The sequence below is a fragment of the Corallococcus silvisoli genome (genome assembly GCF_009909145.1).
In the GTDB taxonomy this organism is placed as follows: domain Bacteria; phylum Myxococcota; class Myxococcia; order Myxococcales; family Myxococcaceae; genus Corallococcus; species Corallococcus silvisoli.
The window spans coordinates 225,057-282,727 of sequence record NZ_JAAAPJ010000005.1 but is presented as its reverse complement, the minus strand read 5'-3'; the positions used below and the strand labels follow the sequence as shown (position 1 = coordinate 282,727).

Sequence of the window (57,671 nt, the reverse complement as noted above, 5' to 3'; positions counted from 1 at the left end):
CCGATTGCCATCGTCGGAATGTCAGGGCGCTTTCCGGGGGCGCGAGACCTGGAGTCCTTCTGGAACAACCTGTGTCAGGGCGTGGATTCGGTGACTGGGATTCCCCAGGACCGCTGGACGCTGGATGCGCTGACTGACAGCCCTTCCGTGCTTCGGGGTGGGTTTGTCGACGGGGTCGAGGCTTTCGACCCGGCCTTCTTCGGACTGTCCGCTCGGGACGCGGCGCGGATGGATCCCCAGCAGCGCCTGGTGTTGGAGCACTGCTGGCTGGCCCTGGAATCAGCCGCCTTGCCCGCCTTGGGGGAGGGGCGCAGGGCGGGTGTGTTCATGGGACTCCGGCCGTCGGACTACGGGGACGGCATCCAGGACGAGGGCTCCCAACGCCTGACGGGAAGCGATGCCTCTCTGCTCCTGTCCCGGGTGTCCCGGCTGCTGGGCATCCAGGGGCCGGGCCTGGTGGTGGACGCGGCGTGTGCGTCGTCACTGGTGGCCATCCATCTGGCCTGCCAGCAGTTGTGGGCAGGCTCCCTGGAGTGGGCGCTGGCGGGCGGGGCCTTCGTCATGGCCACCGCGCGAATGCACCGCGCGGCGGAGGGGATCATCCCCGCCGAGGGCGTGGGCGTGGTGGTCCTCAAGCCCCTGGAGCGGGCCCTCGCGGACGGGGACCGCATCCTCGGCGTCATCCGAGGCAGTGACAGCGTCCAGAGCGGGCGGCTTCCGGGCGCGCCTGCTTCCGACGACGCGCGCCGCCGCGCAGACCTCATCCGCGCGGTCCACCTGCAAGCCGGCATCGAACCCGAGACGTTCTCCTACGTGGAGGCGCACGGCAGCGGCGCCCGCCGCGAGGATGAAGTGGAGCTCACGGCCCTCGCGCGGGTCTTCCAGGAGCGCACGCCGCGCACGGGCTTCTGCGCCATCGGTTCGGCCGAGGGCAACGTGGGCCATGCCGGCCCGGCCGCGGGCATGGCGGGGCTCCTCAAGATCCTCCTCGCCTTCGAGCACCAGCAGCTCCCGCCGTCACTCCACTCACTCGCGGAGGGGCATCCCGACCGGTTCGCGCGGACGCCCTTCCGGGTCGACACGAAGCCCTGCCCCTGGGTGGGGCTGGAAGGGACGCCGCGACGGGCCGCCATCAGCGCCTTCAGTCCGAGCGGCACGGACTGCTACGTCGTGTTGGAGGAGGCACCGCCTGCCCTGCCTCGCGCGGCCGCGCCAGAGCGCCCCTCGTACCTGTTCGTCCTGTCCGCGCGGAGCGATGCGGCGCTGGCGCGGATCGCCTCGGAGCTCCTCGCGTCCCTGGGACGCTCGTTGGCGGACGGCGAAGCGCCTCATCCGGGAGATGTCGCCTTCACCCTGGCGCGCGGTCGCGGAGCGCTGGAGCGGCGCGCGGCCTTCGTGGCCTCGGACCTCCAGGAGTTGATCGCCCTCCTGACGCAGTACCGGGACACTCCCGCCGCACGGCAGGAGGCGAGCCCCGTCGGTCCGGGCAGGCTCTCGGCTTCCTCCAGGGGCCTGCTGAGCGAAATGAACGGACGGCTGCTCCGCGACCTCGACCTGGGCACGCCGGGCTCCGTCTGGCGAGACACGCTCAAGGCCTCGGCCGAACTGTATGTGCTTGGCGTGGACCTGGCGCGGTCCGCCCTGTTCCCGGAAGGGGTCTACCGGTGCGTCCCGTTGCCTCCCTATCCGTTCGACCGCGAGCGCTGCTGGATCCAGGCCCCTGTCGTCCGGGGATCGCTGCCGGCCGTGTCTGCCCCGGAACCGGTGTCCATCGCACCGGAGCTCCCCGAGGAGCTGCCCCAGGTGACGTTGCTCCCCGAGAACGCGCTCCTGCTCGAGAAGGGGTGGCGTGCCGTGGAAGGGCAGGGGGCTCCGGAGGCGCTGTCGTTGGAGGGCACCCTGGTCGTGCTGGTCAACGAGGAGACCCTTGCGCTGACACGAGAGGTGTTCGCGTCCCTTCGAAACACCCGGATGTTCCTCATCGCGAACTGCGGGAGTCCGGCTCCCGGTGTGGATGCGCTGCTCGACTTCGACCGCCACGAGGCCGGTGTCCGACTGGGGGAGGAGATCAACGCCCGCCGCGGGCCGCTCGCGGGAATCATCGATCTCTCCGACCTTCGGACCGCGCCTCGGGAGGATGCCGGGGACACGCCTGGGAAGATGGAGACGTTCGGCCGGATCGGCTTGTTGCAGACGCTCTTGAAGCGCAGCCGGACGGAGTCCTTCGCGCTGCTGCACTTCACCCGGGGCCTGCGCACTTTCATGGGCAGCGGCCCGTTGGATCTCGGCGGGGGGGTGATGGCGGCGCTGGTGGGCAAGCTCGGGGCGGAGTTCCCGAACCTGCATGCCCGCACCGTGGACCTGGAGCGCGTTCCGGCTGACGTCAGCGCATGGGAGTCGTTGCTCCGTCAGGAGCACGGTGAGCGGGACTCCGGTGGCGAGGTCCTGCACCGCAAGGGCCGCCGCTACGTCCCCCAGCTGCACACCCTGCTCGGCACGCCCGGTCCCGCGCCGCGCATGGCCGCCGACAAGGTGTATGTCATCACGGGCGGGGTGCGTGGCATTGGCCTGGAGGTCGCCCAGCACCTGGTGGCTCATGGCGCGCGTCGGCTGGTCCTCATGGGCTTGCAGCCCTTGCCTCCTCAGGAGCAATGGGACGCGCTCCTGGCGGATCCGGGCTGCGCTCCGGCGCTGCGGGAGCGCCTCACCCCCTTGTGGGCCCTGAAGGCCCGGGGCGTCCGTCTTCGGGTCCACTGCGGTGCGCTGACGGACTCCGCCGCGCTGGTGTCGCTCTTCAACGAGGTCCGCGCGTCCCTGGGCCCCATCGCGGGCTGCATCCACTCCGCCGGAGCGGTCTTCTTCACGCCGCCCGCGTTCACCAGCAAGCCCCTGGGGCAGTGGCTCAAGGTGCTCGAGCCCAAGGTCGAGGGGCTGCTCACGCTGGAGCATGCGCTCGCCGCGGATGCGCTCGAGTTCTTCGCCGTGTTCTCCTCGGTCTCGTCCCTGGTGCCGTCGTTGGCGGTCGGCATCCTGGATTACTCGGCCGCCAACGCGTTCATGAACCTGTGGGTCGAACACCGGCGCGCCAAGGGCCATGTCTCCCATCAGTCCATCGTCTGGCCCAACTGGAAGGACGTGGGCATGGGAGAGGTGAAGAGCCCGGCCTATCAATCCCTGGGCCTGATGGCGCACTCCACCTCGGACGGCCTGTCGCTGCTGGATGCGACGATGGCCTCCTCGCGAGCCGTGCTCCTGCCCGCGGTGGTCGAGCCGAGCCTCTTCGCGCCCGACGCCCTGCTGCGAACGCCGCACCGTCCGCAACCCGCCCGCGACGTGGCGCGCACGAGTCCGCCGGTCGAAGCGCTTTCCCCGGTTGAACCCTCTTCGCTCGTCGCACCTCCCGCGCCGGTGGCGCCTGCTCCCTGCTTCTCCACGGACGCGGAGCTCCGAGCCTTCACCGTGCGGTGGCTGCGTCAGTTGTTCGCGCGGGAGCTCCAGCTTCCGCAGGAGCGGATCAACCCCGAAGCGGACTTCGAGCAGCTGGGGCTCGACTCGATCCTCGTCATTGAAGTGGTGACGCATCTGGATGAGTGGCTGGGGGTGAAGCTGGATCCGTCGCTCCCCTTGTTGTACCGGACGCTGACGACGCTCGCGGGTCAGCTCGTGGACGCGTACCCCGAGGCCGTGCTGGCGGCCCATGAGAAGGCCATGCCTCCCGTGGCTCGCCCCCTGGAGGTCCGGACCCTCGCCCGGACTCCAGAGCCGCCGGCGCCTCCGCCCCCCTCGCCCATCTCCCCGGTGACTGAGACCCCGACCGCTCCCGGGGCCCTGGAGCCCATCGCCGTGATTGGCATGGCCTGTCACTTCCCAGGGTCGCCCGACCTGGATGCGTATTGGCGCGTGCTGCGCGAAGGGCGTGACCTCATCACCGAGGTGCCTGCCTCACGCTGGAGGATCGCGGACTTCCACGCTCCCACGCATCAGCCCGGGCGGAGCATCAGCCGGTGGGGCGGTTTCATCGAGGGCATCGAACTCTTTGATCCGGACTACTTCCACATCTCCCGGGAGGATGCCCCCTGCATCGATCCCCTGATGCGCCAGTTCCTGGAGGCCAGCGTCCAATGCCTCCGCCACGCGGGCTATGCGCCGCGTGAGGTGTCGGGCCGGCGCGTGGGTGTGTTCGTCGGCTCGCGGATGAGTGGCTATGCCGAGCGCATGCCGGCCCCCACTCGCAATGGTGTCATCGGCTCGGGACAGAATTTCATCGCCGCGCACGTGTCCCACTTCCTCGACTTGAAGGGACCGGGCCTGGTGGTGGACACCGCGTGCTCTTCGTCGCTCGTCGCCATCCACCTGGCGTGCCAGAGCCTGCGCTCCGGAGAGTCGGAGCTGGCGATGGCCGGCGGGGTGGACATCCTGCTCGACGAGGCTGTCTACCTGACGCTCAGCGAGAGCCGCGCGCTGTCGCGGGATGGCCGGTGCAAGACCTTCGACGAGCGCGCGGATGGCTTCGTGCCCGGGGAGGGCGCGGGAGCGGTCCTGCTCAAGCCGCTGAGCAGGGCCCTGGCGGACGGAGACCGCATCTACGGCGTCATCGACGCGACCGCCGTCAACAACGACGGGCACACCATGGGCGTGACGACCCCCAACCCCGCGGGACAGCGCGCCGTCATCGAGGAGGCGCTGCGCTTGGGCGGCGTCGACCCCCGGACGCTCGGCTACGTGGAGGCGCACGGCACCGGGACCATGCTCGGCGACCCCATCGAGCTGAAGGCGCTCACCGAGGTGCTCACCCCGGCGGGCGTCGCTCCGGGCTCGTGCGCGGTGGGGACCGTGAAGAGCAACTTCGGACACCTGCTGAGCGCGGCGGGGGTCGCGGGCTTCATCAAGGTGGTGCTCTCCTTGATGCACCGCGAGCTGCCGCCCACGCTGCACTGCGCGACGCCCAACCCGCGCTTCCACTTCGAGTCCTCGCCGCTCTTTCCCAACACCACGCTGCGGCCCTGGGAGCCGCGCTTCGGGGTGCGCCGCGCGGGGCTCAGCGCGTTTGGCTTTGGCGGGACCAACGCGCATGCGCTCGTGAGCGAGGCGCCCGCGGGGCAGCAGCCCCTGCGCGCGCCCCTGTCTCCCGTGGACTTCACGCGCCAGCGCTACTGGCTGGAGGCTCCGTCCGGCCGCGCGCCCTCAACCCTTGCTTCGCACGCGGAACCTCCCTCGCGGCGGAAGCTCGTCGCGCTGGAGTTCGGCGCGACGGGCTGACGCCATGGGAGGCGGATGGGGAACCTCAGCTCCAGACCAGGGGGAACGTGGACAGACCCCGGAAGCTGAGGTTCATGTTCCAGTCCTCGGCGTCGTGCTTGGGGCGGATGTTCGGGATGCGCCGCATGAGCGTTTCGAAGCCGACGGGGATCTCCGCGCGCGCGAGGAAGGCGCCCGGGCAGACGTGGATGCCCGTGCCGAAACCCAGGTGCGGATTCTTCTCACGCGTGAGGTCCAGCGAGTCCGGCTGGTCGAAGTAGGCGGGGTCGCGGTTGGCCGCGGCCACCATGGGCATGATGCCCTGGCCCTTCTTGATCTGCTTGCCACCCAGCTCGAAGTCACACGCCGCGATGCGGGTGGGCGCCTGGGCAGGGGAGGTGAAGCGGTAGAGCTCCTCGCCCGCGGCCCGGTTGATCTGCGGGTTCTGCCTCAGCCGCTCCAGCTGCTCGGGGTGCTTGAAGAGCGCGAGCAGGCCCGTGCTGATGACGTTCTGCGTGGTGGTGTGGCCGCCGGCGAGCAGCAGCACCATCTGGGCCACCACCTCCTCCAGCGTGAGCTTGTTGTCCTCGCGCCACGCCTTGACGAGGTAGGAGATGAAGTCCTCGCGCGGGCGCTCCAGGCGGTCGTTGATGGCGCGCGTGATGTATTCAGTCATCTTCAACAGCGCGTCCTGCCCCTTCAACATCACCTCCAGGCTGTCGATGCGGCCCGTCGCCCGCGCGAGGTCCACGCTCCAGGACTTGAACGTGGGCAGGTCGTCGCGGTTCATGCCCAGGATCTCCACCGAGAAGAGCATCGCGGGCAGCGCGTAGGCATAGTCATTGACGAAGTCCATCTCCCCCTTGTCGTAGACCTGGTCAATCAACCAGTTCGCGGTCTGCTGGGCCCGCTGGTGGATGTCCTTGACGTTGTCGGGGCGGAAGGCCTGGTTGATGAGGCCGCGCAGCCGCTTGTGCTCGGGGTTGTCCTTCATCACGGCCCACATGGAGAAGTGGGTGATGATGGGCCGCAGGTGTTTCATGAACTCATCGTTCACGACGAAGGTCTCGCTGCTCTGGCTGGAGAAGCGCGTCGTGTCCTTCAGGGCTACCTGGACATCTTCATACCGGGTGAGCAGCCAGTGTCGCGTCTCCTCGCTCCAATACACAGGCTCCTGCTCACGCAGCTGCTTGTAGAAAGGGTAGGGATTGACGTTGAACTCCGGGCTCAGGATGTTGACATGCAGCTTCGCGTCTTGGCTCATGGGATGGTTTCCTCTGGAGAGCGGCGGGCACAGAGCGTGGACAAGGCCCTGAATGGGCTCACGGCCGTGAACATGATAACCCAGGAGAAGCGGCAGACCGAGCATCGGACGTACGGAAACGGGAGTGACACATGACGACGTTCGTGTTTCCTGGACAGGGTTCTCAGAAGCGGGGAATGGGTGGGGATCTGGTCGCGAGACACCCGGGGTTGGCGGCCCAGGCGGACGCCCTCTTGGGGTATCGGCTGGCGGAGGTCTGCCAGGACGCGCGTCTGGATGAGACGCGGTATACCCAGCCCGCGCTGTTCGTCCTGAATGCGCTCGCATGGCTGGAGCAGCGGGCGCGCCATGGACGCGATCCCGAGTATGCCATGGGGCACAGCCTGGGGGAGTACAACGCGCTGTTCGCCGCGGGTGCCTTCGACTTCGCGACCGGCGTCCTCCTGGTCCGCAAGCGCGGGGAGTTGATGGCCCAGGCGAGCGGAGGTGGCATGGCCGCGGTGGTGGGCCTGTCCGGGGAGCGCATCGTCGAAGTGCTGGAGCGGCTGGGGGTGCGCACCCTGGACCTGGCCAATGACAACACGCCCACCCAGCAGGTGATGTCCGGACCGCGCGAGGACCTGGAGCGGGTGGCGCCCGAGCTGCGCGCGGTGGGCGCCAACGTCGTCCTGCTCAAGGTGAGCGCCGCGTTCCATTCCCGGTACATGCGGCCCGCGCGCGACGCCTTCGCGGCCTTCCTGCGGGAGTTCTCCTTCGCGCCGCTGCGCTTCCCGGTCATCTCCAACGTGGAGGCCCGGCCCTACGAGGACGCGCGGGTGCCGGAGCTGCTGGCCCGGCAGATCGACTCGCCGGTGCGGTGGACGCAGAGCGTGCGCTCCCTCCTCGCCCAGGGGGAGCAGGAGTTCGTGGAGGTAGGGCACGGCCGGGTGCTCACGGGGCTCATCGGGCAGATTCGTCAGGCGACCCCCGCGGGCATGACCGCGAGCGTGCCCGTCGTGGCGCCTCCTCCCAGGTTGGAGGCGCCCTCACCGGTCCGCGCGCCCACGCCCGCGCGCGAGCCGGGGGCGCGCGCCGGGACGCTGGGCAGCAAGGCCTTCCGTGAGGCCTATGGCGTGCGCCTCTCCTACGTGGCGGGCTCCATGTACAAGGGCATCTCCTCCCGGGAACTGGTGGTGCGCATGGGACGCGCGGGGTTGCTGGGGTTCTTCGGGACCGGCGGGGTCCCGCTCGAGCGCATCGAGGAGGAGCTCCTGGCCATCCAGGCCGCGCTGCGTCCGGGCGAGGCCTACGGCATGAACCTGTTGCACAGCCCTGAACGCCCCGAACGCGAGGCGCGGCTGGTCGACCTCTTCCTTCGCCGGGGTGTCCGCAACGTCGAGGCGTCGGCGTTCCTGCAATTGACCCCGGCCCTCGTGCGCTTCCGCATGACGGGCGTGCGGCGGCGCGAGGACGGTCAGATCGAGGCGCCGAACCGGCTCATCGCCAAGGTGTCCCGGCCGGAGGTCGCGGAGGCCTTCATGTCGCCGCCTCCCCAGTCCCTGCTCGATGGGCTCGTCCGCGCCGGACAGCTCACCCCGGAGGAGGCCCGGCTCGCGCTCGAGCTGCCCATGGCCGGGGACGTCTGCGTGGAGTCCGACTCCGGAGGTCACACGGACCAGGGCGTCGCCAGTGCCCTGTTCCCGGCGATGAGCTTGCTGCGCGACCGGATGATGGCCCTGCACCGCTACCCGGCCCGCATCCGCCTGGGGGCGGCGGGGGGCATCGGAACCCCCCACGCGGCGGCGGCGGCGTTCCTGATGGGCGCGGACTTCATCGTGACGGGGTCCATCAACCAGTGCACCGTGGAGGCCGGGACCAGCGAGCCCGTGAAGGATCTGCTGGAGACGCTGGACGTGCAGGACGTGACGTGCGCTCCCGCGGGCGACATGTTCGAGCTGGGGGCGAAGATCCAGGTGGTGCGCAAGGGGCTCTTCTTTCCGGCGCGCGCCAACCGCCTCTACGCGCTCTACCAACAACATCCCTCCCTGGAGGCCCTGGACGCGGAGACCCGGAAGCAGCTCCAGGAGAAGGTCTTCCGTCGCGGCTTCGAGGAGGTCTGGGAGGAGACGCGGCAGCACTACCTGCGCGCCGACCCCGCGGAGCTGGAGCGCGCCGAGCGCAACCCCCGGAAGAAGATGGCCCTCGTGTTCCGCTGGTACTTCGTCCACACCTCGCGCCTGGCCTTGCGCGGGAGCCGCGAGCAGCGCACCGACTACCAGGTCCACTGCGGGCCCGCGATGGGCGCGTTCAACCAGTGGGTCCGTGGGACACCCCTTGCCTCGTGGCGCGACCGGCACGTGGATGCCATTGGCGACAAGCTCATGGAGGCGACGGCGGGCTGGCTGGAGGAGCGCTTCCAGGTGATGCGCGGGGGGACCTGAGCCGCGTCCCCCCGCCGTGGGCCCTCAGTGCAGGAGGGCGTTGAAATAGGTGTCCAGGCTCCCTGACGCATCCAGGGGGAAGCGCGCGGCGATGTAGGCGTCGGGGCGGATCAACACGCAGCCCGCGCCTTTCGCGCCCAGGGCCCGGTGGGCCTTCCCATCCACGTCCCGCCAGGTCGTGCCCAGCCCTCCACCGTCGAAGCCGGGCGCGATCTGCCCGTGAAACACGAAGTGGGACGTGAGCCACTCGCCGTGTTTCGCGCGGGCGTGCTCGGCCATGGCCCGCATCCGCGCCGGGTCGGGTGTCTCACCGCCCAGGATGAGGAGCGTGTGGTGGGTCGCTCGGAGGACCTCGTAGAGCGGGGTGGACCTCTCCGCGTGCAAGACACAGTGCGGCGCGCGATCTCCGGGCTGGGCCCGGCCTGGGGCGAACGCGGCACGGGCGGCGCGGGTGCCGGAGGCGTCGAGCGCTGGTTGCACCACCGGGCTGTGGCGGTAATGCAGGTCGAGCTGCGAGGTCCCCAGGACGTTCTTCAGGTTCAACGCGGGGATGTTGAGCAGGTGCAACTGCTTGCGCGCCAGGAAGCGCAGCAGGGGATTGGTGCCAAAGACGAGCGTGGTGAGCCGGTCGTTCTGGGCGAACATCGTCACGGCGGCGGCGTGGCGCTCCGCGTGGTAGCTGTCGAGCAGGGCGGTGCTCGCCTTGCCCCGGACCGCGAGGCGGAGCTTCCACGCCAGGTTGACCGCATCCAGCACCCCCGTGTTGAGTCCCTGCGCGGCGATGGGGGTGTTCACGTGGGCCGCGTCCCCCGCCACGAAGACCCGCCCCACCCGGTAGTGGGAAACGAGGCGCTGGCTGGGATGGTAGTGGGTGAGCCACAGCGGCTCCTCCAGCCGCCAGTGTCCCAGGCCCAGCGGCGTCATGATCTCGCGGAACTCCTCCAGCGTAGGCACCTGCCCCGCAAGCGGTGACCCGGGGGGACGCGCGGCGATGAGCCGGTAGTAGTCGTTGCCCAGGTTCAGCACCACGAAGGGGAACCGGTCCAGGATGAAGCCGTGGCGCTCGTCGCGGGCGAGCGACATGTTGGGGATGCGCACGTCGGTCATGATCCAGTTGTCGTCATGCCGCGCGCCGCTGAACGCCAGGTCGAGCACCGCGCGGACCCGGCTGTGGCCACCATCGCAGCCCACCAGGTACGGCACCGTGACCTCCTCCGGCGCGCTCCCGGTCCGCGCGAGCCGCGCCGTCACTCCCGCGGCGTCCTGGCGGAAGCCCTCCAGCGCGGTGGAGCGCTCCACGGTGATGCCCCGGTCTGCCAGCACCTGGACCAGCGCCCGCTCCGTCTGGCCCTGGTGCAGGTGCAGGTAGAAGGCGAAGGCGCTCTCCAGCCGGTCGTAGCGCAGCACCGTGACGCGCTTACGCCCGACGTGCATGTTCATGACGCGGTTGACCACCCCGTCCTTCATGAGCCGGTCCGCGACGCCCAGCGTCTGGAAGATCTCCAGGGTCCGGGGCTGGAGCGTCACGGCCTTGGACTCGCCGGAGAACGAGGGCTCCTTGTCGATGATGCGCACCCGGACGCCCTGCTGGTCGAGCGCGAGCGCGAGGCACAGCCCCACCGGGCCAGCCCCCACGATCAACACCTCCGCGGCGCTCATGGCGTCAGCACCGGGGTCCGCGGCTTCGGCACGCCGGCCAGGAAGGAGACGCGCGCGCCCATGAACCCCGTCAGTTGCCGCAAATCCCAGTCATAGCCCTCGTGCCCGTCGACCTGCTGGATGAGCGCTTGCCACTCCTGGAGGTGGTAGGCGCGCAGGTGCGAGACCACGCCGTCGAAGAGGAAGCACAACGCGCCCACGGGGGCCACGAAGCCCAGCAGCACGCGGCGCAGGCTCAAGGGGCGGATGCCTCCCAGGCTCAACCAGGCGCTGATGAACGGCGTCGCGGCGCTGAAGCGCAGCACGGACAGCAGGTCGCGCTGGACGGGCTCCAGGAACACGATGGGCTGCTGCTTGGCCACCGCGTCCGCCAGGATTCCCCGCACCGCGCCGGGCTGGAAGTGGTGCACGGCGTTGACGATGAGGCGCAGGCCCGACAGGTGTTCGGGAACGTCCAGCACGTCCACCGACGCCTGGACGTGGCTCACCTGGCCCGCGCTCTCACGCTCGATTTCGGCGAACCGCTCCAGCGACGGGTACTTGTCCGACAGCTGGATGCGGACGTCCTCGCGGCCCAGGTGCCGGGACAGGGCCAGCATCAGCCCGCCGTCCCCCGCGCACATCGCCTGGATGGACGTGAGGCCCTTCTGCTCCATCAGCCGGGCGAGGGCGTCGAAGCCATTGTCATACATCCGCAGCCGTACGGACATGTGGTGCAGGAACTCCATGATCGTCTTGCGCAGGGGCGAAGGCAGCCATGGCAGGTCGTTGAATTCGAAGAGGTGGGCGCGTCGCATGGAGAGCCGTCCGAGGATGAGGGGTCAGGCGGAGAGGGGAGAGGCTTGCGTCGGGAGGAGGGGAGGCAGGGCGGAGGCGATCCGCTGGAGGAGCCAGGCCTGGGCCTGGTTCGGGCGAAGGAAGAAGTGATCGCCCGGCGTCACGTGCTGGTGGAACGCCCCCTGGGTGAGCGCGCGCCACGCCGAGGAGGCCTCGGCCGTGATGCGGTCATCGGAGGCGCCGTGCATGACGGTGATGGGGAACGCGAAGGGCGCTTCGGGCTGGTAGCGGTAGCCCTCCATCAACTTCAGGTCCGCGAGCATCATGGGCAGCAGTGCTCGCGCGAAGTCGGTGTCCCGGCCCGCCATCACCCGTCCCTCGGCCGTGTTCATCGCGATGTCGAGCAGCGGCCCCAGGGGCTCGCGCGTCCCGGGGTCGGGCACGCCCTGGAAGCCCGCCGCGCGGAAGCGCTGTTGGAGCCCTTCCAGGAACGGACCGGGCGACAGGAAGGGCGCGCTGGCCCCCCCCACGAGGAGGTGCTCGGGCTGGGGCAGGCCGCGGGCGCGGAGCCGGCTGGCGAGCAGGTACGCGAGCAGCGCGCCGAGGCTGTGCCCATAGAAGGCGAAGGGCAGGTCCAGGTGGGGCCGCAGCGCGGACTCGAGCTGGGGCAGCAGGTCTTCCAGGCGGTGCAGGGGTGGCTCGTGGATGCGGGTCTCGCGTCCCGGGAGCTGTATCGGCCAGACCTCGATGTGCTCGGGCAGCAGCCGCGCCCAGTCCAGGTAGAGCGAGGCGCCGCCGCCGCCATAGGGGAAGCAGAACAGGCGCACGCGAGGACGCGGGCGGCGCACCACGTGGCTGAACCAGGAGTGAGGTGCCGTCGCCGGGGGCACGGCGTCCGGAGCGCGCTCCGCTGGCGCGAGGTCGCGCAACAGGGCGCGGGTGAGGTTGTCGATGCTCGGGCCTTCGAGCAGCAGCTCCGCGGGCACCCGCAGCGACAGGGTCTCCTCGATGTCCCGTCGCAAGGACAGCCCCGTGATGGAGTCCAGGCCCAGGTCCCGCAGCGGCACATGGGGCGTCACCGCGTCCTGCTCCATCTGGAGGTGATGCGCGGCACGACCGGTCAGGAACGCCACGACCGCCGCGTGCTGGGCGGCCGCGTCCCTCACCTCATGGGACCGAGGGCCCTGGGGCCGGGGCGTGTCCTGGAGTGCCTTTTCGAGCGCCGCCACCCGTTCGGCGCTCAGCAGTCGCAGCCGGTGTCCCCGGGCCTCGGCGACGAGTCGGTTCGCTTCGTCCAGGAGCCGGAAGTGGCCGGTGATGTTCCCGTTCGCGTCGGGAGGTTCGGGGAAGGTGATGTGGCACAGGAGCGTGTCGCTCGCCGGGGCGTGGTGGAGCTGGAAGGACTCCCAGCCCACGACCATGAAGCGCATGCGCTCATCGAGGTGGGCCGCCCCCGCCACGGCGAACAGCTGCGCGCACGCGTCGAGGATGCCCGGATGGAAGCCCAGGGCGTGCGAGGGCTGCTCCGCGCGGGACCGCGGCCGGAAACGGGCCAGGGCTTCACCCTCGCGGAAGTCCACCGCGTCCACCCACTTCACGCTCTCCCCCAGGTCGAAGGACAGCGCTTCGAGCCGGCGGTAGAAGGTGTCGCCGTCCCAGCGGGTGGCCTGCTCCAGGCTCGGAAGGGCGCCCGAGGCATCGGGAGTGGACGCGGCGTGCTCCAGCACCGCCTGGGCGTGGAGGGTCCACGGACCGCGTTCATCCACGCGGCCATGGAGCAGCAGCCGGGCGCGATCCCCCTCCAGGGGTTCCACCCCGAGGCGCACCTCGCGCTCCTCGTGGGGATCCACGTGCAGCGCGACCAGGTAGCGCACGTCCCGAAGCGCGAATGACGTGAAGTCCAGGTGCTGGCGGATGGCGCGGGTCAGGAGCTCCTGCAGGTGTCCGACGTGGGCGACGCCGTGGTTGTCCGCCAGCTCCGGCAGGCGCGCGTAGCTGATCCGGTATGCGAATTCGCGCTCACGGCGGGGTGAGTGCAGCGGCGTGCCGTCGAACACGGGGGGACCGGAGGCATCCGTTCCGATGGGGGCGACCTCCACGGGCCGGGTCGGCAGCCAGTAGGGCTTGCGCTGGAAGGGGTAGGTCGGCGGTGGACGTTCCGGCCGGGCCCGTCCTTCGGTGAAGGGGCGTCGAGCCGGGGCGAGCCCCCGCGTGTAGAGGTCCGCCACGCAGTCCAGGAGCGTTCGCCAGGGCGCCTCGTCCGAGGTGGCGCGAAGCCAGGGGCGCTCCGTGTCGCCCAGCGCCACGATGATCCGGCGCTCGGTGGAAGCCAGCCCCGCGAGGGCCGCCTCCCAATCCCCCGTCGCGAGGGCAGGCTGCGTCCACGTGTCGGCGCGAGCCGCCTTCCGGGCGTCGATGAGCGCGTCGGTTCGCGTGTGCAGCAGGCGCAGGCGCGGCTCCGTCAATTGCCCCGGCTCCAGGGTGAAGGCGCCCAGCCCACCCAGGTCGCGCAACAGGCAGCGCAGCGCATCCCGGAGCTCCAACACGCCGGCCTCGCAGGCCGCGAGGTAGAGGCCCAGGCCGTCCGCCAGCAGTGCGTCGGGTTGATAGCCCCAGTGCCCCAGCAGCTTGAGCAGGGCGTATCGGGCGCGGAAGGTGGTGACCTCCGGCGCCTCCAGCATGCGAGGGGAGCCGCCTGACAGCTCCGCGACGACGGCGCCACACGCGTCGAAGGCCGCCGCGAAGACAGGCTCCACGGGGGAGAGCGCCGCCACGGTGGCGCGCAGGTCCCCCGCGTGGGGAATGGCGAGCGCGAGCCGGGGGATGGCGGCCTGCTCGACGACGCCGCGAAGCAGGCCCCCGGCCCCGTGGCCCTCGGCGAGTGCCAGGAGTCCGGCGGCGAGTCCCGCGCCATCGGAGGCCACCACCGCGGCGCGGTGCTCCAGGTGGCTGCGCGCGGCCACGGCGGCGGTGCACGCCGCGCCCAGCAGGTGCTCCGGCTCTCGCGACAGGTACTCCCGCCAGGCGCGGGCCTGGGCGCGCAGCGCGGCGTCGTCCCGGGCCGACAGCGGGAGCAGGTGCACGGGCCGCGGGGGCGAAGCGACGGGGGCGGGCGGAGCGGGGGGCTCGGCCACGATGACGTGGACGTTCGTCCCCGAGAACCCGAAGGCGCTCACGCCGGCCGCCCGTCCTTCCCCGTCCCACCGCAGCGTGTCCCATGCGAGCCGGGCGCGCATGCGCTCCAGGCGGATGTGGGGGTTGAGCTGGTGGAGGTGGGGCTGCTTCGGAATCGTCCGGTGTTGGAGGCAGAGCACGGTCTTGATGAGGCCGGCGATGCCCGCGGCGGCCTCCAGGTGCCCCAGGTGCGCCTTCACCGCGCCGACCGTGAACGCCTCCGCGGAGGCCGGGCGCTGCCCGTACACGGTCCCCAGGGCCTGCATCTCGATGGGGTCTCCCAGGGAGGTGCCCGTGCCGTGGGCTTCCACGTACGAGATGCGCTGGGGCTCCAGGTGCGCCGACTCCAGCGCCTTGCGCAGCAGCGCCTGCTGGGCGAGCCCGTTGGGCACGGTCAGCCCGCTGCTCGCGCCGTCATGATTCGCCGCGGAGCCCAGGAGCACGGCCAGCACGGGATCGCCGTCCCGCCGCGCGTCGGCCAGCCGCTTGAGGACAATCATCCCGCCGCCTTCAGCGCGGCCATAGCCGTCCGCGGACGCGTCGAAGGTCTTGCAGCGTCCATCCGGCGCCAGGGCGCGCAGCCGGCTCAGCGAGACGAACGTATACGGCGACAACATGAGGTTGACGCCGCCGGCCACGGCCACGGTGGACTCGCCTCGGAGCAGGCTGTCGCACGCCAGGTGGACGGCCATGAGCGATGAGGAGCACGCGGTGTCCACGGTGAGCGCGGGCCCCTGGAGCCCCAGCCGGTGGGAGATCCGCCCCGAGGCGATGTTCGCCGCGAGCCCGGTGGCGCTGTACGCGCTGAACTGTCCCGCTGTGCGAGGGAGCAGGCCGTACTCGGCGCTGCCCATCCCCACGAAGACTCCCACGGGGCTGCCCGCGAGGCTGTCGGGGGCGAGGCCCGCGCGCTCGAGGGCCTCCCACGACACCTCCAGCAACAGGCGCTGCTGGGGATCCATGTCGATGGCTTCGCGTGGAGAGATGCCGAAGAGCCGCGCGTCGAAGAGCGCGGGCGCCTCCTTCAGGAACCCTGCCTGTCGCACGTACACGCGCCCGGCGGCATCGGGATCCGCGTTGAAGAAGGCCTCGGGATCCCACCGCTCCCTGGGGACATCGACGATGGCGTCGCCGCCTTCCATGAGGAACCGCCACAGCGCCTCGGGGCTGTCGCACCCACCGGGGAACCGGCAGGCCATCCCGATGATGGCGATGGGCTCCCGTCCTTCCGGCGTGGGCGCCGAGGAACGTGGCCCGGCCACTGGCGCGGGCGAGGGCGAGGGAGGGGCGGCTTCTGGCACCACGGCCTTGGCCCGGATGCCGAACCGCTGCACGAGGACGTCGCGGGCCCCATGGAACACCACGCGCTGGCAGTCGTCCTGGGCCAGCCCCGCCTCGAACACCGACAGCCCAAGCGCGGTGGGCAGGGGCGTGAGTCCGCCCCGGCGCTCCATGAAGCGCAGCGTGCTGGCGTCCACCCGCATGCCGCCCTCGGCCCACAACGGCCAGTTGAACGACACCGTGCGGCCCCGCCGTTCTCCTCGTGCCCGTCGCGCCTCGCGCTCCTCGGCGAACGCGTCGAGGAAGGCGTTGGCGAAGGCGTAGTCGCTCTGGCCCACGTTCCCCGTGATGGCGGCCGTGGAGGAGAACAGCGCGAAGAAGTCCAAGGGCAGGTGGCGGCTGGCCTCATCCAGGTGCAGCGTGCCGTGCACCTTGGGGCCGAGCACCGCCGCCCACTGCGCCGGGTCCTTGGCCGCGACGAGTGAGTCTCGCGTCGCCCCCGCCGCGTGGATGATGCCGTGCACCGTCCCCAGTCGCTCACAGGCCTCGAGGAGCCCCCGCGCGGCCGAGTCCCGGTCGCTCACATCCGCGCGGATGTAGAACACCTGGGCGCCCGTCCCGCGCAGCGCCTCCAGCCGCAGGCGCCGGGCCTCGTCGAGTTCGCCTCGGCCCATGAGCGCGATCCTCGCCTGGACGGTGCGCACCAGATGCTCGGCCAGCAGCAGGCCCAGTCCGCCCGCTCCGCCGGTGAGCAGGTAGGCCCCGCCCTGTCGCAGCGGCGAGGGGCGTGGAGGCGCATGGGGTGGCTCCACCAGCTCACGCACCTGACGCCGATCCGCCACGTACCGGATCTCGACGTCGTCCTGGCCGCTGTTGGCCAGCGCCAGCCGCGCCACCTCGGAAGGCGCGGAGGACTCCGGGCCCAGTGCCAGGGTCTGGAAGCCCAGCCGTGGCGCCTCCAGGCCGAGCGCGCGGCAGAACCCACCCAGGGCGGCGTGGGCGGGTCGATGCGTGCCGTCCACCGTGGCGTGCAGATACCCCAGACGCATCGCCCCATCGGACGTGTGCGCGAGCATGCCCTGCGCGATCCCCAACAGCTGCGCGAAGCCGAGGGTGGGGTCCTTCCCGAAGTCCGCGTCGAGCGCGCCGAGATGGAACACGTGACTGGGTTGGAGCCCCCGTCCGCTCAGCGCGGCGAGGAGCTGTTGCACCTGCCGCGCGTCGGCGGGATCGAACTCGGGTTCCGCGCCGGTCGCGTCGAAGCGCTGACCCAGGCGCGCCCCCACCACCGGCACCTCCACGCCCTGCGCGTGCAGGTGTTCGCGGAAGGCCCTGGCGTGGGCCTCGCTCCCTCCGACGAGCAGGACGCCGCGAGGGGCGCGGCCGGGGGACTCCGTGCAGGGTGCGTCACGCCACTCCGGGCGCGCGAGCACCACTTCCGCTGGAGCTTCGGCGCGGCGCGCGGCGGGCGCCTCGGCCACGGCGGGGAGCCGTTCGAGGAGGAAGTCCGCGAGTGCCCGCAGGGTGGGGTGATCGAACGCGAGCGTGGGGTAGAGGTCGATCCCGAGCTCGCCCTCCAGGTGCTCCACGAGCTGCGTGGCCTGCACCGACTCCATCCCCAGATCGAAGAAGCCCTCCTCCGGCGACGGCTGCGTGGAGGGCGCATAGGCCAGGACGCGGGCCACCGCTTCGCCGAGCAGGCTGATCAAGAGCGCGTGCCGCTCGGCCTGGGGGGCGTGCGCCAACTGCTCCCGCATCGACTGGCGGTGTCGCGGCTCGGGGGACGTGGGGGCGGGGGGGGCCCCCGGAGGCGGCGGCGTGGGCGCTGGTCCCGAGGATTCAATCCAGTGGCGCTCTCCGGCGAAGGGGTAGGTCGGGAGGCGGAGCCGGCGCGGCGGGTGCTCCCGGTACAGGGCCCGCCAGGGCCAGGGCGTGCCTTCGGCCCAGGTGCGCGCGAGCGTGGCGTGCTCATGCCGGGCGACGAGCGCCAGCAGCTCGGACTCGGGGGGCGCGGCGTCCGCCACGTGCGATGGGGAGAGGGTGGCGGTGAAGAGGCCCTGGGCTCGGAGCGCCACGGAGTCCTCCGCGTGCGCCACGTAGACGCGCAACCTCTCGCGGGTGATGACCAGGTCCGAGGCCACGAAGGCGAGCCGGGCGGACATCGCCTCGCGCCCCTGTTGCAGCGTGAACGCGAGCGCTTCGAACTCACCCAGGCCCCAGTCTGGCCGGGCCTCGAGCCAATCGAGCAGCCGCCGCGCCTGGACGCGCAGCCGCTCCGGCGTGCGGGCGGACAGCACGAGGACCTGGGGCCGGGCCGGGAGCGGGAAGCTCCGGAGCGCGGGCCCTTCCCAGGATTCGACGACGAGGTGCACGTTGACGCCGCCCGCGCCGAAGCTGCTGATGCCGGCGCGCAGGGGCTCTCCGGGCCGTGAGTGCCACGGCGTGGCTTCGCGTTGGACGCGGAAGGGCGTGCTCGCGAAGTCGATGTGCGGATTGAGCTGCCCCCCATGGATGAGGGTGGGCGCCAGCCGGCGGTGCCTCATCTGCAAGAGGACCTTGTGGAGCTGCGCGATGCCGGCGGCCGACTCCAGGTGGCCGATGCTGGCCTTGACCGAGCCGATGGCGCAGAAGCCCCGGTCCGGTGTGTGGCTCCGGAACGCATCCGTCAGCCCCGTGACCTCGATGGGGTCGCCCAGGCTGGTGCCCGTCCCGTGCGCTTCCACGTAGCCGAGGGTCCGGGCATCCACCCCGGCACGTCTCAGGGCCGTGGAGATGACCTCGGTCTGCGCCACGGGGTTGGGCACCGTGTAGCCATGGGTCTTCCCGTCGTGGTTGTGCGCGCTGCCCTTGATGACCGCGTGGATGGTGTCCCCGTCGCGCAGCGCCATGGCCAGGGGCTTGAGCAGGACGGCCCCCACGCCCTCGCCGGGGACATAGCCATCGCCCCCCGCGGCGAAGCTGCGGCAGCGCCCGTCGCTCGACGCGAAGCGGTTGGCGCAGAGCATCACGTACTTGCTCGGGTGCAGCGACAGGTTCACGCCGCCCGCCAGCGCCACCTCGCATGCGCCGGAGCGCAGGCTCTCGCACGCGAGGTGGATGGCGTTGAGCGACGAGGAGCAGGCGGTGTCCAGCGTGAGGCTGGGCCCGCTCAGGTTGAGCGCGTAGGAGACCCGGTTGGCGATGGAGAAGGATTGGGTGCTGAACGGGATGCGGTGGCCTCGCGACCACTCCTGCGCGCCGAAGAGGGCGTATTCGTTGTACGTGGCTCCGACGAACACGCCCACGGGCGCGCGTTGATCTCCCGCGTCCGCCTTCGCCAGCCCCGCGCGCGTGTAGCCCGCGTCCTCCATGCAGGCCCAGGCGGTCTCCAGGAAGAGGCGCTCCTGGGGGTCCATGTAGCGGGCGATCAGCGGAGAGATCTGGAAGAAGGCCGCATCGAAGCGGTCCACGCGGTCCAGGAAGCCGCCCCACTTCGCATAGATGGAGCCCGGCTCCTGGCGTGTGGCATCGAACAGGGGGCGGTAGTCCCAACGCTCCGTGGGGATCTCCTCGATGCAGTCCTTGCCCGTCTCCAGGTTGCGCCAGTAGTGCTCCAGGTCCTCCGCCTGGGGATAGCGGCCGCTCATCCCGATGATGGCGATGTCCCCATCCGCGACGCTGTCCCGAGGCATCGGCGAGGAGCGTGGGCGCTGCTCCGGGGGCCCCACGCGCGCGGCGGGCGGGGGCGGTCCCTCGGGGGGCGGCGCGGTCGTCGCGGAGGGCCCCGGGGCCTGCCGCGTGAGCCGCTGGAGCTGCGCGCCGTGTTCCTGGCCCAGGTAGGCCGCCAGGTCCGCGAGGTTCTTGTATTTGAAGAACAGGGTGATCGGGAGCTTGCCGAACGCCGCCTCGAGCTTCTGGTGGAGCTCGGCGATGAGGATGGAGTTCATCCCGTAGCTCTCGAAGTCGGCCGTGGGACGGAGGGTCGCTGGATCGAGCCGCGCCGTGGTCGCCAGCGCCTGGGTCAGGAACTGGAGCGCGCCGCGCCAGGTCCCGTCGGCCTCCAGCGGAGTGGCGTCGCGCGGAGCCGCTGTTTCAGGGACCGCGATGGGCGCTGTCGCCGCGCCCGTCACGTACAGCCGATCCGCCGGACCGGGCAGCAGCCAGTGCCGCGTCTGGGCGAAGGGTGAGCCGGGCAGGGACACGCGCCGTGACGGGAGCGGGTAGAGCCGCGACAGGTCGGACGTGGCTCCGCTCACCCAGAGCCGGGCGAGCCGGTCGAGCTCCCCTCCGGTGAACAACGCCTCCAGGAAGGCCGCGCCAGCGGCGCCGCCCAGAAGCGACTCATGCAGCCGCGCTCCGTCCGCGCTCCCGACATGCACGTGTTCGGCGGTGCCGCGTCCGAGCCATCCATCGAGCCGCGCGGCGAGTTCATCGAGGTCGCGCACCACGGTGGCCAGCCGCTCATCCAGGACCTCGCGTCCCACGGTGAGCGTGTAGGCCAGATCTTCCAGGTGCGGCGGCGCCGGGTTGCGCAGGGCCTCGCGCAGCCGCTCGGCGGTGGTCCGCAGCAGGGCAGGATCGCGAGCGGAGAGCACCACCAGTTGGGGCCGCGTGGCGGTCCGGGGGGGCCGGGGCGCCGCGCGGTACTCCTCCAGGACGACGTGGGCGTTGGTGCCGCCGAACCCAAAGGAGCTCACGCCGGCGCGCCGGAGCCCCTCCACGCCTGCGTCGTCGAGCGGCGCGGGCCATGGCCGGGTGGTCGCGTTGACGTAGAACGGGCCACCCTCCAGCCGCAGTTGGGGGTTGGGCTGCTGGAAGTGGAGGCTGGCGGGGAGGGTGCGGTGACGCAGCGCGAGCGCCACCTTGAGGACCCCCGCGATGCCGGCGGCCGTCTCCAGATGTCCGATGTTGGTCTTGACCGAGCCGAGCGCGCAGTGGGGCCGCGAAGGCGGGGGCCGCTGCCAGCGCGGATAGAGCCGCTCGAAGGCCATGCGCAGGCCGGAGATCTCGATGGGGTCTCCCAGGGAGGTGCCCGTCCCGTGCGCTTCGATGTAGCCGACGGTCGCCGGATCCACCCGGGCGTCCTCGTAGGCGGCCACCAGCAGGTCCGCCTGGGACTTGGGGTTGGGGGCGGTCAGCGCCTGGGCGCGTCCGCCGTGGTTGATGGCCGTTCCACGAATGACCGCGTGGATGGTGTCCCCGTCGGCCTCGGCGCGCGACAGGGGCTTGAGCAGCAGGGCGCCCAGGCCCTCACCGCGGACGTAGCCGTTGGCGGAGGCGTCGAACGTCTTGCAGCGTCCGTCCTCGCTCAGCATGCCCGCGCGGCTGAACGCGAAATACAGCTGCGGGCTGAGCAGCAGGTTGACGCCGCCGACGAGCGCCAGCGTGCACTGACCCGAGCGCAGGGCCTGGACCGCGTGGTGGATGGCGACCAGCGAGCTGGAGCACGCCGTCTCCACCGGGAGGCTGGGGCCGTGCAGATCGAGCAGGAAGGAGAGCCGGTTGGGCAGCACGGAGTGCGCCTTGCCCGTGGCGGTGTGCGCGTCCGCGGCGATGCCGAAGTCCCTCAACAGGTCGTGGTAGTCGGTCGTGCCGATTCCCACGAACACCCCCGTGTCGCTGCCCGCGAGGGAGGAGGGCCGGTAGCCAGCGTCCTCCAGGGTGTTCCACGCCAGCTGGAGGAACAGGCGGTGCTGGGGGTCCATCAGCGCCGCCTCGCGGGGCGTGATGCGGAAGAAGGCCGCGTCGAAGTGCTCCACCGGGTCGATGAAGCTGCCCCACCTGACGCGGGTCCGATTCGGCTCGGTCAGCGGGTTGCCTTCGAGCGCGCGCCAGTCCCACCGCTCCGGGGGGATCTCCGCGATCAAATCGCGCCCCTGCTCGAGGTTCCGCCAGAAGGCGCCCAGCTCGGGGGATTGGGCGAAGAGTCCGCCCATGCCGATGATCGCGATGGGCTCCGATGAGCCCGCCACGGACTTGGGGGGAGCGGTGCGCGCAGGGGGCTGGGGCTTGGGGGGCTCCGGGGCGGCGGTCACTTCCACCGAGGGCTCCGAGGGCGGTGCCCGCTCCTCCGGAAACCGTGCGCTCAGGGCCCCCCGATGCGTGGCGAGCAGATGCTCGACGAGGGCCCCCAACCGGTCATGCTCGAAGAGCATCGCGGCAGTGAGATCCACGCCGAGCTGTTCACGCAGCCGGTTGGCCAGCTGGGTCATGGAGATGGAGTCGAAGCCGAAGTCGCGCAGGTCCGTGTCCGGATCCACATCCCCGACGTCCATCTTGAGGATCGACGCCGCGGTCCCCATGACCTGGGCGCGCACCCGGTCGCGCAGGAGTCCGTTCGGGGCCACGGGCTGGGGTTCGGACCTCGGGGACGGCGGTGCGGCGGGCGCGGGCACGGATGGGCGGGGCAGCGCCACCGCGGCGAGCGTCTGGCAAAGGGCGCGCACGGAGGCGTGTTCCGCCAGCTGGCGCGAACTCAAGGCGCGGCCCATCCGCTCACCCAGTCGGGTGCTCAGCACCGCGAGCGTGGTGGGATCGAAGCCGTGATCCTCCAGGCTCGCATCGGGATCCACCTCCGCGGGGTCCACGCGAAGGACCTCCGCGACCGTCGCCAGGACCGCTTCCATGTCAGCGGGTGCGGCCTCGGAAGATGGCGGGAGCGGGGCGGACGCGGGGGCCTGGATCAGCGCGAAGGCTTCATCGATGGCCGCGAGGTCGCCCTCCACGACGGCCATCACGGGCTCCGTGGCGTGCAGTGCCCGCACGAAGAAGTCGAGTCCCGCCCGTGTGCCCAGCGGCTTCATGCCCAGCGTCCGCAGCAGGTGCTGTTCGACTTGCGCGTCCACGCGCATGCCGCCCTCGCGCCACAGGGGCCAGGCGATGGAGAGCGAGCGTCCGTGGCGCTGGCCCCGTGCGACCTGGGCCGCGCGCCTTCTTGCGAGCTGGTCGAGGTACCGGTTGGCGAAGGCGTAGTCGCACTGCCCCACGTTGCCGATGACTCCGGCCAGGGAGGAGAACAGGACGAAGAAGTCGAGCGGTAGCTGCCGTGTCGCGAGGTCGAGGTGGAGGGCGCCATGGACCTTGGGCCGCAGGACCTCGGTCACGTCCTCGGGGCGCTTGTGGGCGACCATGGCATCGCGCAACACCCCGGCGGAGTGGATGACGCCGTGGAGCGCGCCGAAGCGACTCACGGTCGCGTTGACGAGCGCTTGCGCTTCATCCTCGCGAGACACGTCCGCGCGCAGGTACACGGCCTCCGCGCCGTCGGCGGCGAGTGTCTGGAGTTGGTCACGGACGGCCGCGTCCTCCGGAGCCCGTCCGGCGAGGACGAGCCGCGCCTGGAAGCGTTGGGCGAGGAAGCGGGCGAAGAGCAGGCCCAGCCCGCCCCGCCCCCCCGTGATGAGGTAGACGCCCCGGTGTCGAAGCAGGGGCGTGGAGTCCGCGTCGGGCAGCGACAGCCGTTGCATGCGGAGCCGGGCGCGCCCCGTCCGGTCCAGTCGGATCAAGTCATCCGCCGCGTGGGGCAGGGAGAGCTCCTGGAGCAACAGCTCCCAGGCCGGGCGCGTGACGCCGTCCCCGAGTCGGATGACTCGGTATCGCAGGGCGCCATGCTCGCGGTTGATCGTCTTGCAGAACCCCGAGAGCGCGGCATGGGGTGACGAGGTCTCGTCGCCAGCCTCCACGCACAGCAACTGGAGCGAGGGCACGGGCCGGGACTGGAGCCAGGCCCGGGTGAAGCTGATCAGCGCCTGGAGGCCCTGCTCCAGCACCTGCTCCAGGGATTGCTGATCCGGTCCGGAGCCGTGCAGCGCGGTCCAGGCGTGAATCACGGCCGTGGGGACGCGGCCCTCCTGTCGCAGGGCCTGGAGCAGCAGCGTGGCGTCTTCGGTGCGCGCGGGCGCGATCTCGTAGACGCCGTCGCCGAGCGAGCGGAAGCCCGTCCCCGGCTTCACGAGGATCACGGGCCGTGGGGTCCCTCCGCGAAGCCCGTCGCGCAGGACGGTGTCGTGGTCGAAGAGCAGCAGGGCACCGGTCGCCTCGTTGGAGGTGCGCTCCAGTGGTTCGGGCACCCAGGCTTCGCCCAGGACGCGGAGGTGCTCGCGCGCCGGTCCACGAACCTCTCGGATCGCGAAGTCCTCCATCCGCACGAGCACCGTCCCCGCGCCATCGAGCAGACACAGCTCGAAGGTCTCCACGTCCTTGCGCCGCGCCTTGCGCGTGACGTGGACGAAGCACTCGGGGGGCAGGGGCCGGTGCAGGTGCACCGCCGTCAGGGAGAACGGAAGCCAGGTCCGCTCCGCAGCCGCGACACCGCCCTCCGGTTCCTGCGCGAGGAGGCCGATGACGGCTTGCAGGGCACCGTCCAACAGGCCGGGGGGGAGGGTGACGTCCACCGGTGCGGGGGCCGTGGGCAGGTGCAACGCGGCGAGCGCCTCGTCATGTCCCACGTGGAGCGCGCGGATGGGGCGCAGGGACTCGCCGTACTCCAGTCCCCGCGAGGCGAGGAGGCGGTAGCAGTCCTCCGCGGACAGCAGGCGCGGGCAGCGCGCCTGGATGTCACCGGGTGCCGGGCGCGACTCCCTCTGCCCGGAGCTCTCCTTGCGCGACAGCCGACCCTGGGCGTGGAGCTGCCCGGTCGCTCCGACGAGGCGGAAGCCCAGATGCTCGCCCTCCTGCTGGAGTTCGAGGGACACGTCGAGGGTCGCGGTGTCTGACGACGGCACCCCAGGGCTCGCCCAGGTGATGTCGCGAAGGCCGTGGACAGGCCCGGCGCCCGCCAGTCGGGCCGCGGCGAGGGCCATCTCCAGACACACGACTCCCGGGAGCACCGGCTGCCCACGGACGCGGTGGTCGGCGAGCAGCGGCTCCGTGGCGGAGAACGCCGTGGAGAAGCGCACGGCCGCGAACGTGGAGGTGTTGAGTCCCAGCAGCGGGTGAAGCCGCCGAGGGGCGCCGCCGGAGGTGGCCACGTGCTCCGTGCGCGGCAGCCAGTACGAGCGCCACGCGAAGGGATAGGTCGGGAGCGGGTGCCGCCGGGGGCGGCCTTCGGGATGGAGCGTGGACCAGTCCACGTCCTGGCCCTCCACCCAGCGCGCGGCGAGTTCGCGCAGCGCCGGGGCCTCCGTCCCGCGCGCGGACAGCGACGCGGTGGAGGGCGCGGCCCTGCCCGTCCCCTGGAAGCAGTCCGCTGGGAGGGAGGTCCCCTCCAGGTAGCTCCGCAGTTGTACGCGCAGCGCCTCCAGGCTCGAGGCGACGAAGGCGAGCCGCGCGGGCATGGGCTCGCCGCGAATCTGCGACGAGTAGGCGATCTGGCTCAGGCTGGCACGGGGAGCCGTGCCGCCGGGGGCGGCCTGCCGGTCCAGGACCCGCAGGAGCCGTTCGGCGTAGGGGCGGAGCCGGTCCTCCTTGAGCGCGGACAGGACGACCAGTCGTGGCCGCTCGGGAGGTGGTGCGTCGGCCCGAGGGGCCACGTACTCCTCGAGGATGACGTGGGCGTTGGCTCCGCCCGCGCCAAATGAGCTCAGGCCCGCGCGCCTGGGGGCGGGCTGCCCCGCGAGGGTCGTTGGCGCGGGCCAGTCGCTCAGCTCCTGTTGGACGCGGAAGGGCGTGCTCGCGAAGTCGATGAAGGGATTGAGCTGGCGCGCATGCAGCGACGGGGCGAGCTTGCGGTGGCGCAACTGGAGCAGCACCTTGGTGATGCCGGCGATCCCCGCGGCGGCTTCCAGGTGCCCGACGTTCGACTTCACCGACCCGATGGCGCAGCTCCACTCCGGAGCCGTCCTGCCCCTGAAGGCCTTGCCCAGGCCGGAGATCTCGATGGGATCGCCCAGGCTCGTGCCGGTCCCGTGCGCCTCGATGTATCCGACCGTCCCAGGCTCGACGCCCGACCGCTCCAGCGCCTCGGAGATGAGCGTGGCGTGAACGTCGGGATCCGGGACGGTGTAGCCGTTGGAGCGGCCGCCATGGTTGACCGCGGTCGTGCGGATGACGCCGTGGATGAAGTCCCCGTCGGCCTCGGCGCGCGAGAGGGGCTTGAGCAGGACCGCGCCCACGCCCTCGCCCGGGACGTAGCCGCTGCCGCCCTCGCCGAACGCGCGACACCGGCCGTCACTGGAGAGCATGCGGTGCTCGCTGAGGAACACGTACTTGCTCGGGTGCAGCATGAGGTTGACGCCGCCGACCAGCGCCTGTCCGCACTCACCGCGCAGCAGGCTCTCGCGGGCGAGGTGCAGCGCGGTCAGCGACGAGGAGCACATCGTGTCCAGGGACAGGCTGGGGCCGCGGAAGTCGAAGAAGTAGGAGACGCGGTTCGCGATGGACGATGCGAATGACGAGGGCGCGACGGGGTGCCCCTTGAGGGTCTCCTCCAAGCCCAGCAGCGCGTACTGCCCCCACATCACGCCCACGAACACGCCCACGCGCTGGCCTCGAAGGGCCCCGCCCGGTTGGCCCGAGTCTTCCAACGCCTGCCAGGCCGTCTCCAGGAACAGCCGCTCCTGGGGATCCATGAGCTCGACCTCGCGCGGCGAGAGGTTGAACAGGCGCGCGTCGAACTGGTCGATGCCTTGAAGGAACCCGCCCCACTTGCCCTGGGTGGTGCCCGGGCGCTTGCCGTTCGGATCGAACCAGCGGTCGTGATTCCAGCGCTCCTTGGGGACCTCCGTGATGCAGTCCCGTCCGGCTTGGAGGTTGTCCCAGAACGCGTCCAGGTCCGCAGCCTGGGGATAGCGTCCCGCGAGCCCGATGATGGCGATGGGTTCGTCCAAGCGCGTGCGCGGTGAAGGGGCCGCGGGGACGAGGACTTCATGTCGCACGGGAGCAGGCGTCTCGGCGCGGCCCGCGGGGGGCTGTCTGGGGGCGAGCCCCGCCACGCCCTGCGCATGATGCCGCGAGAGGTAGTCCGCCAGCTCGCGCAGGGTGCTGTGCTCGAACAGCAGCGTCGGGTAGAGCTTGCACGCGAGGTCTTGCTCCAGCCGCCGCACGACTCGCAGCAGGTGGGTTGAATCCAGTCCCTGGGAGTAGAAGTTCTCCGTCTCGTCGAGCGACTCGGGGGCCACCGACAATTCAGAGGCGAGCAGGCCTCGCAGGTAGTCCAGGATGGGAGCGTCACTCGCGGCTGTCGCGGGCGCGGCGGGTACGGCGGGTACGGCGGGCGCGGCGCGTGGCTCCGGAGCACGCGCTTCGCCTTCCGGGCGTCGCAAGCGGGAGATGAGGGCTTCGGAGCGGATGCGCTTGGTGGACAGCTTTCGGAGGGATGCGAGGCGTTGCCCCTCCCGCGAATAGAAGTCGATGTCGCTGTGAAAGAGGTCGTCCGCCACCAGTCCGGTGCTGGATTCACGCACATGGACGAACACGCGTTCGCCCAGCGCGCGCACCGCACGGAACGACTCGATGTGGATGGGGATGAATGGCTGGAGGGCCAGCTCCGGCCGCTGTTGCATGAAGAGGAACGGCAGGAGCGTGGAGCTGTCCAGGAGGACTGGATGGAGGAGGAAGTCCTCCAGGTGTTCCCGCGCGGGCCTGCTCAGTTGGAGCGCGGCCAGCACTCCGCCCTCGTGGAAGTAGAGCTGTCCCTGGCCCTTCATGAACTCGAGGTGTTCGATGGCCGCGCCGCGCGCGTAGACATAGGCGTCGTCCACGTCCGTGGTGCGCGTGGCTTGTTTCAGCAAGGCATCCACGTCGAGCCGGCCCTCGAACGGCTCACGGGTGACCTGGAACTCGCAGCGGAAGTTCTCGACGACCCCGACCCCTGCCGGGCCGTCGCTCCCGGAGGGAACGGGGCTGCTCTCCGCCGTCACCCGCCAGTGCCGGGCCTCCGCGTCCTGCGGGACGAAGCGCAGGCGCACGCGCCGGCCGAACTGCTCCGTGGTGGCGATGGGCTCACTGAACAGCACATTCCGCAGCTCAATCGACGGTGTGTCGAACCCCTGGGCTTTCAGGGCGCGGAGCACGAGATCCAGGAAGACCACCCCTGGCAGGATTCGCACGCCGTGGACCCGGTGATCCCGGACGAGCGGGTCTTCGTGGCTGATCGTGGTGCTGCACTCGAACGCGTGTAGCAAGTCGGGCACGGTGTCTTGTCCTGGAGACCCGGCAGCCTAGATCAATGCTCTGACTCCTTGAGACAGGGGAGAGTGAATAGATCCGCAATAAGTGCGGCTCCGAGGGCGGGACACGCCCCGTCTGGTGCTGCATTCGCGGAATGCTTGAATTTGAGAGGAGATTCCCAGGAAAATTGGCGAGACATGCCTGTCCTGATGACAGCGCGATGCGCACCTCGTCCTGGGATTTGGCACCGCGATGTTTCACGGGGTGCCGAGCCAGGGCCGGACGCCGGAACTTCCGGGTCCGGCCCGCGGCTGAGCGAGAGGGCTCAGGCCGTGGCGGACCGCACGGCCTCGCGCAGCGCCCCGGACTCCACCAGCGCCGTGACCGCCGAGATGTCGTGATGCAGCTCGCGGTCGCGGTCCATGTGCGGGACCTTGCTGCGCACCAGCTCGTACGCCGCCAGGACGCCCTTGCCGGGCTTCACCGGCTGACGGAAGTCCAGCGCCTGCGCCGCGACCAGGACTTCAATCGCCAGACATGAGCGCGTGAACTCAGACACCTGACGGCCCTTGAGCGCGGCCGTCATGCCCATGGACACGTGATCCTCGCGGCCCGCGGAGGAGGGGATGGAGTCCACCGACGCCGGGTGGCTCAGGATGCGCGACTCCGCCACCAGGGCCGCCGCCGTCACCTGGGCGATCATGAACCCGGAGTTGAGCCCGCTGTTCTTCGCGAGGAAGGCGGGCAGCCCCGACAGGGAGGGGTTCACCATCTGCTCCACGCGCCGCTCGCTGATGGACGACAGCTGCGTGAGCGACATGGCCACCACGTCCATCGCCAGGGAGATGGGCTGACCGTGGAAGTTGCCGCCGGAGATGATGTTCTCCGTGTCCGCGAACACCAGCGGGTTGTCCGTGCCGCTGTTCACCTCCACCTCCAGGATGCGGCGCGCGAACGCCAATCCCTCTCGCGCGGAGCCGTGCACCTGCGGAATGCACCGGAGGCTGTAGGGGTCCTGCACCTTGCTGCAATTGACGTGCGTCTCCACCAGCTCGCTGCCCTTCAGGATCCGCCGCAGGTGCTCCGCCACGGCCTTCTGGCCCGCGTGCGGACGCACCGCGTGGATCTCCGGCAGGAACGGCTTGTGGCTGCCCAACAGGCCCTCCACCGTCATCGCGCCCGCGATGTCCGCCACGTCCGCCAGCAGCTCCGAGCGCAGCTGCGTGAGCGTCCCCACCGCGCACATCGCCTGCGTGCCGTTGATCAGCGTCAGGCCTTCCTTCGCCTCCAACACCACCGGCTTCAGGCCCGCCTTCTCCAGCGCCTGCTTCGACGGCATCCGCACGCCCTCGAAGAACGCCTCGCCCTCGCCAATCAACACCAGCGCCAGGTGCGCCAGCGGCGCCAGGTCACCGGAGGCGCCCACACTGCCCCGCTCGGGCACCACCGGCACCACGTCGCGGTTGAGCATGTCCAGGGCCAGCCCCAGCGTCTCCATCCGGATGCCGCTGAAGCCCTTCGCCAGCACGTTGCAGCGCAGCAGCAGCAGGACGCGCGCCTCCGGCAGCGGCAGCGGATTCCCCACGCCACAGGCGTGCGACAGGATGAGGTTGCGCTGCAGGTCGCGCAGGTCCTTTCGGTCGATGCGCACCTCCGCGAGCGTTCCGAAGCCGGTGTTGATGCCGTACGACGGGGTGTCACCCGCGGCCACCCGGTCCACCAGCGTTCGGGAGGCCTGCACCCGCCTGGCGGCTTCGGGGGCGAGCTCCACCGTGAGCTCGTGGCGGGAGACCTGGAGGATCTCCTCCAGCTTCAGGGTGTCACCATCGATGAGGAGGCGGGGGCGGGACATGTCTGGGTGCTCCAGGAATGCGGCTTGAAGACGTGGGGCCGCGAACGCTAGCGGATTCGCGGCGGCTTGGTTGAGAGGCCCTTTACACCCGGGGCCCGGCGCTCATATAGCCTGCGCCCGTCCGTGCAGGGAGGTCGTGAGCCCCTTGGCCCTCATCGTCCAGAAGTACGGCGGTACCTCGGTGGGTGACACCGAGCGCATGAAGAACGTCGCGCGCCGCTGCATCGCCGCCCAGAAGGCGGGCCATGACGTCGTCGTGGTCGTGTCCGCCATGTCCGGCGAGACCAACCGCCTGCTCAAGCTCGTCGCGCAGATCACCGACCGGCCGAACGAGCGCGAACAGGACGTCGTCGTCGCCACCGGCGAGCAGGTGTCCATTGGCCTCGTGGCCATGGCCATCCAGGCGCAGGGCGGAGAGGCCGTGAGCTTCCTCGGCCACCAGGTGCGCATCGTCACCGACAGCACCTTCTCCAAGGCGCGCATCAAGAGCATCGACGCGGAGCCCATCCGCGCCGCCTTGAAGCGGGGGCAGATCGTCGTCGTCGCCGGCTTCCAGGGCGTGGACGAGACGGGCAGCGTCACCACGCTGGGACGCGGGGGCTCCGACACCACCGGCGTCGCCCTGGCCGCCGCGCTCAAGGCGGACGCGTGTGAAATCTATACGGACGTCGACGGCGTCTACACCACCGACCCCAACGTGTGCCCGGCCGCGAAGAAGCTGGACCGCATCACCTACGAGGAGATGCTGGAGCTGGCCAGCCTGGGCGCCAAGGTGTTGCAGATCCGCTCGGTGGAATTCGCCATGAAGTACAAGGTGCCCCTGTGGGTGAAGTCGTCCTTCACCGAGGATCCGGGCACGCTCGTCTGTGAGGAGGACGCATCCATGGAGGACGTGCTGGTTCGAGGGGTCGCCTACGACCGGAACGAGGCGAAGATCACCGTGGTGGGCGTGCCGGATCAGCCGGGCGCCGCGGCGAAGCTCTTCGGGGCGCTCGACGCGAAGCACATCGTCGTGGACCTCATCGTGCAGAACCTGTCCCGCGAGGGGCGCACCGACGTCACCTTCACCGTCGCCAAGTCCGACTTCGCCAAGGCCCACGAGGTCGTGAAGCTGGCCGCGCAGGAGGTGGGCGCGACCGGTGTCGAGGTGGATGACGCCATCGCCAAGGTGTCCATCGTCGGCGTGGGCATGCGCAACCACTCGGGCGTCGCGGCGCGGATGTTCCAGACGCTCTCTCAGGAAGGCATCAACATCCAGCTCATCTCCACGTCGGAGATCAAGACCTCGTGTGTCATCCACACGAAGTACACGGAGCTGGCGGTGCGCGCGCTGCACACGGCCTTCGGGCTGGATGCGCCGCCGGCCGTGACGGCCACGCCCACCGTGTCCGAAGTGGACGCGCTGAAGGGGCAGAAGGCCTGAGGCGCTGGGGGCGCACGTCCGCGCTCGCGGCGCTGTCGTTGGGGCTGCTCGCCCTGGGCTTCGTGGCCCGGGCGCGGTGGCCAGAGTCGGGGCCCTCGCTCGACTGCCCGCCGGAGTCCGTCCGGTTGGATGCGGCGGGGCTGGCCACGTGCGGCCCTGGGAGCGTGCCCACGGGAGCCCAGGCGCTCGCCCTGGGGCGCAAGCTGGACCTCAACGCCGCGTCCGAGGCGGAGCTTGCCCTGTTGCCCGGTGTGGGCCGTGACCTGGCCCGGAGGCTGGTGACGGCTCGCGAGGATCAGGGCGGCCGGTTCACGAGCTGGGATGACGTGGACGCGGTGCCCGGCGTTGGCGCTGCCAAGTTGGAGACCCTCCGGGCAGCCACCGTGCTGGACCCGGCGGCGGCCACGGGGGGCGTATGGTAAGCACAGCCGGTGAAGATCGCCTGCCCGGAATGCTCGATGCAGTACGTGCTGGATGCCCGACTCCTGCCGCCCGGTGGCGCTTCGGTGCTGTGCACGCAATGCGGCCACGTCTTCATCGCTTCGCCGACCGGCGTGGTGCCCTCCGCGCCGAAGCTTCCACCGGCGGGTGCCATGGACCGCGCGGGGGCTCCGTCGTCCACGGCGAGCTTCGGCGGTGAGGGCGCATCCAGCCTGAAGTCCACGCAGCTGTTCGCGGGCACGACGACCGCTCCCGGCTCCTTCGTTCCGCGGCCGACGCCGGAGTCGGGGCCGCTGACTTCATCCGGCGTCGTCCCGCCGCCCCCCTCCATCGCGCCGGTCGCCTCTCAGCCCCGGCCTCCCGTGGGCCCTCCGGCCTCCGGAGTGCACCCGCCACAGGCGGCGGCGCCCGCGCGGACTTTCGGGGCACCGGGCCCCGCGTTCAGCGGGGGCGTCGGGCCGCCGGGCGGGGGCGCGGCTGCGCCGGTGGGTCCGGGGCCGCAGCGGCAAGCCTCGCCAGCGCAGGCTGCCGGGAGCGCGGCTCCTGGCGGGGCGACGCGCGCCTTCGGTGCCGTCTCCGCGTCGTCGTCCGGTCCGTTCCGGCTCGCGGAGCCGGGTGGGGCCGCGCGCCCGACGGGGGCGGTCCCCGGAGCGCAGTCGGAAGCAGGGGGGGCGACGCGGGCCTTTGGCGCGGTCTCGGGTCCCAGCGGGGCTCCCTCGGGGAGCTTCGATTCGAGCAGCGGCTCCACCCGTTCGTTCGGCGCAGTGTCGGGTCCCCAGGATTCCCAGGGGGCTGAGTCCTCCTCGGTCAGGTCCACCCGTGCGTTCGGTGCCGTGTCGGGACCGTCCTCCTCGGGTTCGTACAGCGCGGTGCCCGCTCCGGCGGAGTCCGTGGATTCGACCCGCGCGTTCGGTGCGGTCGAGGGGCCCTCGACGGGCGGCGCGGCGCCCATGGCATCGACGCGGGCGTTTGGCGCGGTGTCCGGCCCCGCGGAGCCTCCCGCGTCCCGCGCGGCCCCCCGGTCCTTCGAGAACATCTCACCGGCGGGCGACCCGCAGGATCCGCCCTGGTCCGGTGCCGCGAGCCAGCGCTCCAAGCTCGCTCCGGAAGGTCATCACGACGCGCCGTGGGCGATGTCAGGGCCGACCGTCAGCGTCTCCCTGCCTGACGACGCGCCCTTCGCGCGCGCGGAGCCCCTGAAGTCCTCCGCGACCTCCTCCGGAGACTCCCTGCTCGGGGGCGGCCTGGACCGGGCGCTTCCTCCGCGCAATTCCCCCCGTGAGCCGCCACCGGAGCTGCTCGGGGCCGCGCGCTCCGAGCCCGCGCTCATCGAGTACAGCTCCGGGTCGTCTCCCCTGCTTCCCCGGGTGCTCCTCGTCCTCGCGGTGCTCGCCGGCATCGCGCTGGCCGGGTACCTGGCGTATCCCGCCTTCCGCGACCGCAACGCCGCCATGCCCGCGGAGGCCGTGGAGCAGAAGGACCGGGCCGTGGTGCTCCTGCGCCGCGATGATCCTTCGTCGCGCGAACAGGCCATCCAGACCCTCCAGACCCTGGTCACCGCCCATCCGAAATACGCCGAGGTCCAGGCCGAGCTCGCCGTGGCCCTCACCCTCCAGCTGGGCGACCAGTACGCCGAGTTCGACCAGCTGCGCATCCGGCTGGAGAAGCTCAAGCGGGAGCTCGATGCGGTCACCGCGTCGAAGACTCCAGTGGACTGGGTGAACCGCGCGAACGCGCTGCGGGATGACGTTCGCGTCGTCGAGCGCGACATGCAGCCGCTGCGCGACGACATCGTCACGCGGCGCAAGGAGCTCGACACGCTGATGGAGTCCGTGCGCGCCGCGCCGGAGGTGGAGCCCGCCGCCACCGTGGCCGCGCGGCTCAAGGCCCACGCGCTCTTCGCCGCGGTGACGGGGGCCCCCAATGCGCTGGCCCTCGCGGAGCGCCTGCGCCAGACGGAGCTCGCACCGGCGTGGAGCGTGCTCGCCCGCGCTGAGTTCGCCCTCAGCTCCGGCTCGCCCGCCGCGACCCTCAAGGCCGTGTCCGAGGAGCTGGACGCGCTGCGCTCGCAGGACCGCACCCTCATGCGCACCTACGTGCTGGGCGCGCGGCTGGCCCTTCGTCAGGGTGATGCCGACACGGCCCGGAAGCTGCTCGACGAGACCCTGGCGTTCAACGGCAAGCACGAGCTGGCCCGGCGCATGCTCGCCGAGGTTCCCGCGTCCGAATCCGAGCCCTGAAGCGCTGACCGGCTCCGCTCCCAGCGACCCTGGAGAAACTCCAGTCCTCCGCCAGCGCTCGTTGGCCCTCTCGCCCTGAAGCCCCTCTGGAAGCCAAGGCACGCGCCTTGCTTTGTCCCTGGGTGTCGAGGACTCGGGGTTCGGAGGGTGGGTCGATGGCGGAGGTCTTCTTCTGGTGCGCGTCGCTGGCGCTCGTGCACACATATTTTCTCTATCCCTTGAGCCTGTTCGCCCTGGATGGAGTGGCCCAAGCCCTTCAGGGCAAGCGGAGGCCGCGCGCGGGGGAGGCCAGCCTGGCAGGGGGCAAGGCCGGAGCGCCGCCGTCGGTCAGCCTGGTGGTGGCCGCCTACAACGAGGCGAGCTGCATCGAGCAGAAGCTGCGGAACAGCCTGGCGCTGGAGTACCCGGCGGACCGCTTCGAAGTGCTCATCGGTTCGGACGGCTCCACGGATGGCACGGACGGGCTCGTGCAGCAGTGCCCGGATTCGCGCGTGCGCTTGTCTCCGGCGCCCCGCGCCGGCAAGACGACGGTGCTCAACCGCTGCATCCCGTCGGCTCGCGGCGACATCGTGCTCCTGTCGGATGCGAACACGATGATCGACGCGGACGCCGTGTGGAAGCTGGTGCGCCACTTCGAGGACCCGGAGGTGGGAGCCGTCTGCGGCAAGCTGCGCCTCTACAACCCCACGAAGCAGGACTACGAGGAGAGCGCCTACTGGAGCTACGAGTCCCTCATCAAGATGTACGAGGGCCGGCGCGGCGCGGTGGTGGGGGCCAACGGCGGGCTCTATGCCATCCGGCGCTCGCTCTTCACCCAGCTGCCTCCGTCCACCATCGTGGATGACTTCGTGATTCCGCTGCGCATCCTGGAGAGCGGCTACAAGGTCATGTACGAGGAGGCGGCCGTCGCCCACGAGGAGACGACGGAGGACTACGGCAAGGAGTTCGGCCGGCGCGCTCGCATCGCGGCGGGCAACTTCCAGAGCCTGCGCCTCGTGCCCGGGCTGCTCCTGCCCACGGCGGGCTTTCCCGCGTTCGCGTTCTGGTCGCACAAGCTGCTGCGCTGGTGCGCGCCCGCGCTGATGGTGGCGGCGTTCGTGGCCAACCTGTTCCTGCTCGACAGGACCTTCTACTGGGTGACGTTCGCGGGGCAGACGTTCTTCTACGCCCTCGCGTACCTGGGCAGGTCGGGTGTCTTCAAGCGCGGCGCGGCGAAGAAGGCGGCCTCCGTGGCCTACTACTTCGTGACCATGAACATGGCGATCGCCGTGGGGTTCTGGCGCTTCCTGCGCAACTCGCAGCGCGCCGCGTGGGACCGCACGGCCCGCGTGCCGACCTCCACCTGACCTTCGCGGGCGCCGGGCGCCGTCGGGTGACCGCGAGCTACCGGGCCGCGACGGCCATGGGCTTCGCGGACCCCGGCGGCAGCACGCTGCCGAACGCGGCGAAGAGCTGGCCGGTGAGCACGTTCGGCTGGCCAGGGCCGGGGCTTCGCAGGATGTCGTTGAGCACTTCGCCCGTCTTCGGGTCGCGGGGCAGGTGGGGGCGCGCCAGGTTCATCCGGTAGCGCACCACGCCGCGCTTCACCCGGTGGATGACGGTGACGGTGCCGTCCGAGTCCACACCGTCCACCAGCCCCACGTGGGTGAGGCCGTCGTTGCGGCGCCCGTCGCGGTTCTGATCATACGTCTCGCGGAAGAACACCAGGTCGCCGGGCACCGGGCGCCCGTCCGTGTAGACGCGGCCGTTGGCGCGGGCGTAGCGGTAGAGCGCGGTGACCCCGTTGTCTCCGGGCTTCAGCGTGCCCCGGAAGGTCAGCCCCGCCTGGGCGTAGGTGGCCTCGATGAGCGCCGTGCAGTCCGCGGGATAGCGCCGGCCATTCACCTGCACCGTGGATTGGCCCACCAGCGCGCGCGCCGTGGCCAGCACGCGCTCGCGCGGATTGGCTTCGGGGGCGGGGCTCGCCGTCGTCTGCTTCACGGGCGTGACGGGAAGCCGCGCCTTCGCCAGGGCCGTGGGGGCCTTCGCCACCGCCGGGCTCTTGCTCGCGGGGGCCTTCGGCGGGCGCCCGGCGGCCGGGCGCGGGCTCTCGCGGGACGCCACCTCCGAGGACAGGGCGGCGCGCGGGAAGGCCGGCGGGGAAGCGGAGCGGTAGCGCACCGGATCCGATGCCACCCAGGCCCCCGTGGGGGAGCCGGTCGCACAGCCCGTCGTCATCGCCAGCATCGCCATCCACGCGCCCAGCTTCATGGCCACCTCTTCCTGTAGCGTCCTGGGGCACAGGCTCCCCCCGTCCGGCGGTGTAGGCAAGAAAACCACCCAGGCAACCGGGCGGGGCGGCTCGGGTTTTCGACAGGGGGCGGGTGGGGTATTGCTGGAGGGGAATGCCCACCTTCCGCCGCGCCCTCGCCCTCGTGCTCCTGGCCACTGGTTGCTCGCACACGTCCTTCGAGCGCGCCAGCGAGCAGGACACCGTGCAGGCCTATCAGACCTTCCTTCGCGAGCACCCGGATGATCCCGAGGCCACGACGGCGCAGGGGCGCATCGAGGGGCTGGAGTTCGACGAGGCGAAGCGGCTGCACTCGGTCATCGCCTACAAGCGCTTCCTGGAGACGTATCCGGACGCGCCGCAGCGGCGGGTGGCGCAGTCGCTGCTGGAGGGCCTGCGCTTCAACGCCGCGAAGGCGGCGGACACGGAGTCTGGGTGGCGGCAGTTCCTGGCGGAGCACCCCGACGGCAGCCACAAGGAAGAGGCGCGGACCCGGCTCCAGGGGGTCCAGGAGCGCGACACCCAGACGACCACCGACCTCCAGCGCGTGACGCAGCTCCTGCAGGTCGAGCCCTCCGGCGCGCGCCGCGAGGAGCTGGAGCGCAAGCTGGACGACGAGAGCTACGCCCAGGCCCGCGACGCCGGGAAGCTCTTCGCCTACCTGCGCGACTTCACCGCGGGCGTCCACCGCGAGGAGGTCCGCGTCAAGCTGCTGGAGCTGGAGGTGGAGGGGCTGCTCGTCTCCGGGCTCGTGGACGAGGCCGAGGCGAAGGTGAAGACCCACCCGTTGGGGCCGAAGCTGACGGGCTTCTCCGCGCGCCTGGCCCGGGCCCGGGCCGAGCAGGGCGCCCTGGCCCGCACCGAGCCGGCCGCCCGTGCGATGCAGGCGGGCCACTACCTGCGCGACCTGGAGGACCTGAAGCGCGCCCTCGTCGCGCCGGATCCGCTGGACCGCTGGCAGGCGGCGGAGGAGCTGGGCCAGCACGTGTCGGTGCGCGCGGTGGATCCGCTGCTGGAGGCCCTGCGCACGGCGCGCAATCCGTTGATCCGCCAGAACGCGCTCGAGGCCCTTCGCTCGGTGCTCTCCGCGCTGCCCGCCCCGGTGGCGGCCTACGAGGTCGCCGTCCGGCTGGAGTCCCTGCGCGAGCGCGCCACCAGCTCGGAGCTGTACCTGACGGTCGCGGTGCTCCTGGACCTGAGCGGCCAGGTGGAGCAGGCCGCCAGCCAGTACCAGCGCGTCTATGAGGCGGGCGGCACGGATCCGCTGATCCTCTGGCGCTGGGTGCAGCTGCGCGAACAGCGCCGCCAGGCCTTCTCCGCCGCGGTGGCCGCCCGTCAGCTGGCGGTGTGGGCCCAGACGACCGCGCGCGAGGAGGCGGTGTCCGAGGAGGGCGGGGTGCCCCTGGCGGCGGCCCGCCAGCTTTGCGCCGCGGTGGTGGACGCGCGCTTCGCCGCCCAGGCCATCACCCGCGCCCGAGGGATGAAGACGGAGTTCCCGGAGGACCTGGCCACCTTCGAGCGCGCCGCCCAGGACGCGGTGCGCCTCTCCGAGGCGAAGCTCGCGGACGCGGAGCTGCTCCTGCGCCAGCAGCACCCCGGCGTCCGGACCTGCGCGGATCAACAGGTGGCCGAGCGCCTGTCGCAGGGAGTGAAGGAGCGCACCCAGGCGCTCCAGCAGGCGTCGAGCGCGAAGCTGCCGAAGCCGGTGGGCACGCTCTTGATGGAGCTGGCCCGCGAGCGCGATCCCTCCCCGGAGGTCCGGGCCGTGGCGGCCTCCCGGTTGGCCGGATCCACCCCTCCCTGAGACGGACTGGCGCACCCGGTCGCGGCGGTTAGAGTCCCGCCCCCCATGGCCGCGCCCTCTCCGCTGAACCTCGCCGTCCCCGCCGGAGCGCCCGCACGCCGTCTGGACCTGGAGGGCGCGCTCAACGACGCGCAGCGTGCGGCGGTGGAGGCGGGGGAGGGGCCGGTGCTCGTCATCGCCGGGGCGGGCTCCGGCAAGACGCGCACGCTCACGTACCGCGTGGCGCGCATGCTGGAGCGGGGCGTCCCGCCCGCGGCGCTGCTGCTGCTCACCTTCACCAACAAGGCCGCGAGGGAGATGCTCCGCCGCGTGGAGGAGCTGGCGGGCGGCTTCGCGGACGTGGGCCGCCTGATGGGCGGCACCTTCCACCACGCGGCGCACGTGCTGCTGCGCCAGCACGCGGGCGCGCTGGGGTTCTCCACCGGCTTCACGGTGTTGGATCGCGAGGACGCGCGCGACCTGATGGCCACGTGCCTCGCCGAGCGCAAGCTGCGCAGCGACAAGCGCTTCCCGCGTCCGGACGCGCTCCTGGACCTGGTGTCGCTCGCCACCAACCTTCAGCAGCCGGTGTCGGAGGTGCTGGTGGAGCGGCGGCGGCACCTGCTCCCGGTCGCCCCCGAGGTGTTCGCCACCGCGCGCCGCTTCCAGCAGCGCAAGGCGCAGCTGCACCTGATGGACTACGACGACCTGCTCGCGCACCTGAAGCGCCTGCTGGAGGAGCATCCGTCCGTCCGCGCGGAGCTCACGGCGCGCTTCCAGGGCGTGCTGGTGGACGAGTACCAGGACACCAACCGCCTCCAGGGCGACCTCGTGGACCTGCTCGCGGGCGAGCGCAAGAACGTCACCGTCGTGGGCGACGACTGCCAGTCCATCTACAGCTTCCGGGGCGCGGCGTTCACCAACATCATCGACTTCCCCCAGCGCTACCCCGGCTGCGGCATCTACCCCCTCACGCGCAACTACCGCTCCACGCCGCAGGTGCTGCGGCTGGCCAACGCGGTCATCGCGCGCAACACCCGGCAGTTCCCCAAGGCGCTCCAGTCCGACGGCCCGCCGGGCCCCGTGCCCCAGGTGGTCCCCACGCGCGACGTGAAGGCCCAGGCTGGCTTCGTCACCGGGCGCGTCCTCGCGCTGCGCGCGGAGGGCCACCGGCTGGAGTCCATGGCGGTGCTCTACCGCGCCCACCTGCACTCGCTGGAGCTCCAGCTGGAGCTGGCCCGTCACGGCCTGCCGTTCCGCGTGCGCTCCGGGGTGCGCTTCTTCGAACAGACGCACGTGAAGGACGCGCTCGCGCACCTGCGCTGGGCGCACAACCGCGCGGACGAGCTGGCCTTCAAGCGGCTCGCGCGGCGGCTTCGCGGCGTGGGCTCGGCCAGCACCGAGCACCTGTGGACCGCCCTGGCCGCGCTGCCCCCGGAGCTGCCCGTGGCGGACGCGCTGGCGCACGCGGACGTACAGGCGCACGTGCCGCGCAAGGCCCAGGCGGGGTTCCAGCGCTTCCAGTCGCTGATGTCCGCGCTGTCGGCCGGGGGCCCCCGTGGACCGGGCGCGCTGCTCGCGGAGGTGCTGGCGGCGCGCGAGGTTCCGGCCGGCCCGGACGTGGTGGAGACCCACGCGGAGGACCTGCGCCAGCTCCAGGAGTTCGCCGGGCGCTTCGAGGACGTGCCCCGCTTCCTGTCCGACATCGCCCTGGTCTCCGAGTTCTCCGCCCGGGCGGCCCTGGACGGAGGCGGGGAAGGGGGGGCGCCCGACGACGTGCTCACCCTGACCACGGTCCACCAGGCCAAGGGCCTGGAGTGGCGGACCGTCTTCGTCCTGGGGCTCACCGACGGCCGCTTCCCCCTCTCTCGCGTCACGCTCGCGCCCGAGGAAGAGGAGGAGGAGCGCCGCCTCTTCTACGTCGCCGTCACCCGGGCCCGGGAGGCGCTCTGGCTCGTCTACCCCCACACCTCGCTGCCCCGGGAGGACGGGCGGCTGCTCCTCACGCCCTCGCGCTTCCTGTCCGAGCTGCCCTCGGGGCCTGACGCGGTGTGCGAGGCGCTTCCGCCCCCGGAGCCAGACGGGCCGATCCGCGTCCGCGAGCTGGGGCCGGATCCGGACCCGGAGCCGTGAGCGGAACGGCCAGGAGCCAGGGCCCTTGGCGTGCCGGCCGGTTGAAACTACAGCCAGGGAGGAAGCGTCCGCCTAGAAACGCGCACGCGACGGCATGACGTGCTAGAGAGTGAGAACGGGCGCGGCCTCCCCCTGAGCAGCGCACGTTGACCTTCATGGCGGACAGACCTCGCATCGTCGGGATTGACCTGGGCACCACCAACACCTTGGTGGCGTCCGTGCGCAACCGCATCCCGAAGATCGTCCCCACGGACCGAGGCAACCTCATCCTGCCCTCCGTGGTGGCGTTGTCGGCCAAGGACGACCTGCTGGTCGGCGGCGTCGCCAAGGACCAGATGGTGACCAACCCCAAGAATACGCTCTGGGGCACCAAGCGGCTCATCGGCCGCAAGTACCATTCGAAGGCGGTGGAGGACCTCAAGGGGTACTTCCCCTACGACATCGTGGAGGACCCCAACGGGGACGCCGCGGTGACGATGGGCGGCAAGCTCTACACGCTGCCGCAGGTCTCCAGCTTCGTGCTGTCGCAGCTGAAGACGATCGCCGAGCAGTTCCTGGGCGGCCCCATCGACGCGGCCGTCATCTCCGTCCCGGCCTACTACAACGACAACCAGCGCAACGCGGTGAAGGAGGCCGGGCGCCTGGCTGGCTTCGACGTCAAGCGCATCGTCAACGAGCCCACCGCCGCGGCGCTCGCGTACGGCTTCAACCGGGGCCTGGATCAGAAGGTCCTCGTCTATGACCTGGGCGGCGGCACCTTCGACGTCAGCGTGCTGCACCTGGCCGGCAATGTCTTCGAGGTGCTGGCCACCGGCGGCGACTCCTTCTTGGGGGGCGCGGACTTCGACAACCGCATCATGGAGTACGTGCTGGAGCGCTTCCGCGACGAGACCAAGGTCGACCTCGCGGACCACCCCATCGCCCTGCAGCGCATCAAGAACGCCGCAGAGGCGGCGAAGATCGACCTGACGCTCATCCCGAACGTCGTCATCGACCTGCCCTACATCGAAGAGCGCAAGGGCAAGCCGCTGGACCTGCGCATCCCGCTCACCCGCGACTATCTCAACAACCTCACGGGCGACCTGGTGGACCGCACCTTCGACATCTGCGACCGCGTGCTCGCGGAGAAGGGCATCTCCCGCTCGGAGATCGACGAGATCATCCTGGTGGGCGGCCAGAGCCGCATGCCGCTGGTGCAGCAGAAGATCCAGGCCCACTTCGGCAAGGCGCCGCGCAAGGGCGTGCACCCGGACGAGTGCGTGGCCCTGGGCGCGGCGCTCCTGGGCGACTCGCTGGGCAGCATCGACGCGGTGACGCTCCTGGACGCGCTGTCCATGCCCATTGGCTACGCGATGCCCAACGGCCGCGTGAAGCGCATCATCGAGAAGAACTCGCTCATCCCGCTGGTGAAGAGCTTCCGCCTGCCGCCGCCCAAGGATCCGGGCTCGCCCTTCATCGAGCTGGACATCTACCAGGGCGACAGCGACCTGATGGTGGACAACGAGTACCTGGGCACGGTGCGCGTGCCGGCCGCGTCCGCGGGCCGGAAGATCGACTTCCGCCTCACCGAGGAGTGTCTCCTCCAGGTGCAGGTGGAGGACGCCAGCGGCATGTCGCGCAAGGTGGATCTGGCCACCCGCGACACGCCGGAGCAGCTGAAGAAGGCACTGCAGGAAGTCGCCTCGCGCAACGCGCAGGCCGCCCCGTCGAGCAGCAGCGCGACGAGCGACGACCGCGGCCTCTTCTCCAGCATCAAGAGCATCTTCCGCAGGGGGTAGGGAGGCGCGATGCCGAAGTTTCCGTCGAAGGAATGGCTGGACGAGGCCGTCCGGCTCACCAACGCAGATCCCGAGTGCGCCATCGCCGGCAAGGGCTGGAAGGGCGACTTCGGGGCCATCATCGAGGCGGAGAAGGGCAAGCTGGACAAGTCCTTCGTCGTCCACGTGGTGCCCGGGGACTGCAACATCCAGCGGGCCCGCGTGCTGTCGGATCCCGACGACCTGGACGAGCTGGAGCCGGTGTACCTGGCCCGCGCGCCCTATTCCGTCTGGAAGCAGCTGCTGCTGGGCACGCTGGATCCGGTGGAGGCGGTGCTCAAGCGCCGCATCTCCATGCGGGGCGACCTGCAGCCGCTCATCGAACGCATGCGCTACAAGGGCATCGCGGACCGCGTCTTCGCCGCGCTGAAGACCGAGTTCCCCGACGGCCCCTGAGCCGGAAGGACACCTCCATGGGCATCCGGGACGACTTGAAGAGGCAGGCGCTGGGGTTCTCCAACAGGGCCATGGAGAAGCTCATGGCCGACGAGAAGCGCGCCCTGGCCGTGGCCGAGGCCATTGGCCGGGTCCAGCGCGGCAAGCAGGCCCTGGACCGGGGCCAGGACGAAGTGATGAAGGCCCTGCACTTCGCGCCCCGGAGCGACTTCAAGGCCGTGGGCAAGCAGCTCGCGGGCCTCAAGCGCCGCCTGCGCGAGCTGGACGAGAAGCTGGCGGAGCTGTCGGAAGAATCCCCCTAGGAATTGCGTTGACACTCGCGCGGGCGGATGGCACTTATCGCCGCGTTCGTTGCGCAGCGGTGGCAGCGGGCAGCACCTAGTCGGGCGCGTAGCTCAGCGGTAGAGCACTGCCTTCACACGGCAGGGGTCGCAGGTTCGAAACCTGCCGCGCCCACTTCAAAGAAAGGCCGTGAGTCCCTCAAGGGCTCACGGCCTTTCTCTTTTCCACCGCCGGACAGTCGCCGTTCCGAGGGCGGAGGGCGCCGTTGGGTGCCGTACGCGCCAGGGGGCGCAGTGTCGGGTTCCGGTGGAATCGCCCTGGGTGGCACGTGGCCGCGATCCACGGGCTGTGGGACCGTCACGGCCGTGCCCAGGACATTGCGCTTCACGTGGGATCAGCAGGGACGGGCGGTCGTGAGTGGCCTGCCGCCCGACGACGTGCTGGCGGACTACCTCGCCTATGAGCTGCGGCCGGATCCGAACCGGGCGCAGGGGATGCTGCGGCTGTTGGTGGCCCTGCGGCAGGGCAAGCGCGAGCGCTGGGACGTCACCGGTGACGCCTGGAGCCTGGAACTCAACCGCGCGCGGGCCTCCATCCACAGCGAGGACACCATCCCCGGGCGATCCCAGGACCTGCCCCTGGAGGAGTTCGAGGCCGCCATCCGCTCCTGGCTGGAGTTCATGGAGCTGTCGCGGGTCCATTGATGTGGCCGGGCCCGTGAAAAAAGACCCGAGCCCCCACGCGCTTCGGGGGCCCGGGCCCGGAGCCCCACACCCCATGGGACCCACGTCCTTCACAAACTTTCGGCGACCGGCGCCGCGCGCTCAGGCCTTGGTCGCGGCAGGTGCCTCCGGCGAACCTTCCTTCGGACCCGGCGGCGTGACTTCCGGCGGCGTGTGGCGGGCCTTCACCAGCGAGGCCACGATGCTGGCGCCCAGCACCAGCCCGATGACGCCCAGGGACACCGCGGGCGACAGGTGCACCACGTCCACCAGCGCCATCTTCGCGCCCACGAAGACGAGCACGCCGGACAGGCCCACCTTCAGGTAGGTGAACTTCTCCATCGCCCCGGCCATCAGGAAGAAGAGCGAGCGCAGGCCCAGGATGGCGAAGATGTTCGACGTGAAGACGATGAACGGGTCGCGCGTCACCGCGAAGATGGCCGGGATGGAGTCCAGCGCGAAGAGCACGTCCGACGCCTCCACCAGCATCAGCGCCATCAATAGCGGCGTCGCCAGCTTCCGGCCGTTCTCCACGGTGAGGAAGCGCTGCCCGTCGAAGCGCGGCGTGGAGGGGATGACGCGGCGGGCGGTGCGCATCAGCCAGCCGTCCTCCGGGTGCTCCTCCGCGTTGCGCTGCACGAAGAGCTTCACGCCGGTGAGGATGAGGAACGCGCCGAAGACGTAGATGAGCCAGTGGAAGCGCTCCAGCATCGCCACGCCCGCGAAGATCATCGCGGCGCGCAGCACCAGCGCGCTCAGGATGCCCCAGAAGAGCACCCGGTGCTGGTAGAGCGCCGGGACCTTCATCGCGGAGAAGATGACGACGAAGACGAAGATGTTGTCGACGGAGAGCGACTTCTCGATGAGGTAGCCGGTGAGGAACTCCATGCCCGGCCCGGCGCCATAGCGCCACCACAGGAAGCCGTTGAACGTCAGCGCCAGGCTCACCCACACCGCGCTCCAGGCCCCCGCCTCCTTGAAGCTCACCGCGTGGGCCTTGCGGTGGAAGACACCCAGGTCCAGCGCGAGCATCGCGAAGACAAAGGCGATGAAGCCGCCCCACAAGGCGGGACTGCCGACGGTTTGTATGGAGTCCAAGGTGTTCACCTGGGGGAGGCACGGGGGGCCGCCCCCCTCACGACGGGGAACCAACCCCTCTCAAATAGGAGCGCACGAAAACTTCGGCAAATAGGGAATCCGGACGCGAAGCTTCGGAAAAACAGAAGCATCCCCCAGGGCAGGTGTGCGGACCACGGGGGGAGGCGGTCGTCCAGGGGCTTCGGACGCAGGGGGAGTGACGGGAAGTGTTCACTCCCCTCAGGGTTTTCAGAGGCCCCGGCTGAGATTGTTTTTCACCGGGCCACTGGGACCCAGCCAGGCGCTCGCTCCTCCCCCGGCCCGTGAGCCCTGGAGGCGTGCGCGGGTGAAGTCGGCCGTCGGCGAAGGCGTCACGGCTGCTGCCCGCCCCGTGGCCCCCGTCCACGGAAACCCCCTCCCTGATGCGGAACCGATTCGTCCTCACGTCCAGCGCCCTGCTGTTGGCGCTCCATACCTTGGGCTGCAGCGCGAGCCCTGACGGTAATCCGACCCCGACCGACGAGGTGAGCACTCCCGCGCCAGCCCCCACGGACCCCACGGCGCCCGTGCCTTCCCCCGTGCCGGACGAGGGCACGACCGAGCCTGTCCCGTCGGAGCCCACACCTGTTCCGTCGGAGCCCACACCTGTTCCGTCGGAGCCCACGCCGACGCCTACTCCGACGCCCACGCCGACGCCCACCGAGCCCTCGGGGCCGAACCTGGGGGCTCAGGGCGTGGATGCCTTTGGCGTGACGATGCTCTATCCGTCCAAGCCGGACGGCGAGTCCTGGACGCTGGCGGACAACGCGACGGCGGACGCGCGCTTCGTGCCCCAGGACACCATCACCCGCAACGCCGACGGCTCCTGGAAGATGAAGAGCACGAAGGTCCGGATGAGCGCCTACACGTCCACGGGGTACGACCCGAAGCAGATCGCCACCTACGACCGCGACACGCTGGCGAGCCGCGGCTACATGCAGGCGCCGAACGACTGGAAGAACATCGAGATGACCGGCTTCGTGAAGGTCAACGCGGTGGCCGACATCCAGGACAACTTCGCCTGGTACGCGCGCGGTGGGAAGCACAACGACGACCACTCCGGCTGTGAGGGCAGCAGCTACAAGGGCGGTCTGCACTACGACGGCCGCGTGCGCTGGGAGAAGGAGACCTGGCACGTGTCGTATGACCAGACGCCCTACAAGACGGCGACCACTTCGCTGCTGGGCCGCTGGGTGGGCTTCAAGGCGGTGATGCGCAACGTGCCGGACGCGAAGGGCGCGGAGGCGGTGAAGCTGGAGCTGTACCTCAACGACAACGCGGACAAGGTCACGTGGACCAAGGTCTACGACGTGACGGACGCGGGTGACTGGGGCGGGGACGCGCAGCACTGCGGCGGCTCCGTGGGCGCCATGCCGATCACCTGGGGCGGCCCCATCGCCACGTTCCGGTGGGACAGCGCCCAGGACGTGGACTTCAAGTGGCTGAGCGTCCGGGAGATCCAGCCCTAGTCGGGCCGGACGCCGCCGCGCGGAAGTGAAAAGGGGAAGGGGGCCTCGGGGGGCCTCCCTCCCTTTTTGTCGTCGGGCCGACGCGGGTTGCGTGGGCTTTCCGACACGAGGCCGGCGCCGGGATGCCGGTGGCGGGAGACGCCCTAGCTTCGCAGCCTAGCTGGCGCCGGGGCCACTGCCGCCCGCGGTCTTCCACCCGTGGGCGCGGTCCTCCCGGCCGCCCCTTTCATTCGAGGGACGACGTTCATGCGGATCACCTTCCTGGGTCATGCGGGCTTCGCGGTGGAGACCGCTGGGGCGCTCGTCGTCATGGACCCGTGGCTCACGCCCCAGGGGGCCTTCGACTCGGCGTGGATGCAGCTGCCGCGCAACCACCACCTGGCGCCCCACGTGCGGGAGCTCCTGGAGACGCCGGGCAAGGAGCGCTTCCTCTACGTCAGCCACGAGCACAAGGACCACTTCGATCCGGAGTTCCTGGCCACCATCGCCCAGCGCGACTTCACCGTGCTGGTGCCGAAGTTCAAGCGCTCGGAGCTGCAGGACATCTTCGCGAAGTACGGGTGCAAGCGCGTCATCGCGTGCGAGGACTCGCGTGAGATCCCCATCAAGGGGGGCTACATCAAGCTCTTCGTGTCCGAGCAGGGCACCAACCGCGACTCCAGCGTGATGGTGCGCGGCGACGGGCAGTGCTTCCTCAACATCAACGACTGCAAGATGCATGACCGCCTGGTGCGGGTCATCGCGGAGGAGGGCCCCATCGACGTCTTCTCCGCGCAGTTCTCCGGCGCCATCTGGCACCCCACCTGCTACGAGTATCCGCGCGAGACGTACTCGGCCATCTCCCTGAAGAAGCGCGACAGCAAGTTCGAGGCGGTCGCGCGCGCGCTGGAGGCGGTGCAGCCCCGCGCCTATGTCGCGGCGGCGGGGCCCGCGGCCTTCCTGGACCCATCGCTCTTCTCCCTCAACTTCGAGGACGTGAACATCTTCCCGCGCGCGCCGACCCTCTTCTCCTTCCTGGAGAAGCGCCTGCCCACCGCGCCCACGCGCTACCTGGAGCCCATGCCCGGGGACGTGCTGGACGCGGGCACGCTGGAGTACGTCTCCCAGGCGACGGAGCGCGTGACGACGGAGAACTTCCGGGACTACCTCCAGAAGTACGCGAAGGACATGGCGCACGTCTTCCGCGAGCGCCGCCGCAACCTGATGCGCGAGGAGGTGGAGGACATCCTCGGGCGCCTGCGGGTGGAGCTGCAGCGCAAGCTGGACCTGTTGGACCTGCACGAGCGCGTGGGCATGCCCTTCTACGTGGAGCTGACGGAGGCCCCGACGCGGCTGCTGCGCGTGGACTTCAAGCAGCGCCGCGTGGACGTGGTGCCGGAGATGCGCGACACCACCCGCTACGCGATGAAGGTGAGCGCCAGCGACATCGTGCGCGTGCTGGACCGGAAGCTCAACTGGGAGGACTTCCTCCTGTCCTTCCGGCTGCGCCTGTCCCGCAACCCGGACGTGTACGAGCCGGTGCTCCACGGCTTCCTGGGCGTGGAGGTAGAGGACATCCGCGAGTTCTGCGACGGCATCCGCGCCACGGAGTCCCAGAAGGAGCGCACCGTGGTGGAGGCCGGCGGCCAGCGCTTCTCCATCCAGCGCTTCTGCCCACACCAGGGGGCGGACCTCGCGGAGGGGTGGGTGGAGGAGGGCCGCTACGTGGTGTGCCCGCGCCACCGCTGGCAGTTTGATTTGCAGAACGGCGGCGCGTGCAAGACGAACAAGTCCACGCTCTGCGCGGAGCCCGTCGTGGACAAGCCGGAGGGCGGCAGGACGGACCGGGGCGGCGACAAGGCCCCGGCCGAACCGCACACCTCCGTGGACAAGGCCTCCGCCGAACCGGCGCGCGTCTGACTTCAGCTTCCCCGGTAGGTGGAGAAGCCGAAGGGGCTCAGGAGCAGCGGGACGTGGTAGTGCTCGTCGGTCGCGGTGACCTCGAACACCACCTGCACGTACGGGTAGAAGCCCCGCTGGCCCCGGGCCTGGAACCAGGCCCCGGTGTCGAAGGTGAGGCGGTACACGCCGGGCTCGAGCTTCGTGTTCGCGCCCGACAGGTCCTTCACCCGGCCATCCGCGTTGGTGACGCCGCGGGAGCGCTCCTGGAAGGACTCGCCCGCCTTCGCCTCCAGGACCAGGGAGAGTCCTTCGGCGGGGCGGCCCGTGCTCGTGTCGAGGACATGCGTGCTGAGGGTGCTCATGACGCGAGGAGCTTCTCCAGTCGGATGCGGGTGATCTTCGCCTGCTCCCCGGCCGCGATGCGCAGCTCCACGTCGGGGGCGTGGTCCATGCGGCCCTGGAGCAGCTCGAGCATCTGGGCCGCGCTCTTGCCCGTGGCGCAGACCAGGAAGATGAAGCCGTAGCGGGCCTCGTAGTCGCGGTTGCCCTGGGCCAGCGCCTCCAGCACGCGCTCGCCCGCGGCGGCCACGCCCTGCTGCTCCTGGGATGACCACTGCGCGGTGGAGGCGAACTTCTCCCGCAGCTTCGCCACGTCGCCGATGCGCGGGTGGTGCGTGAAGGCCTCCTTCCAGTCCTCCGGCCCCGTGAGCGCCCAGGCGTCGGCGGCCTCCGCGTACAGGTGCTCCGCGTCGCGGAAGGGGCGGACGGCCAGCATCCGCCGCACCCAGCGCGTGCTGCCGCAGCAGCGGGTGAGCGCCTGGGTGGCCTCCTCCGTCGTCGCGGTGTTCAGGCGCTCCAGCGGTGTGCTCACGCCGGCTCTCCGAAGAGGCGCAGCCTGCTGACGCCGCCGTCCGGGAAGATGTTGAGGCGCACGTGGGTGATGGGGCCCACGTCCTTCAGCTCCTTCTCGAAGACGTGGCAGTGGTCCGCCTGGAGCTTCGACTGCGGCAAGAGCTCCTTCCACGCCAGGTTCGTCGCGTTGGCGAAGTCCAGCAGCGGCTCCTCCAGGTGGATGCCCTCCAGCGAGCAGCGGTCCGGGAAGTTGCCCTTGAAGTAGTGGGTGTCCACCTCCGCGCGGCGCAGCGTGCCCGCCGTGGCCAGCTTCACGACGATCCAGTCGAAGCCCGGCACGCGCTTGCGGCGCGTCTCCCAGCCCTCGCCCATGTTCGCCGCGCGGCCCGGGAAGATGAGGTTGTCCTTGGTGCCGAAGAACTGATCGTTGCACGTGACGACGGAGCCGCCGTTCGCCGCCGCCGCCAGGTCCACCAGCCCCGCCTTCTTCAGCGCGTGCCAGTCCGGCAGCACCTGCCCGTGCACGCGCAGGCGCGCGACGCCGCCGTCCGGGAAGATGTTGAGGCGCACGTGGGTGAAGCGCCGCTCGTTCGCCACCGCGAAGAGGTTGCGGGAGCCGCCCCGCAGCCGCGACTTCGGCACCAGCTCCGTCCAGCGCGACACGTCCTCCGCCAGCGACTCCGGCGTCGGGTCCCCGTCCACCTCGCACGCCTCCAGGGAGGCGTACTCCGGGAAGTTGCCGAGGAAGTGGTTCGTGTCCACGTCGATGCCGTGGATGGCGCCGGGCAGGCCCAGCTTCACGATGCACCAGTCGTAGCCGGGCACGCGCTTGCGGCGCGTCTCCCAGCCGTCCATCCACTTGCCGCGCTCCGTGTACTTGTCCGCGATGAAGACGCCGCGCCCGGGCTCCAGCATCGCTTCCTTGGGCGCGAAGAACTCATCGTTGGCCAGGAGGGCTCTGCCACCCACCTTGCGTGCGGCGAGGTCAATCAGGTCGGCGAAGGCGACGTGCATCGCCCCGGGTGCTTCGGCTTGCATCGGTTTTCCTCTCCCGGACTGCTGGGGCTAGCCGCGCGGCAGCCACTGCCCGATGCGCGGGCCCGTCAGTCCCTCGGTGGCGTCGAAGATACGCTGGCCGCGCAGGTATGTCCTCATCACGCGGCCCTCCAGCTCACGTCCCGCATAGGGCGTCAGCCGGTGCCGGTGGCGGATGTCCTCCGGGGCCACCTTGAAGCGCGCCTCCGGGGCGAAGACGACGAAGTCCGCGTCCAGCCCGGGCTTCAGGGCCCCCTTGCGCCCCGACAGACCGGCCAGCTTCGCGGTGCGGTGCGCCATGCGCTCCACCAGCACGTCCAGGCCCAGCCCATGGGCACGCATGCCCGTCCACACCGCCGACACGCTCAGCTGCAACCCGGCGATGCCGCCCCAGGCGCCGGAGAAGTCCCCGGCCTCCAGCTTCTTGAGCGCGGGGGTGCAGGGCGAGTGGTCCGAGACCACCAGGTCGATGAGGCCGCTCTTCACCGCGCTCCACAGCCGCTCGCGGTTCGCCGCCTCGCGGATGGGCGGGGCGCACTTGAAATGCGTGGCGCCCGCTTCAATCTCCTCCGCGCTGAAGGTCAGGTAATGCGGGCACGTCTCCACCGTGAAGGGCAGCCCTTCCGCCTTCGCCTTCGCGATGTCGTCCAGCGCGTCCGCCGCGGACAGGTGGACGATGTGCACGGGCGCCCGGTGCTTCCGGCACAGGTCGATCATCATCCGGATGGCGTCCACCTCCCACGCGGCGGGGCGCGACGCCAGGTAGCTGGCGTAGGCGCGCACGTCGCCCGCGAAGGGGGGCTCGTGGTCGGTCAGCTCGGCGTGCACCAGCAGCGGCACGCCCGCCTTCGCCAGGAGGGGCATCGCCACGTCCAGCACCTCGCGCGTGGCGGCGGGGAACTCGTCCACGCCCGAGTGCACGAGGAAGCACTTGAAGCCGGGGGCGCCCGCGTCGACCATCGCCTGGAGCTCGCCCGCGTTGCCCGGGATGACGCCGCCCCACAGGCCGTAGTCGATGGCGCACTGGCCCGCCGCGGCCTCGGCCTTGGTGCGCAGCGCGCCCAGCGTGGTGGTCGCCGGGATGGAGTTGAGCGGCATGTCCACCACGGTGGTGATGCCGCCCGCCGCCGCCGCCGCGGTCGCCGTGGCGAAGCCTTCCCAGTCCGTGCGGCCGGGCTCGTTGATGTGCGCGTGGCTGTCCACGATGCCGGGCAGCAGCGCGTCCCGGCCCAGGTCCACCACCTGCGCGTCCCTGGGCACGTCCACCGTCGCGTGGATGCCTTCGATGCGCCCGTCGCGCACCACCACCGCCGCGGCGCGCGTGCCTTCGGGCGTCACCACGCGCTCGCTGCGAAACACCGTCAGGGAAGAACTCACGGCTCGAACTCCGTCAGGGCGTAGTCCGCGAGCGCGCGGAAGTGGCGCTCGCTGTCATCCAGGTAGAGCTGTTGGGTGATGCCGCCCACCAGCCGGGGCAGGCTGTACTTCATGCCGGAGATGCTCGCGCCGCCAAAGCCCAGCGAGAGCAGGCACCCGAAGGTGTAGTTGAACACGCCGCCAATCCAGGGCGCCGTGCCCGGCCGCTTCTCCTGGAACTGGAAGGCGGGGCCCAGGTACGGGTGGCGCAGCAGGTCCGCGTGCTGCTCGTTCTCCGGCGGCGTGAAGCGGTCCTGCCACAGCGCGATGTGCGGGTGCAGCTCCGCCAGCTCCGGGCGCAGCGACAGGTCCGTGGTGAAGCCGGACGCGATGATGAGGAAGTCGAACGTGTGCGTCGCATGCGGGGTGTGCACGACGGCCTGTCCCTCCTGCTCCCGCACCTCCACCCAGGGGCTGGCCGCGTGCAGGTGGAAATGGGGGTGGCGGCGGGCGCGCTCGAAGGTGTCGCGCGGCGGCAGCTGGCCCATCTCGATGATCTGCCGGATGAAGCGCCAGCGCTGGGCGTCCGGCAGGTCGCCGTGGTGGCGCAGGAAGCCCGCGAACTCCGCCCAGCGGTAGGGGTTCACGTTGGGCAGCTTCTTGCGCCGGTAGAACAGGTCCACCTGTCCCGCGCCTGTCTCCAGCGCCACCGACGCGTTGTCGAACGCGGACGCCCCCGCGCCCAGCACCCCGACGCGCTTGCCCCGCAGGGACTCGAAGTCGATGGGGTCATGCGTGTGCGCCCAGAGCGAGCGCGGCAGGGCGCGCACCTCCGGGGGCGCCTCCCAGCGGCCGGAGCCGTCGATGCCGGTGGCCAGCACCACCTTGCGCGCGAGCAGCGTCTGCGTCTCGCCGGCGTGGGTGGCGGGCACCTCGAAGCAGTCCAGGTCCGCGCGCCAGTGCAGCGCGCCGGCCTTCGTGCCGCACGTCACGGGGATGCCGAGCACGCGGCGGTACCAGAGCAGGTAGTCCGCCCACAGCTCCTTCGGGATGAGGGCCACCTGCCGGAAGCCCTCCTCGCCGTGCTGCGCCTCGTACCAGGCGCGGAAGGAGAGGTTGGGGATGTTGTAGTCCGGACCGGTGAGGTACTTGGGCGTGCGCAGGGTGAGCATCCGCGCGAACGTCTTCCAGGGGCCGTGGAACCCATCCCTGCCGTCGTCCAGCACGCGGAGGTTCGTCACCCGCTCGCGCATCAGCCCGAACGCGGCGCCCAGCCCGCTCTGGCCTCCGCCCACGATGAGCGCGTCCAGGATGGGGCGTCCGTCCGGCGCGGAGCGGGGCGGCACCCAGCTCCGGGACGGATAGGCGAGGATGTCCAGGTCCCGGCGGAGCGCGTCTTCCAGCGCATCCAGGCCCTGAGGGGGACGGAGCAACGAAACCAGCGAGTCGCGGTCGTGCATCCATCGCAGGAACCCACGCCCGGATTTCCCACGCAAGGGGGGCTGGCCGGAGATTCGCCCGGTCTGGGGTACTTCCTGACAGCCCCCTTCAGAGATGAGAGGTGGGCCCGGCCGCCTGGGGGACGAGCAGTTCGAAGCGCACGCGCGCGTTGTCGGTGCGCATCCCGGCGGGGCCCTCCAGGGAGAGGGCGTCGGCGGGGAGGATGCCTTCCCAGACGCGGATGCCGTCCGCGTAGACCGTCAGCACGTCCGCGGCGATGCGGGCGCGCAGCGAGTGCGCATCCCCCTGGGCCAGCTTGTCCAGCGGCTCCATGAAGCGCGGGCGGATGGTGGTGTAGCCGGCGTTGCCGCACTCGCCGCTCTGGTGGTCGTCGGGGTTGCGCTTGAAGTTGACCACGATGCCCGCCGAAGGGGCGATGCGCCACATGGCGTAGATGACGTTGCAGCCGTCCTGCGCGCGCAGCTTGAGGCCCACCTGTTCCCGCAGCTCGCCGGAGGCCAGGGGAATCACCTTGTCGGTGACGCCCAGCCAGGTGAAGCGCAGCTCCACGTCGTCGCCCGTCGTCTCTGGAATGACCGCGCGCTGGCGGGGGCCCTCGATGGTGAACTGCGTCCCTTCCGCGACGAGCCGCGCCTGCGCCTGCTCCGCGACCGCGCCCTGCGTGATGTGCAGCTGCTCCCGCGTGACGGACGCCCACCTGCCGTCTCCCGGGGACGGAGGGCGCGCGGGCGGTGCCGGCTCGCGGGAGGTCACCGGTGGCTTCATGGAAGACCTCGTTCCGCTACACGCGCCGTGGCTCAGGAGCAGCCCGCCCGCCCACAGCATCAAGACGCCCGACGTTCCGAACGCAACCAGCCGCCGTTGCCGGGCTTCTCTCACGAGTCCGCTCCCGCGAGCAGGGACCGGAGCGTCTCCAGGTGCGCGCCCAGGTAGGCCTGCTCGGCCTGGAGCCGCGCCAGCTCCAGGTGGAGGTAGTCCCGGAAGCGGCGCACCTGATGCGTCTCCAACTGCTCCACCTCGCGCAGCTGCCCCTGGAGGTCCGACACCAGCGTGGACACCTCGCCCAGCCGCTGCTGCTCGGTCCGCTCGGTGATGCGCAGCTCGCCCAGCAGCTGCCGCACCTGCCGGGGCGCGCCGTCCACCGCGTCGCGCGCCTCCTGGCGGCGGCCCTCGCGCGCCTGCGCGTTGGCCTTGCCCTGCCACAGGTTGCCCAGGTTGTAGCCCAGCGTGAGCTGGCCGAAGAGCGGCGTCTTCTGGTCGACGTTGAAGACCTCGTCGTAGCCGCCGCGCGCGCTCACCCGCCATGCCCGTGCCTTGCGCAGGCCTCCCGTCAACGCCTCCACCTGATCATCCGCGGCCTCGAAGGCGGTGAGGAGCGCGCCCAGGGACTGGCCCGCGGGCGGCCCCGGCTGGAGCGCCAGCTGCTCCCGGGCGCGGGTGGTGTCGCGGGCGAGCGAGCGCAGGTGGTCCAGGCGCACCTGGAGCGCGTTGAGCTCCTCCAGCGTGGCGCCACCGCCGACCAGGTCGTCCCGCACAGCGGCCACCAGCGCCTCCGCGCGAGGCAGGGAGGTGGCCAGCGCCTGGGCCCGGGCGTCCAGCGCCGCCGCCTCGCCCAGCCGCGCCCCCTGTTCCACGGCGCTCTGGAGCGCGGCGAGCGCCTGGTAGCGCCGGCACTCGGCCTCCGCGCGGGAGTGCAACGTGCGTCCGCGGTAGATGCCCACGAAGTCATAGCCCAGCCCCGCCGTCACCCGCAGCTTGGGCGAGCCCAGCGGGGTCTCGTCCGAGCCGCCCTGCGCGTCGCCCGCGTTCACCGCGCCGATGCTGGCGAACACCTCCGGCGCCAGCTCCAGCGCGGCCTCCGCGCGGGACGTGCCGCGCACGCGCTCGCAGTAACCACGCGCCGGGTCGGCGTGGGTCCGCACCGTCCCTTCTTCCCCGGCCGCCGCGGCCATGTTCGCCCACAGCCCAAGGCCCAGCAGGGCTCCTGTCGCGAAGCTCGTCCGCATCCTCCGCTCCATTTCCATTCTCAAGAAGGGCTCACAACATCAACGGGGGGTGGCCCAGGTGGAGCAGCGGCTCTCGTGCGCTGGGAGCATCGCGAAGCTGGAGTTCCACCATCACGCCTCGCAAGTGGTACTGGCGGATGGGGTGCTGCTGGCTGACCTCACCCTCCAGGACGGGCCCCACCACGCCCACCTCGCGGCACCACAGCAGCTTCAGCGCGCAGGTGTAGAGCGGGGTGCCGGCGCGTGCGTTGGTCAGGTTCTCGTAGGGCACGAAGGCCACGGTGAGGTTCTGCTCCAGGGCCTTCAGGTAGGGCGAGCCGTGCAGCACCAGCAGCAGCTGGTTGAAGCGCCGGATGCGATCGTCCAGGGCGCGCACGTCCTCCTCCAGGCTCTTTCGCTGGGCCTCCGCGCGCGCCAGCGCGAGCACCGACTGCGTGTACTCACGCTCCAGCAGCAGCGTGTCCGTCGTCAGGCCCTCCGGCGCATCGTCCTGGCCCAGGCCGTTCTCCGCGGCGGTGAGTCCCTGGCGCTCGCGCCGGAGCGTGTCCAGCCGCATGTCCAGGTCCACCGTCTCCTGCGCGAGCGACAGGTTGCTCTGCGCCATCTGCGCCAGGTGGTGGTTGACGGTGAGCACGTCCTCGCGCTCCAGCAGCTTCGCGCCAAAGAGCGCGCTCGTGCGCGTGCGCGCCAGGCCGCTGTAGGCGCGGTTGGATTCGGCGATCTCCCCGCCCGCGCGCAGGTACTCCTGGCGCAGCGCGGACAGCCGCCGCGACAGCCGTTCGCGGGAGATCTTCTCGCCCCGGAGGGCCACGAGGAAGCGCTGCTGGAAGGACCGCTCCGTGGCCGCGGTGCGCTCGGCCTCTTGCAGCCGGTCGGCGGTCTCCCGCCGCTTGGCCATGAGCGCGTCGCGCTCCGACTCCTGCTGCGCCGCCTGCGCGTTGAGCTGGAGGACGTTGGGATCCGTGGGCGACAGGATGGTGGGCGTCACCCAGCCGCTGCTCGCCAGGAAGAAGCCCTGCACGGCGAGGAAGGACATCAGGCCCACCAGGATCAACCCCAGGAGCACCGAGCCCATGACCTTGTAGGTGGACACGGCGACGGAGTTGAGCCGGTTGGCGATCTGCTGATTCATGACGGGGTTCCCTCTCCTGCGGAGTTGGAGGTGAGCTTCGCGGGGGCGGGATTGGCGACAGGGGAGGGCGCGGGCGCCGTGGTGGGACTGCCGCGCGTCTCCCAGCTCCCGGAGTCGAGCGTCAGCAGGGCCAGGGGGGTGAAGAGCGCGTACGTCACCGGCATGAGCAGGGCCATGGGCAGGAAGCTCGCCCCAGCCACGCGCCGGTCCTCCGGCAGGTTGCGCGTCTCGATCCGGTAGACGAAGCCGAGCAGGCCAATCACCAGGAAGTGGAACGAGAGGATGTCCCAGAACTCGCCGTTGAGCAGGTTGTGGACGATGACCACGGGGTACGACAGGAGCAGGGCCAGCTGCGACACGTAGTGCACGGTGATGACCGGGTGCAGGCGCCACGCGTGTGACAGGCCGGAGAGCAGGTCCACCAGGTTGGAGCGTCGCCAGCGCAGTTGTTGGGAGAAGTAGCCCGTCAGGTTGGAGGGCGCGGCGGTGAAGCAGTACGCGTCCAGCGTGTAGACCGTCTCGTAGTCGTGCTTGACGATCTGCCGCGTGAGGAAGCGGTCCTCGCCGTACTTGATGGGGACGCCCGCGATGGCGCGCGTCTCCAGGATGGGCTCCAACTGGAGCAGCACCGTCCGGCGGTACGCGGTGAGACAGCCGGACAGGCACATCACCTGACGGAAGGAGCGCTCCAGGTCCTTCAGCCAGCACTGGGCGAAGTGGAACTTGATTTCAATCATCCGCGTCATCCAGTTCTGATGACGGTTGCTGACGAAGGTGCGTCCGCCCACGGCGGCGACGTTCGGGTGGACGAAGCGGCGGATGAGCTGGCGCACGGCGCTCCTGTCCACCAGCACGTCGGAGTCCACCGAGACGATGATCTCCGCGTTCGTCGCGGCGCGGACGCCCCGGTTGATGCCCTTGCGCTTGCCCATGTTCTCCGGGTTGCGCATCACCCGGACGTTGGGGTGCCCCTCCGCGGCCTTGGTCGCCCACGCGACGCTGTCGTCGCGTGAGCAATCATCCACGACGATGATCTCCGTGAGCTCGCGGGGGTAGTCCTGTGCCAGCAGCGCCCGCACCGTGTGGAAGATGCCTTCGCCCTCGTTGAAGAGGGGGATGATGATGGCGACCCGGGGACGGTAGGTGTCATCAACCCGTTCGAACCGCTGACCCTTCAGCCGCCGGAGGAAGGGGCCGAGGATGTAGCGGTTCATCAGGACGACGATGAACAACAAATGGATGGGAAACAGTTCCATCGGACCCGCGTGCCTTTTCACGCCCCGGAAGGGCCCCGGCCTCGCCGGAGCCCTTCCTTCCGTCCCCAGACGGCCCGCTCCACCCCTGTGAAGCGGTGGCAAGGTTGGGGCTCCTCAAGCAGCACGCCAACTGCCCGGGACCCTCGGACGTGGCGGCTGATGGGAAGTGGGCGCCACCCCGGGCTTGGGGGCCAGGATGCTCACGCTCCGAGCCATGCGGCCCGGGCCGTCCCGGGTCGACCTTCAGACAGCCGACGCGCGGGGAAGCGCCTGGGCCCGGGCGAGGTCGTGGGCCAGCTCCGCTTCTCGCTCATGGCGCCGCGCGGGGGAGGGGAAGGCAATGGCCGCCAGGGCTTCGCTCGCGGCGGCGGCGATGCGGTCCACCCCGTCGCGGGAAATGACGCCCGCGTGGAAGGCCTCCACCGCGGCGCCCACGTACGTGTCGAAGAAGAAGAGGTGCCGTGCGCGCCACTCGTCGCGCACCGGCCGCGGGGTCGCCACCACGTCGTGGATGAACACGGCGCGCACCGCCTGGGGGTGGGTGGCCCGCATGCGGGCGCCGAACTCCACATCGCCCTGGCCGCTGTCGCCCACGAAGACGAAGCCGTATTCGGGGAAGAGGCGGGCGTACTGTTCGAAGTTCTCGAACTTCTTCTGAGCGATGCGCGTGTTGCCCACGAGATGGAAGAAGCTGCCGGAGAGCATCACCGACAGCGGGACGCCGCGCTCGCGCAGGGACTCCAGCGTGGCGTTCTCGATGAGGCCCAGCGGATCGCGGGGCCGGGCGCTCACGAAGACGAGGTCGCCCGCGCGGCCCGGGATGATGCCCGGCCCCCGGTCCAGCTCCTGGTAGAACGCGAGCACCCCTGGGTACACCGTCTTCGGCGGATAGCGCGGGTCGACCCAGTT

31 protein-coding genes, 1 tRNA gene and 1 pseudogene (2 of these 33 cut by a window edge) are annotated in these 57,671 nt (G+C 70.9%); 16 read left to right on the top strand and 17 right to left on the bottom strand.

All coding sequences use genetic code 11. From position 1 onward, the window contains the following. Nucleotides 1-5,259, top strand: the 3' portion of a protein-coding gene (locus GTY96_RS10170) for a beta-ketoacyl synthase N-terminal-like domain-containing protein (RefSeq protein WP_328700822.1). The gene continues 51 nt to the left of window position 1, outside the view; the window shows 5,259 of its 5,310 coding nt (coding positions 52-5,310); its start codon lies beyond the left edge, outside the window; the stop codon is at nt 5,257-5,259. 25 nt (nt 5,260-5,284) lie between these two features. Here the strand turns inward: GTY96_RS10170 and GTY96_RS10165 are convergent, their stop codons facing one another. Continuing rightward, nucleotides 5,285-6,502 carry a cytochrome P450 gene (locus tag GTY96_RS10165; protein ID WP_161664603.1) on the bottom strand — a complete coding sequence of 406 codons (1,218 nt, stop codon included), beginning with the start codon at nt 6,500-6,502 and terminating at the stop codon, nt 5,285-5,287. Between the two features lie 131 nt (nt 6,503-6,633). Here GTY96_RS10165 and fabD point away from each other — a divergent pair, with 131 nt between their 5' ends. Then, nucleotides 6,634-8,922 (top strand): ACP S-malonyltransferase, encoded by a 2,289-nt coding sequence (gene fabD / locus GTY96_RS37560; protein WP_161664602.1) that lies wholly within the window; start codon nt 6,634-6,636, stop codon nt 8,920-8,922. A gap of 24 nt (nt 8,923-8,946) precedes the next feature. On the opposite strand, the gene GTY96_RS10155 is transcribed toward fabD, so the two are convergent. The 4 genes from GTY96_RS10155 to hutH form a co-directional block, all read right to left on the bottom strand. After that, entirely contained in the window at nt 8,947-10,581 is a 1,635-nt protein-coding gene (locus GTY96_RS10155) for an FAD-dependent monooxygenase (RefSeq protein ID WP_161664601.1), read from the bottom strand. After that, complete coding sequence (locus GTY96_RS10150) at nt 10,578-11,378, bottom strand: hypothetical protein (protein ID WP_143900842.1); 801 nt, start codon at nt 11,376-11,378, stop codon at nt 10,578-10,580. Before GTY96_RS10150 ends, GTY96_RS10155 begins: the two co-directional genes overlap by 4 nt. Nucleotides 11,379-11,402: 24 nt before the next feature. Further along, entirely contained in the window at nt 11,403-27,863 is a 16,461-nt protein-coding gene (locus tag GTY96_RS10145) for an SDR family NAD(P)-dependent oxidoreductase (protein ID WP_161664600.1), read from the bottom strand. 302 nt (nt 27,864-28,165) lie between these two features. Continuing rightward, entirely contained in the window at nt 28,166-29,692 is a 1,527-nt protein-coding gene (gene hutH, locus GTY96_RS10140; protein WP_161664599.1) for a histidine ammonia-lyase, read from the bottom strand. Between the two features lie 145 nt (nt 29,693-29,837). Between hutH and GTY96_RS10135 the strand changes: the two genes are divergently transcribed. From GTY96_RS10135 to GTY96_RS10120, 5 genes and pseudogenes are all read left to right on the top strand, one after another. After that, the gene (locus GTY96_RS10135) at nt 29,838-31,115 is read left to right on the top strand and encodes an aspartate kinase (RefSeq protein ID WP_143902111.1); all 1,278 of its coding nucleotides are present in this window, start codon (nt 29,838-29,840) and stop codon (nt 31,113-31,115) included. A 38-nt stretch (nt 31,116-31,153) separates the two neighbouring features. Further along, complete coding sequence (locus GTY96_RS10130; protein ID WP_235685510.1) at nt 31,154-31,537, top strand: ComEA family DNA-binding protein; 384 nt, start codon at nt 31,154-31,156, stop codon at nt 31,535-31,537. A gap of 9 nt (nt 31,538-31,546) precedes the next feature. Beyond that, nucleotides 31,547-31,645: pseudogene (locus GTY96_RS38705) on the top strand (zinc-ribbon domain-containing protein); the annotation flags it as partial. A 744-nt stretch (nt 31,646-32,389) separates the two neighbouring features. Then, nucleotides 32,390-33,796: a tetratricopeptide repeat protein gene (locus tag GTY96_RS37555; RefSeq protein WP_235685509.1), complete on the top strand. Its 1,407-nt coding sequence runs from the start codon at nt 32,390-32,392 to the stop codon at nt 33,794-33,796. A gap of 155 nt (nt 33,797-33,951) precedes the next feature. Beyond that, nucleotides 33,952-35,142: a glycosyltransferase family 2 protein gene (locus GTY96_RS10120; protein ID WP_161664598.1), complete on the top strand. Its 1,191-nt coding sequence runs from the start codon at nt 33,952-33,954 to the stop codon at nt 35,140-35,142. A 37-nt stretch (nt 35,143-35,179) separates the two neighbouring features. On the opposite strand, the gene GTY96_RS10115 is transcribed toward GTY96_RS10120, so the two are convergent. Then, nucleotides 35,180-36,046 carry a CHAP domain-containing protein gene (locus tag GTY96_RS10115; RefSeq protein WP_161664597.1) on the bottom strand — a complete coding sequence of 289 codons (867 nt, stop codon included), beginning with the start codon at nt 36,044-36,046 and terminating at the stop codon, nt 35,180-35,182. A gap of 134 nt (nt 36,047-36,180) precedes the next feature. On the opposite strand from GTY96_RS10115, the gene GTY96_RS10110 reads away from it, so the two are divergent. The 7 genes from GTY96_RS10110 (at nt 36,181) to GTY96_RS10080 (ending at nt 43,180) form a co-directional block, all read left to right on the top strand. After that, complete coding sequence (locus GTY96_RS10110) at nt 36,181-37,869, top strand: HEAT repeat domain-containing protein (protein ID WP_143900836.1); 1,689 nt, start codon at nt 36,181-36,183, stop codon at nt 37,867-37,869. 45 nt (nt 37,870-37,914) lie between these two features. Further along, nucleotides 37,915-39,981 (top strand): ATP-dependent helicase, encoded by a 2,067-nt coding sequence (locus GTY96_RS10105; protein WP_161664596.1) that lies wholly within the window; start codon nt 37,915-37,917, stop codon nt 39,979-39,981. Between the two features lie 155 nt (nt 39,982-40,136). Continuing rightward, nucleotides 40,137-41,759: an Hsp70 family protein gene (locus GTY96_RS10100; protein ID WP_143900834.1), complete on the top strand. Its 1,623-nt coding sequence runs from the start codon at nt 40,137-40,139 to the stop codon at nt 41,757-41,759. A gap of 9 nt (nt 41,760-41,768) precedes the next feature. After that, nucleotides 41,769-42,194 (top strand): SCP2 sterol-binding domain-containing protein, encoded by a 426-nt coding sequence (locus GTY96_RS10095; protein ID WP_143900833.1) that lies wholly within the window; start codon nt 41,769-41,771, stop codon nt 42,192-42,194. 17 nt (nt 42,195-42,211) lie between these two features. Next, a complete protein-coding gene (locus GTY96_RS10090; protein ID WP_143900832.1) occupies nt 42,212-42,496 on the top strand; it encodes a hypothetical protein in 285 nt (94 codons plus the stop codon). Between the two features lie 82 nt (nt 42,497-42,578). Further along, a tRNA-Val gene (locus tag GTY96_RS10085) sits at nt 42,579-42,650 on the top strand. A 239-nt stretch (nt 42,651-42,889) separates the two neighbouring features. Beyond that, on the top strand, nt 42,890-43,180 hold the full coding sequence (locus GTY96_RS10080) for a hypothetical protein (protein ID WP_186001870.1): 291 nt from the start codon (nt 42,890-42,892) through the stop codon (nt 43,178-43,180). Between the two features lie 120 nt (nt 43,181-43,300). Here GTY96_RS10080 and GTY96_RS10075 read toward each other — a convergent pair whose 3' ends face one another. Next, nucleotides 43,301-44,230 carry a TerC family protein gene (locus GTY96_RS10075; protein ID WP_370456583.1) on the bottom strand — a complete coding sequence of 310 codons (930 nt, stop codon included), beginning with the start codon at nt 44,228-44,230 and terminating at the stop codon, nt 43,301-43,303. A gap of 464 nt (nt 44,231-44,694) precedes the next feature. Between GTY96_RS10075 and GTY96_RS10070 the strand changes: the two genes are divergently transcribed. Continuing rightward, complete coding sequence (locus GTY96_RS10070; protein WP_407926974.1) at nt 44,695-45,783, top strand: carbohydrate-binding protein; 1,089 nt, start codon at nt 44,695-44,697, stop codon at nt 45,781-45,783. Between the two features lie 246 nt (nt 45,784-46,029). Beyond that, on the top strand, nt 46,030-47,682 hold the full coding sequence (locus tag GTY96_RS10065) for a Rieske 2Fe-2S domain-containing protein (protein WP_161664594.1): 1,653 nt from the start codon (nt 46,030-46,032) through the stop codon (nt 47,680-47,682). 2 nt (nt 47,683-47,684) lie between these two features. Here GTY96_RS10065 and uraH read toward each other — a convergent pair whose 3' ends face one another. From uraH to GTY96_RS10015, 10 genes are all read right to left on the bottom strand, one after another. Then, nucleotides 47,685-48,026: a hydroxyisourate hydrolase gene (gene uraH, locus GTY96_RS10060; protein ID WP_143900828.1), complete on the bottom strand. Its 342-nt coding sequence runs from the start codon at nt 48,024-48,026 to the stop codon at nt 47,685-47,687. Then, nucleotides 48,023-48,535, bottom strand: a complete 513-nt coding sequence (gene uraD, locus GTY96_RS10055; protein WP_143900827.1) for a 2-oxo-4-hydroxy-4-carboxy-5-ureidoimidazoline decarboxylase — start codon at nt 48,533-48,535, stop codon at nt 48,023-48,025. The genes uraH and uraD overlap by 4 nt, the downstream gene beginning before the upstream one ends. Beyond that, complete coding sequence (gene alc / locus GTY96_RS10050; RefSeq protein ID WP_143900825.1) at nt 48,532-49,554, bottom strand: allantoicase; 1,023 nt, start codon at nt 49,552-49,554, stop codon at nt 48,532-48,534. Before alc ends, uraD begins: the two co-directional genes overlap by 4 nt. A gap of 27 nt (nt 49,555-49,581) precedes the next feature. Further along, nucleotides 49,582-50,928, bottom strand: coding sequence for an allantoinase AllB (gene allB, locus GTY96_RS10045; protein ID WP_161664593.1), 1,347 nt, complete (start codon nt 50,926-50,928; stop codon nt 49,582-49,584). Beyond that, nucleotides 50,925-52,367, bottom strand: a complete 1,443-nt coding sequence (locus GTY96_RS10040; RefSeq protein ID WP_161664592.1) for an FAD/NAD(P)-binding protein — start codon at nt 52,365-52,367, stop codon at nt 50,925-50,927. The genes allB and GTY96_RS10040 overlap by 4 nt, the downstream gene beginning before the upstream one ends. Nucleotides 52,368-52,455: 88 nt before the next feature. Further along, nucleotides 52,456-53,133, bottom strand: coding sequence for a hypothetical protein (locus GTY96_RS10035; RefSeq protein WP_235685507.1), 678 nt, complete (start codon nt 53,131-53,133; stop codon nt 52,456-52,458). Between the two features lie 110 nt (nt 53,134-53,243). Beyond that, entirely contained in the window at nt 53,244-54,374 is a 1,131-nt protein-coding gene (locus GTY96_RS10030; RefSeq protein WP_161664591.1) for a hypothetical protein, read from the bottom strand. A gap of 31 nt (nt 54,375-54,405) precedes the next feature. Next, nucleotides 54,406-55,506 (bottom strand): hypothetical protein, encoded by a 1,101-nt coding sequence (locus tag GTY96_RS10025; RefSeq protein ID WP_143900816.1) that lies wholly within the window; start codon nt 55,504-55,506, stop codon nt 54,406-54,408. Beyond that, a complete protein-coding gene (locus tag GTY96_RS10020) occupies nt 55,503-56,762 on the bottom strand; it encodes a glycosyltransferase (RefSeq protein ID WP_161664590.1) in 1,260 nt (419 codons plus the stop codon). Before GTY96_RS10020 ends, GTY96_RS10025 begins: the two co-directional genes overlap by 4 nt. Nucleotides 56,763-57,005: 243 nt before the next feature. Beyond that, on the bottom strand, nt 57,006-57,671 hold the 3' portion of the coding sequence (locus tag GTY96_RS10015; RefSeq protein WP_235685506.1) for a phosphatase domain-containing protein. It continues 636 nt past the right edge of the window; the window shows 666 of its 1,302 coding nt (coding positions 637-1,302); its start codon lies beyond the right edge, outside the window; its stop codon occupies nt 57,006-57,008.

Coding starts and splice junctions, on each gene's coding strand:
- uraH (WP_143900828.1), bottom strand. CDS start 48,026: ATGAGCACCCTCAGCACGCATGTCCTCGACACGAGCACGGGCCGCCCC.
- GTY96_RS10025 (WP_143900816.1), bottom strand. CDS start 55,506: ATGAATCAGCAGATCGCCAACCGGCTCAACTCCGTCGCCGTGTCCACC.
- hutH (WP_161664599.1), bottom strand. CDS start 29,692: ATGTCCCGCCCCCGCCTCCTCATCGATGGTGACACCCTGAAGCTGGAG.
- GTY96_RS10095 (WP_143900833.1), top strand. CDS start 41,769: ATGCCGAAGTTTCCGTCGAAGGAATGGCTGGACGAGGCCGTCCGGCTC.
- GTY96_RS10105 (WP_161664596.1), top strand. CDS start 37,915: ATGGCCGCGCCCTCTCCGCTGAACCTCGCCGTCCCCGCCGGAGCGCCC.
- GTY96_RS10035 (WP_235685507.1), bottom strand. CDS start 53,133: ATGAAGCCACCGGTGACCTCCCGCGAGCCGGCACCGCCCGCGCGCCCT.
- GTY96_RS10065 (WP_161664594.1), top strand. CDS start 46,030: ATGCGGATCACCTTCCTGGGTCATGCGGGCTTCGCGGTGGAGACCGCT.
- GTY96_RS10165 (WP_161664603.1), bottom strand. CDS start 6,502: ATGAGCCAAGACGCGAAGCTGCATGTCAACATCCTGAGCCCGGAGTTC.
- GTY96_RS10020 (WP_161664590.1), bottom strand. CDS start 56,762: ATGGAACTGTTTCCCATCCATTTGTTGTTCATCGTCGTCCTGATGAAC.
- GTY96_RS10100 (WP_143900834.1), top strand. CDS start 40,137: ATGGCGGACAGACCTCGCATCGTCGGGATTGACCTGGGCACCACCAAC.
- GTY96_RS10110 (WP_143900836.1), top strand. CDS start 36,181: ATGCCCACCTTCCGCCGCGCCCTCGCCCTCGTGCTCCTGGCCACTGGT.
- GTY96_RS10155 (WP_161664601.1), bottom strand. CDS start 10,581: ATGAGCGCCGCGGAGGTGTTGATCGTGGGGGCTGGCCCGGTGGGGCTG.
- GTY96_RS10115 (WP_161664597.1), bottom strand. CDS start 36,046: ATGAAGCTGGGCGCGTGGATGGCGATGCTGGCGATGACGACGGGCTGT.
- alc (WP_143900825.1), bottom strand. CDS start 49,554: ATGCAAGCCGAAGCACCCGGGGCGATGCACGTCGCCTTCGCCGACCTG.
- GTY96_RS10075 (WP_370456583.1), bottom strand. CDS start 44,230: ATGCTCGCGCTGGACCTGGGTGTCTTCCACCGCAAGGCCCACGCGGTG.
- GTY96_RS10090 (WP_143900832.1), top strand. CDS start 42,212: ATGGGCATCCGGGACGACTTGAAGAGGCAGGCGCTGGGGTTCTCCAAC.
- GTY96_RS10030 (WP_161664591.1), bottom strand. CDS start 54,374: ATGCGGACGAGCTTCGCGACAGGAGCCCTGCTGGGCCTTGGGCTGTGG.
- fabD (WP_161664602.1), top strand. CDS start 6,634: ATGACGACGTTCGTGTTTCCTGGACAGGGTTCTCAGAAGCGGGGAATG.
- GTY96_RS10150 (WP_143900842.1), bottom strand. CDS start 11,378: ATGCGACGCGCCCACCTCTTCGAATTCAACGACCTGCCATGGCTGCCT.
- GTY96_RS10040 (WP_161664592.1), bottom strand. CDS start 52,367: ATGCACGACCGCGACTCGCTGGTTTCGTTGCTCCGTCCCCCTCAGGGC.
- GTY96_RS10120 (WP_161664598.1), top strand. CDS start 33,952: ATGGCGGAGGTCTTCTTCTGGTGCGCGTCGCTGGCGCTCGTGCACACA.